This window comes from Rhodococcus sp. IEGM 1406, from assembly GCF_030056745.1.
Taxonomy (GTDB): domain Bacteria; phylum Actinomycetota; class Actinomycetes; order Mycobacteriales; family Mycobacteriaceae; genus Rhodococcus_F; species Rhodococcus_F erythropolis.
Genome location: NZ_JASHKO010000001.1, coordinates 172,266 through 228,275, shown reverse-complemented (window position 1 = coordinate 228,275; position 56,010 = coordinate 172,266). Strand labels below are relative to the sequence as shown.

At 62.1% G+C, this 56,010-nt stretch carries 60 protein-coding genes (2 of these 60 running past the window's edge); 25 read left to right on the top strand and 35 right to left on the bottom strand.

What is annotated here, in order from left to right; translation table 11 throughout:
• Together QM596_RS01095 and QM596_RS01090 are read right to left on the bottom strand one after the other, a co-directional pair.
• Positions 1-1,101, bottom strand: partial view of a zinc-binding metallopeptidase family protein gene (locus QM596_RS01095; protein ID WP_283307849.1) — the 5' portion only. 582 nt of this gene lie to the left of the window's left edge; the window shows 1,101 of its 1,683 coding nt (coding positions 1-1,101); its start codon is at positions 1,099-1,101; its stop codon lies off the left edge, out of view.
• Positions 1,102-1,224: 123 nt separating this feature from the next.
• A complete protein-coding gene (locus QM596_RS01090; protein ID WP_133727338.1) occupies positions 1,225-1,884 on the bottom strand; it encodes a TetR/AcrR family transcriptional regulator in 660 nt (219 codons plus the stop codon).
• A gap of 162 nt (positions 1,885-2,046) precedes the next feature.
• On the opposite strand from QM596_RS01090, the gene QM596_RS01085 reads away from it, so the two are divergent.
• Together QM596_RS01085 and QM596_RS01080 are read left to right on the top strand one after the other, a co-directional pair.
• The gene (locus QM596_RS01085; protein ID WP_172933148.1) at positions 2,047-3,522 is read left to right on the top strand and encodes an aldehyde dehydrogenase family protein; all 1,476 of its coding nucleotides are present in this window, start codon (positions 2,047-2,049) and stop codon (positions 3,520-3,522) included.
• Positions 3,519-4,256: an SDR family oxidoreductase gene (locus QM596_RS01080; protein ID WP_020971261.1), complete on the top strand. Its 738-nt coding sequence runs from the start codon at positions 3,519-3,521 to the stop codon at positions 4,254-4,256. Before QM596_RS01085 ends, QM596_RS01080 begins: the two co-directional genes overlap by 4 nt.
• Before the next feature lie 81 nt (positions 4,257-4,337).
• Here QM596_RS01080 and QM596_RS01075 read toward each other — a convergent pair whose 3' ends face one another.
• Positions 4,338-4,979, bottom strand: a complete 642-nt coding sequence (locus QM596_RS01075) for a TetR/AcrR family transcriptional regulator (protein WP_211918423.1) — start codon at positions 4,977-4,979, stop codon at positions 4,338-4,340.
• A 293-nt stretch (positions 4,980-5,272) separates the two neighbouring features.
• Between QM596_RS01075 and QM596_RS01070 the strand changes: the two genes are divergently transcribed.
• Positions 5,273-6,622, top strand: a complete 1,350-nt coding sequence (locus QM596_RS01070) for a lipase family protein (protein WP_283307846.1) — start codon at positions 5,273-5,275, stop codon at positions 6,620-6,622.
• A 17-nt stretch (positions 6,623-6,639) separates the two neighbouring features.
• Here the strand turns inward: QM596_RS01070 and QM596_RS01065 are convergent, their stop codons facing one another.
• From QM596_RS01065 to fepB, 5 genes are all read right to left on the bottom strand, one after another.
• Positions 6,640-7,482, bottom strand: a complete 843-nt coding sequence (locus tag QM596_RS01065; protein ID WP_283307845.1) for a siderophore-interacting protein — start codon at positions 7,480-7,482, stop codon at positions 6,640-6,642.
• A gap of 21 nt (positions 7,483-7,503) precedes the next feature.
• Positions 7,504-8,328: an ABC transporter ATP-binding protein gene (locus QM596_RS01060; RefSeq protein WP_020971265.1), complete on the bottom strand. Its 825-nt coding sequence runs from the start codon at positions 8,326-8,328 to the stop codon at positions 7,504-7,506.
• A gap of 23 nt (positions 8,329-8,351) precedes the next feature.
• A complete protein-coding gene (locus tag QM596_RS01055; RefSeq protein ID WP_283307842.1) occupies positions 8,352-9,317 on the bottom strand; it encodes a FecCD family ABC transporter permease in 966 nt (321 codons plus the stop codon).
• Between the two features lie 86 nt (positions 9,318-9,403).
• Positions 9,404-10,450, bottom strand: a complete 1,047-nt coding sequence (locus tag QM596_RS01050; RefSeq protein WP_283307841.1) for a FecCD family ABC transporter permease — start codon at positions 10,448-10,450, stop codon at positions 9,404-9,406.
• Between the two features lie 4 nt (positions 10,451-10,454).
• Positions 10,455-11,468 (bottom strand): Fe2+-enterobactin ABC transporter substrate-binding protein, encoded by a 1,014-nt coding sequence (gene fepB, locus QM596_RS01045; RefSeq protein ID WP_021333294.1) that lies wholly within the window; start codon positions 11,466-11,468, stop codon positions 10,455-10,457.
• Positions 11,469-11,571: 103 nt separating this feature from the next.
• Between fepB and QM596_RS01040 the strand changes: the two genes are divergently transcribed.
• Entirely contained in the window at positions 11,572-13,185 is a 1,614-nt protein-coding gene (locus QM596_RS01040; RefSeq protein WP_283307840.1) for a helix-turn-helix domain-containing protein, read from the top strand.
• Here the strand turns inward: QM596_RS01040 and QM596_RS01035 are convergent.
• The gene (locus tag QM596_RS01035) at positions 13,173-13,550 is read right to left on the bottom strand and encodes a VOC family protein (protein WP_283307839.1); all 378 of its coding nucleotides are present in this window, start codon (positions 13,548-13,550) and stop codon (positions 13,173-13,175) included. The genes QM596_RS01040 and QM596_RS01035 overlap by 13 nt on opposite strands.
• Before the next feature lie 97 nt (positions 13,551-13,647).
• Between QM596_RS01035 and QM596_RS01030 the strand changes: the two genes are divergently transcribed.
• Together QM596_RS01030 and QM596_RS01025 are read left to right on the top strand one after the other, a co-directional pair.
• Complete coding sequence (locus tag QM596_RS01030) at positions 13,648-14,373, top strand: TetR/AcrR family transcriptional regulator (protein WP_141488161.1); 726 nt, start codon at positions 13,648-13,650, stop codon at positions 14,371-14,373.
• A gap of 334 nt (positions 14,374-14,707) precedes the next feature.
• The gene (locus QM596_RS01025; RefSeq protein WP_134999369.1) at positions 14,708-14,944 is read left to right on the top strand and encodes a hypothetical protein; all 237 of its coding nucleotides are present in this window, start codon (positions 14,708-14,710) and stop codon (positions 14,942-14,944) included.
• Positions 14,945-14,951: 7 nt separating this feature from the next.
• Here the strand turns inward: QM596_RS01025 and QM596_RS01020 are convergent, their stop codons facing one another.
• The 3 genes from QM596_RS01020 to QM596_RS01010 are packed head-to-tail and all read right to left on the bottom strand — an operon-like array spanning position 14,952 to position 18,453.
• Positions 14,952-16,607 (bottom strand): AMP-binding protein, encoded by a 1,656-nt coding sequence (locus tag QM596_RS01020; RefSeq protein WP_283307838.1) that lies wholly within the window; start codon positions 16,605-16,607, stop codon positions 14,952-14,954.
• Positions 16,604-17,068, bottom strand: a complete 465-nt coding sequence (locus tag QM596_RS01015) for a MaoC family dehydratase (protein ID WP_020909637.1) — start codon at positions 17,066-17,068, stop codon at positions 16,604-16,606. The genes QM596_RS01020 and QM596_RS01015 overlap by 4 nt, the downstream gene beginning before the upstream one ends.
• 14 nt (positions 17,069-17,082) lie before the next feature.
• Positions 17,083-18,453: an MFS transporter gene (locus tag QM596_RS01010; protein ID WP_019745950.1), complete on the bottom strand. Its 1,371-nt coding sequence runs from the start codon at positions 18,451-18,453 to the stop codon at positions 17,083-17,085.
• 219 nt (positions 18,454-18,672) lie between these two features.
• Here QM596_RS01010 and QM596_RS01005 point away from each other — a divergent pair, with 219 nt between their 5' ends.
• Together QM596_RS01005 and QM596_RS01000 are read left to right on the top strand one after the other, a co-directional pair.
• The gene (locus QM596_RS01005) at positions 18,673-19,371 is read left to right on the top strand and encodes a TetR/AcrR family transcriptional regulator (RefSeq protein WP_223258012.1); all 699 of its coding nucleotides are present in this window, start codon (positions 18,673-18,675) and stop codon (positions 19,369-19,371) included.
• A 72-nt stretch (positions 19,372-19,443) separates the two neighbouring features.
• Positions 19,444-19,656: a hypothetical protein gene (locus tag QM596_RS01000; RefSeq protein ID WP_021346022.1), complete on the top strand. Its 213-nt coding sequence runs from the start codon at positions 19,444-19,446 to the stop codon at positions 19,654-19,656.
• An 8-nt stretch (positions 19,657-19,664) separates the two neighbouring features.
• Here the strand turns inward: QM596_RS01000 and QM596_RS00995 are convergent, their stop codons facing one another.
• Both QM596_RS00995 and QM596_RS00990 read right to left on the bottom strand, forming a co-directional pair.
• Positions 19,665-20,192, bottom strand: a complete 528-nt coding sequence (locus tag QM596_RS00995; RefSeq protein ID WP_046379577.1) for a CinA family protein — start codon at positions 20,190-20,192, stop codon at positions 19,665-19,667.
• Positions 20,193-20,269: 77 nt separating this feature from the next.
• Positions 20,270-21,418 carry a glutamate--cysteine ligase 2 gene (locus tag QM596_RS00990; RefSeq protein WP_283307837.1) on the bottom strand — a complete coding sequence of 383 codons (1,149 nt, stop codon included), beginning with the start codon at positions 21,416-21,418 and terminating at the stop codon, positions 20,270-20,272.
• A gap of 181 nt (positions 21,419-21,599) precedes the next feature.
• On the opposite strand from QM596_RS00990, the gene QM596_RS00985 reads away from it, so the two are divergent.
• Positions 21,600-21,884, top strand: coding sequence for a hypothetical protein (locus QM596_RS00985; RefSeq protein WP_037120632.1), 285 nt, complete (start codon positions 21,600-21,602; stop codon positions 21,882-21,884).
• A 57-nt stretch (positions 21,885-21,941) separates the two neighbouring features.
• Here the strand turns inward: QM596_RS00985 and QM596_RS00980 are convergent, their stop codons facing one another.
• From QM596_RS00980 to QM596_RS00965, 4 genes are all read right to left on the bottom strand, one after another.
• The gene (locus QM596_RS00980; RefSeq protein WP_020909642.1) at positions 21,942-22,211 is read right to left on the bottom strand and encodes a DUF7218 family protein; all 270 of its coding nucleotides are present in this window, start codon (positions 22,209-22,211) and stop codon (positions 21,942-21,944) included.
• A 104-nt stretch (positions 22,212-22,315) separates the two neighbouring features.
• Positions 22,316-24,484, bottom strand: a complete 2,169-nt coding sequence (locus tag QM596_RS00975) for a catalase (protein ID WP_283307835.1) — start codon at positions 24,482-24,484, stop codon at positions 22,316-22,318.
• A 143-nt stretch (positions 24,485-24,627) separates the two neighbouring features.
• Positions 24,628-24,864 (bottom strand): microaggregate-binding protein 1, encoded by a 237-nt coding sequence (mbp1, locus tag QM596_RS00970; RefSeq protein WP_003943084.1) that lies wholly within the window; start codon positions 24,862-24,864, stop codon positions 24,628-24,630.
• A 177-nt stretch (positions 24,865-25,041) separates the two neighbouring features.
• A complete protein-coding gene (locus QM596_RS00965) occupies positions 25,042-25,506 on the bottom strand; it encodes a hypothetical protein (protein WP_283307834.1) in 465 nt (154 codons plus the stop codon).
• A gap of 271 nt (positions 25,507-25,777) precedes the next feature.
• Between QM596_RS00965 and helR the strand changes: the two genes are divergently transcribed.
• Entirely contained in the window at positions 25,778-28,000 is a 2,223-nt protein-coding gene (gene helR, locus QM596_RS00960; RefSeq protein ID WP_283307833.1) for an RNA polymerase recycling motor ATPase HelR, read from the top strand.
• Here helR and QM596_RS00955 read toward each other — a convergent pair.
• A complete protein-coding gene (locus QM596_RS00955) occupies positions 27,962-28,723 on the bottom strand; it encodes an IclR family transcriptional regulator (RefSeq protein ID WP_020909647.1) in 762 nt (253 codons plus the stop codon). The two genes, helR and QM596_RS00955, sit on opposite strands and share 39 nt — an antisense overlap.
• Positions 28,724-28,792: 69 nt before the next feature.
• Between QM596_RS00955 and QM596_RS00950 the strand changes: the two genes are divergently transcribed.
• The 4 genes from QM596_RS00950 (at position 28,793) to QM596_RS00935 (ending at position 32,278) form a co-directional block, all read left to right on the top strand.
• Positions 28,793-29,620 carry a 2-keto-4-pentenoate hydratase gene (locus QM596_RS00950; RefSeq protein ID WP_283307832.1) on the top strand — a complete coding sequence of 276 codons (828 nt, stop codon included), beginning with the start codon at positions 28,793-28,795 and terminating at the stop codon, positions 29,618-29,620.
• Positions 29,617-30,561 carry an acetaldehyde dehydrogenase (acetylating) gene (locus QM596_RS00945; RefSeq protein ID WP_020909649.1) on the top strand — a complete coding sequence of 315 codons (945 nt, stop codon included), beginning with the start codon at positions 29,617-29,619 and terminating at the stop codon, positions 30,559-30,561. Before QM596_RS00950 ends, QM596_RS00945 begins: the two co-directional genes overlap by 4 nt.
• The gene (dmpG, locus tag QM596_RS00940; protein WP_020909650.1) at positions 30,558-31,586 is read left to right on the top strand and encodes a 4-hydroxy-2-oxovalerate aldolase; all 1,029 of its coding nucleotides are present in this window, start codon (positions 30,558-30,560) and stop codon (positions 31,584-31,586) included. Before QM596_RS00945 ends, dmpG begins: the two co-directional genes overlap by 4 nt.
• 230 nt (positions 31,587-31,816) lie before the next feature.
• On the top strand, positions 31,817-32,278 hold the full coding sequence (locus tag QM596_RS00935; RefSeq protein ID WP_283307830.1) for a DUF6389 family protein: 462 nt from the start codon (positions 31,817-31,819) through the stop codon (positions 32,276-32,278).
• 33 nt (positions 32,279-32,311) lie between these two features.
• Here QM596_RS00935 and QM596_RS00930 read toward each other — a convergent pair whose 3' ends face one another.
• Together QM596_RS00930 and QM596_RS00925 are read right to left on the bottom strand one after the other, a co-directional pair.
• Positions 32,312-32,806, bottom strand: coding sequence for a DinB family protein (locus tag QM596_RS00930; RefSeq protein WP_283307828.1), 495 nt, complete (start codon positions 32,804-32,806; stop codon positions 32,312-32,314).
• Positions 32,807-32,938: 132 nt separating this feature from the next.
• Positions 32,939-33,433: a hypothetical protein gene (locus tag QM596_RS00925; RefSeq protein WP_283307826.1), complete on the bottom strand. Its 495-nt coding sequence runs from the start codon at positions 33,431-33,433 to the stop codon at positions 32,939-32,941.
• 356 nt (positions 33,434-33,789) lie between these two features.
• Here QM596_RS00925 and QM596_RS00920 point away from each other — a divergent pair, with 356 nt between their 5' ends.
• Positions 33,790-34,161, top strand: a complete 372-nt coding sequence (locus QM596_RS00920) for an SdpI family protein (protein WP_021333274.1) — start codon at positions 33,790-33,792, stop codon at positions 34,159-34,161.
• A 44-nt stretch (positions 34,162-34,205) separates the two neighbouring features.
• Here QM596_RS00920 and QM596_RS00915 read toward each other — a convergent pair whose 3' ends face one another.
• The 4 genes from QM596_RS00915 to QM596_RS00900 all read right to left on the bottom strand — a co-directional run bounded on the left by QM596_RS00915 (position 34,206) and on the right by QM596_RS00900 (position 37,181).
• Positions 34,206-35,240 (bottom strand): MerR family transcriptional regulator, encoded by a 1,035-nt coding sequence (locus QM596_RS00915; protein WP_283307824.1) that lies wholly within the window; start codon positions 35,238-35,240, stop codon positions 34,206-34,208.
• 13 nt (positions 35,241-35,253) lie between these two features.
• Positions 35,254-35,919, bottom strand: coding sequence for a HEAT repeat domain-containing protein (locus QM596_RS00910; protein ID WP_195791048.1), 666 nt, complete (start codon positions 35,917-35,919; stop codon positions 35,254-35,256).
• Between the two features lie 82 nt (positions 35,920-36,001).
• The gene (locus tag QM596_RS00905; protein WP_195790985.1) at positions 36,002-36,472 is read right to left on the bottom strand and encodes a DUF2269 family protein; all 471 of its coding nucleotides are present in this window, start codon (positions 36,470-36,472) and stop codon (positions 36,002-36,004) included.
• Between the two features lie 34 nt (positions 36,473-36,506).
• The gene (locus QM596_RS00900; protein ID WP_283307823.1) at positions 36,507-37,181 is read right to left on the bottom strand and encodes a DJ-1/PfpI family protein; all 675 of its coding nucleotides are present in this window, start codon (positions 37,179-37,181) and stop codon (positions 36,507-36,509) included.
• 205 nt (positions 37,182-37,386) lie between these two features.
• Between QM596_RS00900 and QM596_RS00895 the strand changes: the two genes are divergently transcribed.
• The gene (locus QM596_RS00895; protein WP_019745972.1) at positions 37,387-38,331 is read left to right on the top strand and encodes a GlxA family transcriptional regulator; all 945 of its coding nucleotides are present in this window, start codon (positions 37,387-37,389) and stop codon (positions 38,329-38,331) included.
• A 5-nt stretch (positions 38,332-38,336) separates the two neighbouring features.
• Here QM596_RS00895 and QM596_RS00890 read toward each other — a convergent pair whose 3' ends face one another.
• Positions 38,337-39,008: a DNA alkylation repair protein gene (locus tag QM596_RS00890; protein ID WP_151530722.1), complete on the bottom strand. Its 672-nt coding sequence runs from the start codon at positions 39,006-39,008 to the stop codon at positions 38,337-38,339.
• Positions 39,009-39,163: 155 nt separating this feature from the next.
• On the opposite strand from QM596_RS00890, the gene QM596_RS00885 reads away from it, so the two are divergent.
• Together QM596_RS00885 and QM596_RS00880 are read left to right on the top strand one after the other, a co-directional pair.
• The gene (locus QM596_RS00885) at positions 39,164-40,534 is read left to right on the top strand and encodes an APC family permease (RefSeq protein ID WP_371326911.1); all 1,371 of its coding nucleotides are present in this window, start codon (positions 39,164-39,166) and stop codon (positions 40,532-40,534) included.
• A gap of 25 nt (positions 40,535-40,559) precedes the next feature.
• Positions 40,560-40,937: a hypothetical protein gene (locus tag QM596_RS00880; protein ID WP_084324721.1), complete on the top strand. Its 378-nt coding sequence runs from the start codon at positions 40,560-40,562 to the stop codon at positions 40,935-40,937.
• A gap of 49 nt (positions 40,938-40,986) precedes the next feature.
• Here the strand turns inward: QM596_RS00880 and QM596_RS00875 are convergent, their stop codons facing one another.
• The 3 genes from QM596_RS00875 to QM596_RS00865 form a co-directional block, all read right to left on the bottom strand.
• Complete coding sequence (locus tag QM596_RS00875) at positions 40,987-41,691, bottom strand: SDR family NAD(P)-dependent oxidoreductase (protein WP_019745976.1); 705 nt, start codon at positions 41,689-41,691, stop codon at positions 40,987-40,989.
• 52 nt (positions 41,692-41,743) lie between these two features.
• A complete protein-coding gene (locus QM596_RS00870; protein WP_283307821.1) occupies positions 41,744-42,625 on the bottom strand; it encodes an MBL fold metallo-hydrolase in 882 nt (293 codons plus the stop codon).
• Between the two features lie 128 nt (positions 42,626-42,753).
• Positions 42,754-43,335, bottom strand: a complete 582-nt coding sequence (locus tag QM596_RS00865) for a TetR/AcrR family transcriptional regulator (protein ID WP_020971305.1) — start codon at positions 43,333-43,335, stop codon at positions 42,754-42,756.
• Positions 43,336-43,412: 77 nt separating this feature from the next.
• Here QM596_RS00865 and QM596_RS00860 point away from each other — a divergent pair, with 77 nt between their 5' ends.
• The gene (locus QM596_RS00860; protein WP_283307820.1) at positions 43,413-44,096 is read left to right on the top strand and encodes an SDR family oxidoreductase; all 684 of its coding nucleotides are present in this window, start codon (positions 43,413-43,415) and stop codon (positions 44,094-44,096) included.
• A 25-nt stretch (positions 44,097-44,121) separates the two neighbouring features.
• On the opposite strand, the gene QM596_RS00855 is transcribed toward QM596_RS00860, so the two are convergent.
• Complete coding sequence (locus QM596_RS00855; RefSeq protein WP_019745980.1) at positions 44,122-44,526, bottom strand: DUF4259 domain-containing protein; 405 nt, start codon at positions 44,524-44,526, stop codon at positions 44,122-44,124.
• A gap of 109 nt (positions 44,527-44,635) precedes the next feature.
• The gene (locus QM596_RS00850) at positions 44,636-45,721 is read right to left on the bottom strand and encodes a PQQ-dependent sugar dehydrogenase (protein WP_020909664.1); all 1,086 of its coding nucleotides are present in this window, start codon (positions 45,719-45,721) and stop codon (positions 44,636-44,638) included.
• A gap of 178 nt (positions 45,722-45,899) precedes the next feature.
• Between QM596_RS00850 and QM596_RS00845 the strand changes: the two genes are divergently transcribed.
• Entirely contained in the window at positions 45,900-47,108 is a 1,209-nt protein-coding gene (locus QM596_RS00845; protein WP_283307818.1) for an MFS transporter, read from the top strand.
• A 27-nt stretch (positions 47,109-47,135) separates the two neighbouring features.
• Here the strand turns inward: QM596_RS00845 and QM596_RS00840 are convergent, their stop codons facing one another.
• The gene (locus QM596_RS00840; protein WP_283307817.1) at positions 47,136-48,032 is read right to left on the bottom strand and encodes a helix-turn-helix transcriptional regulator; all 897 of its coding nucleotides are present in this window, start codon (positions 48,030-48,032) and stop codon (positions 47,136-47,138) included.
• A gap of 134 nt (positions 48,033-48,166) precedes the next feature.
• Between QM596_RS00840 and QM596_RS00835 the strand changes: the two genes are divergently transcribed.
• From QM596_RS00835 to QM596_RS00825, 3 genes are all read left to right on the top strand, one after another.
• Positions 48,167-49,189, top strand: coding sequence for a zinc-dependent alcohol dehydrogenase family protein (locus tag QM596_RS00835; RefSeq protein ID WP_070795440.1), 1,023 nt, complete (start codon positions 48,167-48,169; stop codon positions 49,187-49,189).
• A 397-nt stretch (positions 49,190-49,586) separates the two neighbouring features.
• Positions 49,587-51,422, top strand: a complete 1,836-nt coding sequence (locus QM596_RS00830; RefSeq protein ID WP_021333262.1) for an acyl-CoA dehydrogenase — start codon at positions 49,587-49,589, stop codon at positions 51,420-51,422.
• 20 nt (positions 51,423-51,442) lie between these two features.
• Entirely contained in the window at positions 51,443-51,928 is a 486-nt protein-coding gene (locus tag QM596_RS00825) for a hypothetical protein (RefSeq protein WP_283307816.1), read from the top strand.
• An 18-nt stretch (positions 51,929-51,946) separates the two neighbouring features.
• On the opposite strand, the gene QM596_RS00820 is transcribed toward QM596_RS00825, so the two are convergent.
• Genes QM596_RS00820 through QM596_RS00810 form a run of 3 tightly spaced genes read right to left on the bottom strand, consistent with a single transcriptional unit; the run spans position 51,947 to position 54,924 of the window.
• The gene (locus tag QM596_RS00820) at positions 51,947-52,651 is read right to left on the bottom strand and encodes a hypothetical protein (protein WP_283307815.1); all 705 of its coding nucleotides are present in this window, start codon (positions 52,649-52,651) and stop codon (positions 51,947-51,949) included.
• Positions 52,648-53,676 carry an NAD(P)H-dependent flavin oxidoreductase gene (locus QM596_RS00815; protein ID WP_283307814.1) on the bottom strand — a complete coding sequence of 343 codons (1,029 nt, stop codon included), beginning with the start codon at positions 53,674-53,676 and terminating at the stop codon, positions 52,648-52,650. The genes QM596_RS00820 and QM596_RS00815 overlap by 4 nt, the downstream gene beginning before the upstream one ends.
• Before the next feature lie 45 nt (positions 53,677-53,721).
• Positions 53,722-54,924, bottom strand: coding sequence for a YbfB/YjiJ family MFS transporter (locus tag QM596_RS00810; protein WP_283307812.1), 1,203 nt, complete (start codon positions 54,922-54,924; stop codon positions 53,722-53,724).
• A gap of 95 nt (positions 54,925-55,019) precedes the next feature.
• Between QM596_RS00810 and QM596_RS00805 the strand changes: the two genes are divergently transcribed.
• Together QM596_RS00805 and QM596_RS00800 are read left to right on the top strand one after the other, a co-directional pair.
• The gene (locus QM596_RS00805) at positions 55,020-55,940 is read left to right on the top strand and encodes a LysR family transcriptional regulator (protein WP_075834863.1); all 921 of its coding nucleotides are present in this window, start codon (positions 55,020-55,022) and stop codon (positions 55,938-55,940) included.
• Positions 55,937-56,010, top strand: the 5' portion of a protein-coding gene (locus QM596_RS00800; RefSeq protein WP_283307811.1) for a hypothetical protein. Its footprint extends 616 nt past the window's final position; only the first 74 of its 690 coding nucleotides appear in the window; its start codon is at positions 55,937-55,939; its stop codon lies beyond the right edge, outside the window. Before QM596_RS00805 ends, QM596_RS00800 begins: the two co-directional genes overlap by 4 nt.

The following is a 56,010-nucleotide window of genomic DNA, read 5'->3' as shown; positions in this document are numbered from 1 at the left end:
CTCTCGAGACATATGCAGATGTGCACTGGCAAAGACGAACTCGTAGGTACGTGGACGGCATTCGAGTGGCAGACGCGAAAGATACTGTGCGAGTGCCAGAACCGCAGCACTGCCGTTCTCCTGCACCCAGGTTGCGCCGTCGGTGTGGGTGTTGATCACAATTCTTTCCTGGCTCTGCCCGGGAATCGTGGCGATCAGATTTCGAGTGGGAGCCGTGTCGACGTCCGCGAGAACAGAGATCTTCGCCTCGGTTCCGGATTCCGCCAACTGCTTGAGTCGGACAGCTTCGTCGACGCCTGCCCATACCGCGGGCACGGTGAAGTGTGTGCCGGTGTGAGGATCGAAGTAGCCTTGAATCTGTTCTGCAGGAACGTTCCACGCGAGAATGAGCCCGGCCGCACCCGCGAGTCCTGCTGCCAATGGATCCGTTTCGAGCGCCGCAGTGAACGGCCGTTCGTAGTTACCCGCCAGCGGGAAGTCGGGAGTCATGTAATGCGAGAAAGCAGCAAAAGTCGCATACGGCACTGCTGGGCTCTGGACATCGCGAATCACGATGCGACCCTTCGAGTTCTCCGGCGTGATCGCGGTTCCAGGTGGAAGATAGACCAGTGGAGCCGTCCGGCCTTCCTCGCCCGTGGGCAGTGAGTACGGGACCGCGCCTGCTGTCCGTAGTACTTCCGGTGCAGCATCCGGCTGCAATACAGCCAGCTTGCCGGCAGCCACCAGGTCGCGGCCAGGACCATCTGACGCCAGCGGTGACGGCTGCCAGCGCTTGATCTGATAATCGTCCGAATCAATCGCGACGCCAGGTAGTGCACGCACGCTGTCTTCGACCCAGTCGATCATGCTCTCGTGCTCAGCGCTTGCCGTCGATCGGAGGCCGAAGCCGGCAATCTTTGCATTGAGGTCACGCAGATCGTCAGCCGTGGCGAATGATGCCGGATCGATCGACTCGGGACATCCCGCAACAGGACCCGTCGAGCCGAGAGAGCCCACGGAACCGGTTGAACCAGTGAATGGTTCCGCGTTCGCTTGAGCGAGGCTCGAGATTGCGAGCAGTGCGGAAGCCGCGATTGCGGGTATCACGCGACGAAGGATCATGAAGGAATCTCTCTGTTCGAACTATAAAAGTTACAGACGTTTCTTTTATACAGGTTCGTATGACGCAAGTCACGCAGAACTTGTTCGGGACGTGCCCTTCAGGCACTTCTCGGCCAGCCAGGCTCAGTTCGACACGGCGGAAAGCATGGCCTCGATCCACACGCCAGCCTCGGCCGACAGGGCTACGATCGACCCCTTCTCCGGCTCGTCGAGCGCATCGGATGCAAGCTGCCGAATGGCATACACCGCTCCGACATAAGCGCTCAGCGGGACTCGCGGATTGCCCGGGGCTCGCTCACGCTCCGCTTTCAGCACTTCGGACATCCCGACCAGTGCAGCTCTTCGTTGCACGCGCGCGCGTCGCCCGAGAGCATCCATCTCTACTTGAAATGCCCGAGCCACAACGGGATCTGCGTTCAGCGCAGTCAGATAACCCTCGACGATATCAGCGATGGCGTGGCGGTCCCAAGCAAAGGAACCGACCGGAAAGATCCCGCGAATACGAGTGAGCAGAACTTCGATGAACCTGCCGTACGCAGCAAAGACGCACGCATCCTTGTCAGGAAAACACTCATAGAACGCGGCCGGCGAAATTCTTGCCCGCTTGGCGATCTGACGCACCCCGACGCCCTGATAACCCGAGTCCGCCATCAGTTCCGTCGTGGCGATCATCAGCCGCTCGCGCTGCGCAGTCAGTACGTCATCCCTGCTCAGTTCATGCCGACCTCGCGGCAGATCCGGCGGCGTAGTGAAGAACACGCCCTCGGTGATCCTCGCCGTCACCACCCCCACCTCTCACCGCCGCATTCTCGAGTTGACCAAAGCGAGAGTAGCCAACGGAAACCAGCGGCGAACGAGAGGCCGGTCCGAGAACCGACCATCGACAAGTGTACGAAACGTACAGTACACTTTATCAGTCAGTGATTGACCGATCTAGGAGGTTCCATGGAGGGTCAAGCAGTTCGTGAATACGGTGCGTTCATCAACGGAGCGTTCCGAGCCATGGGCACATCCACATTCGAGGCCCGTAACGCCGCTTCCGGCGCTCTACTCGCCACACTGTCTCGGTGCGGGCCCACAGAGATCGACGACGCGGTCGAAGCCGCCAGGCGGGCATTTCCTGCATGGGCGAACCTGACCGCTGAAGAACGATCCGCCAAAATCTTGCAGTTTGCCGCGCTCGTGGAGGATCGGGCCGAAGAGCTTGCCCAGCTCGAATGTATGGATACCGGGCGCCATATCAGGGAGATGCGCGAGGACTATCGAGCCGCCGTCTCACACCTGCGATACTTTGCGTCAATCTCGCTGGCCCACCATGGCTTCGGCCGCGAGTTGGCATCGGGATACCTGGTCGCGAAGCGAGTGCCATTGGGCGTATGTGGACAGATCATTCCCTGGAACGATCCCGTGGTAATGACGGCGTTCAAGATTGCACCTGCTCTCGCTGCGGGAAACACAGTGGTCCTCAAACCTGATGAAAATGCTTGCGTTTCCGTCATGGAGCTGGCCAGGATCGCCGCCGACGTGTTTCCCGCAGGCGTTTTCAATGTTGTCCCTGGTCTTGGCGAGGAAGCCGGCGCAGCCCTGATAGACCATCCGAAGGTCAGCAAACTCGCTTTCACCGGAAGCACCGAAGTCGGCCGACTCGTGGCACACGCCGCAGCCTCACGGCTGATCTCGACCACACTCGAACTCGGCGGCAAGAGTCCCAGCATCGTGTTTCCTGATATCGAGGACATCGATGCAGTGGTCGCCGATGCCACCGCAGGTGTCCTCATGTGCAACGGCCAATCCTGCTTGGCCGGAACACGTCTCTTCATCCACGAGGACATCTATGACACCTTCGTGGAAAAACTCGTCGCAGGATTCCGATCATTGCGAGTCGGGCCGCCGCTGAACGAGGACACCGAACTGAGCGGATTGATCCACCAGGAACACGCCGAACGTGTGATCTCCATGATCAAATCCGGGATCGACGAAGGCGCACAACTACTTACAGGCGGGGATCTGGTAGAAGTGCCGGGTTTCGAAGCCGGAAACTTCGTCGCGCCGACGATTCTCGAGGTCACCAACTCGATGCGAATCGCACAGGACGAAATATTCGGACCTGTCCTGTGCGTCCTCAGATGGAACAACTACGAGCACGTGATCGCAGAAGCCAATGACACTCCGTACGGTCTCGCTGCTGGGATCTATACCTCCAACCTGAAGAACGCGATGGAAACCGCGGATCGTCTTGATGCGGGCTGCGTCTGGATCAATCAGTACTTCAATCTGGGAGGCGGCATCCCCTTCGGGGGATTCAAGGAAAGCGGTCTGGGGCGAGAGTTCTGCCTCGAGACGCTCAACGAATACACCCAACTCAAATCCATCACTGTCGCCACGTCGACGCCCACGACAAACCAAGGAAGCACAAATTGAAAATCTCGGGAAATACCATCTTCATTGCCGGCGGAACCTCCGGTATCGGCCTCGCACTTGCAGTGGGATTGCAGAACGAGGGGAACAAGGTAATCGTCGGAGGGCGTCGATCCGCTCTGCTGCAAGAGATCTCGGACAAGTACCCGGGCATCAGCACGGTCGTCATCGACGTGGACGACCCGAGATCCATTCGAACCGCACATGAATCCGTCACGGAGGACTTTCCCGATCTGAACGTCCTCGTGACGATGTCGGGAATCATGTACCCGGAAGACTTGAAGAACCCGGACTTCCTCGACATCGCCGAGAGAACCGTCACGACAAACCTTCTCGGAACAATTCGCTTGGCCGGCCAGTTCATCCCGCATCTGATGACTAAGCCCAATGCCACCATCGTCACCGTCTCATCCGCCGTCGGCTTCGTCCCACTGCCCGTCACGCCCACGTACAACGCGACAAAGGCGGCGGTTCATCTCTTCACCGAGAGCATGCGCGTACAACTCGCCGATACCTCGATCCAGTGCATCGAACTCATTCCGCCCGGAGTCCGCACCACGCTGATGGGCCAGGAGAACTCGGAATCAGCTCTGCCTCTTGATGATTACATTGCCGAGACCATCGGCCTACTGAAGGCGCACGACGACGCCACGGAAATCGTGGTCGACGCCGCCAAGCCGCTTCGCAACGCCGAGATCAACGGTGAGTACCAGCTAGTACTGAAGATGCTCAGCTGACACCCGAGTGTTGAGGCACATCGCAGTGTGGGGAGGGCAATTCGCCCTCCCTGCGCTGCGGATTCTCAACGGAGAACCCGTCTATGCACCACTGCGGAGTCCACGAACTGCGTGATCGATGATCGAGCGCACAGTGTTGTCGTCGATACCCGCGTGCCCGACCAACATCCGATAGATCAACGGCCCGAAGAACAGATCGATCGCTTCCTCGGTGTCGATGTCTTCGCGAAAGTAGCCGGAATCCACACACCGCCGAATCAGTGCGGCGAAACCTCGACGACGTTCGTCGAGGAAGAAAGTGCGGAAGTATGCCGCCGTCGTCGGATCGTTGGCACACGCGCCGACAAGTTCGGCAAAGATCGACCCGAGTGGACCTCGGTAGAACTTTCCGATGTCACCTAGATAGTCGTTCAAATCGGCTTGCGCACTATCGGTCTCGGGAAATGTCAGATGACGAGCCATGAGCACACCGAATGCTTCAGCAGCGATAGCTTGCCGCGATGGCCAGTGCCGATACAGAGTCACCTTGCTGACACCGGATTGTTCGGAGATCGCATCGATGGTCGCGGCCTTCATTCCACCGGATTTCAGAAGAGCTTCTGCTGATCTGAGGGCCTTCTCGTGGGCCGCCTCACTACGTGCACCCCTCGGAGGAGTCAGCAATCCCGTCTCGGCATCCCCCGAGTCCCGAAACACGCCGTCGTCGGGAGCGCGCTTACCCATGTCCACTCCTTAGTCCTTCAAGACCTTGCAGCACAGAGCATTTCCCGGCATCGGAGGACCCGGCACAGCCCAAGGCAGCAACTTGTCGCGATAGCTACTAGTCGTATCGTACACATGGCGCCCTGGACCGAATCAGCATGGCCACAACAATAAGCCCAATCTGATTGCGTCCGCGCATGATTCAAACAACCAGCGCAAGCCTCTCGTTTATTACTCAAAAGTAAGATAGCGTGTGGTCGTCATCACACCAGCCCGTCAAGTACCGAGAGACATACGAAACCGAAGGGTCGATCGTGGCATCGAGGATTCTCTTTCAGGGAGCGGTGGCGCTGACAGCCATTGCACTCACAGGCATCACAGCACCTACTGTCGCCGCGCAACCGTCGGCGGATTCCTTCTATCAGTACGACGGTTCGGCACCGCTGTCGTCGTATCAGCCTGGGGCCGTTCTCAAAACGAGGACCTTGCCCTATCACGTCGTCAACATTCCGACCCCGTTGCAAGCCGTGCAGGTGTTGTACCGGTCGACCGACGCTCTCGGCCGGCCGTCTGCGAATGTCACATCGATTCTTCGACCACCCAATGCCCAGCCGGACAAAGTTGTCTCGTTCCAGTCGGCCTACGATTCGCTGAACCCGGAAGACGGTCCGTCACGAGCTGTCGCGGGGGACACCCCGATCGGCAGCCTGACCGCCAGCGGACGGAACGTCGCCTTCGGCGGGACTCTCGCTTCCGGCGAAGCTGCCATGTTCGGTCCCCTACTGGCACTGGGCTACACCGTCGTCATTCCCGATACCGAAGGGCCGAACGCAGACTTCGCGGCGGGACCCGAATACGGAATGATGACTCTCGACTCTCTTCGCGCCGCCCGTAACACTCCCGAGGCAGGTATTGCCGACTCAGCCGAGATCGGCCTGATGGGATACTCGGGCGGAGCAATCGCCACCAACTGGGCGTCCATCCTCGCTCCGGACTACGCCCCGGACATCAACGAGGACCTGATCGGCGCCGCCCAGGGTGGACTGTTGGTCAACCCGGCGAACAACCTCCGGTACGCAAACGGAAGCATCGGCTGGGCAGGCGTTGTCGGGATGGCAGTCGTCGGACTTGCCCGTGCCTACGACATAGATTTCGATCCGTATCTCGGCGATCGCGGACGCGAACTCCTACCTCGCATCGAGGATGCCTCGATCGGGAACGTCATCCTGCAGTACCCGGGGGTGACCTGGCAGGACCTTGCCAAACCAGAGTATGCGAACCCCAACTCGGTGCCCGAGTACGTCGACGTCGCCAACAAAATCAACATGGGCAACGCGCCGATACCCACCATCCCTATGTTCATCGCTCAAGCCGCAAACGGAGCCCTCGAGGGCACCCAGCCAGGTGGACCCGGCGTCGGCCCTGGCGACGGAGTCATGGTTGCCGGGGACGTCCGCACACTCGCCACTCGTTATTGCGACGCAGGTTTGTCGATCCAGTACGACCAGTACGACACCATCAGTCACGTTCCCGGTGGCGCGCTTTGGCTCCCCGGCGCCATCACCTGGCTCAACGACCGTTTCAACGGGAATCCGGCGCCGAACAACTGCTCGAACATCGCACCGGGCAATTCACTGGCGCCGGAAGAACACGCGGCGAGTTGAAGTATCCAACCGCCGGGTCAGATCCCGATGGCGAGATCGTCGATATCCGCGAGTGTGCCGCCGTTTTCGAGGATGCTCGTGTAGTTCCGAAGTCTGTTCTGATCTATTTCGGTAGTGCTGACCCCGCGCTTCCAGTACCCGAAGACAACTACATCGTCCTTCGCCAGGCCGACTGTCTTACGGAAATGCGCTCGGATGGAGCGCATTTCGTCTCGCTCGCCGGCTCCCCACACCGCATAGTCTCCTGGGTTCTCGAGCTCGAGGGCATATTCGGCGAGGCGATCCTCGACATGATGCAATTCGAGGCCGGGGATCACGGGCAGTTCCGCGAAAGCCTCGGCGTCACCGGTGGCGACCCAACCGACACCGGTCACCCCCTCGGGCCATTGAAGCAGAATCGAATAGAGTGCAGGGATCGCGGTGTCGTCGGCAAACAGTGCGACGCGGCGACCAGCGATCTCGGGAACGAGGAAGTGCGGGCGAGGGCCGGTGAGCGAGAACGTGTCACCCACACGACGGTCGTCGGCCCACCGCATCATCGGGCTGGTGTGACCGTGCAGCACGACGTCGAAGGTCATCGAACCGCTCGACGCATCGAATGTGCGCACCGTGTAGACACGCGAGACGTCGTCGTACTGCGGACCTAGCTGGATGCGGAATGCGACGTTGGGACGCAGCCAATTCGGGTCGTCCGCCGACGAAGTCAGCTGGACGGTGATGCGCAAGATGCTCTCGGTCGGACGTTCGACGCTTTCGACGACGGCAACCACGTCGTTGAGACCGCGGTCGTGATCTTCGCCGCGTGGCGCCTTTGCCGACGCAGAGGTTTCAGTTTCTTCAGGTCGAGATGCGGGAGTCATTGATATCTCCTGATCGATGGTTCAGTTGTGGACGGGTAGCTGACTGGCAGGTCTTCGATCACGCGGAACAACAAGTGGCCGTCCGGTTTCGGGGTCTTCGAGGACCAGAGCCTCGAGGTCGAACACTTCACGCAGCAACTCAGGGGTGAAGACGTCCGAGGCACTGCCCTGCATGACGATTTTTCCGGACCGCATGGCAACTACGTGCGTGGCATATCGAGCCGCGAGGTTCAGGTCGTGCAGGACCGCGACCAACGTTCGACCGGACTGGTGCAGTTGGGAACACAAGTCGAGAACCTCGATCTGGTGGGCGATGTCGAGAAAGGTGGTCGGTTCGTCGAGCAACAACACCGGGGTGCGCTGCGCGAGTGTCATGGCGATCCATACCCGCTGCCGTTGTCCACCGCTCAGTTCGTCCACCAATTGATCTGCTGCATCGCGCATTCCGACCTCAGTGAGCGCTTCGGCGACAACACGCTCGTCTTCGGGTGACCATTGGCGCAGCATGCTCTGGTACGGGTATCGGCCGCGAGCCACGAGGTCTGCCACGGTGATCGCTCCGGGTGAGAGCGGAGACTGCGGCAGCAGAGCGATGCGCCGAGCCACTACCTTGGTGCGATAGGACCGAATGTCGTTACCGTCGAGCAGAACCCGACCCGATCGCGGCGCGAGCATTCTGCCGAGCGCACGCAACAACGTCGACTTGCCGCACCCGTTCGGTCCGACGACCACGGTGAAACCGCCGTCGGGGATCTCGAGACTCAACTCGTCCACGATGGTTCGATCGGCGTACCGGAGCTCGATCTTCTCGGCGTGTAGCCGCGATAACGGAGTAGCTGTAGTCATGAATCTCTTTCGTAGCAAGGTTTTCAGGCCTGACGGGCCAGCAGCCAGATCAGATAGGCACCGCCGAGCAGACTGGTGACAAGACCGACCGGCGTTCGGAGGCCGACCTCGACCGCTTGGGCAATCAAGTCGGCGCCCGCCAACAGAACCGCGCCGAGCAGGAAGGAGGTCGCGACAAGAACACCGCTGCGCCGAGCCAACCGTCGTGCGATCTGGGGAGCTGCGAGCGCCACAAAGGCGATGGGACCGGTAGCTGCAGTCGCTGCTCCGGTGAGCGCGACCGCAAGCAGGATGCCGGCGAATCGGTATCGCTCCACGGAGATTCCGAGCGAAGACGCTGCGTCATCGCCCATTTCCATCATGGTGACGCGCCTGGACACCACGACGAGAGCAGGAACGAGAACACCGACGGCGATCGCAACGCTGATCGCGTGTGGCCAACCGCGCCCGGTCAGCGAACCGGCCGTCCACTGCTGCACCACGGTGGCGTCGTCGATATCCGCGCGTACCACCAGGAACGACATCACGGCGCTCAGCATCGCCCCAACTCCGATGCCGACCAGGACGAGTCGAAGACCGCCGCTGACTCCGTCTTTGCGTGCCAGCGCGTACACGAGCAATGCGGTCAGCATGCCGCCGAGAACAGCAGCGCCCGCGGTCTGGAGTACCCCGCCGCCGAAGAACACGATCTGGACCACCGCCGCCGTCGCAGCACCGGTGGTGAAACCGATGATGTCCGGCGAGCCGAGAACATTGCGCGAAAGCGTCTGGAAAACCGCGCCGGCCACACCGAGGCTTCCGCCCACCCCGATCGCGGTGATCAGCCGCGGAAGACGGCGATTCTGGACGGACCGAACCGCCGCTGGGGTGCCTTCGCTGTTCAGAGCGCGCCACACCTCACCCAAGGACAGGTCCAAGGTTCCGTACATCAGCGTGGCAAACGAGAGCGCCGCCAACGCCGCGCTGATTGAGATGGCTACGAACAGCACTCGCGGGACTATGCGCCACGACCACGACCCGATTCGAACCACCCAACCGCCAAACAGCGGTGGGACCGGCTGCGCTGCAATCATGTTCACAGTGACGCCACCCGCCGTGAGCGAACGAGCGCGACAAACAACGGTCCGCCGAGCACAGCCACCGCGATCCCCGTCTGCAGATCTCCCGGCGAGGTGACAACGCGACCGAGAACGTCGGCCAAGAGCAGAAATGCCGGCGCGACGACGAGCACGCACGGCAGAAGAAGACGCAGATCCGGTCCGACGACGCTGCGCACGATGTGCGGCGCAGCCAGCCCCACGAATCCGAGTGGGCCTGCCGCCGCGGTGGCCGCCCCCGCGAGCAGGATGACTGCTACAGCGGATCCGGCCCGGGCGGGACCAGTGCGGGCGCCGAGCCCTTTGGCGACGTCCTCGCCGAGAGCAATCGCATTGAGTGGACGAATCAGCAACAACGACAACACGATACCGATCGCGATGAAGGGAAGAACGGTGACGATCACGTCTCCGCCGCGCCCCTGCAACGAACCCACTGCCCAAAATCGGAACTGATTGAAGGCAGCCTCATTGCTGATGAGAACCATGCTGGTGAGCGCCGTGATCGCCGTTGCCACAGCGGCACCGGCGAGCGCCATGCGCGCTGGGGTCGCGGCGCTGCGATGCGCAGACCCCAACATGTACACACCCACCGAGGCAACGGCCGCGCCGGCGAGCGCGAACCACAGATAACCGCCGACCGAAGTCACCCCCAGATAGGCAATCGCAATCACGACTGCCGCTGATGCTCCGGCGTTCACACCCAGTAGCCCCGGATCGGCCAGTGGGTTGCGGGTGATCGACTGCATCAGCGCGCCGGCCAGTCCGAGTGCAGCCCCGACCACCAGCCCGAGAATTGTTCGGGGCAGGCGTGATCCGATCACAACGAGGTGTTCGTTGTTGACGGCGTCGTAGGAAAAGATCGCGTCGAGCACGGTGGCGACGGGGATGTTGCGAGAGCCGAGTACCAGCCCACCGACGGACGCCAGCACGATCACGCCCACGGAGGCCACGACCAACAACCCCGCACGCGCGGCTGTCCCGGACCGCAGCGGTGCTTCGGTGCGGGACTGTGAAGAAGCGCTCACTCCGTCATCCACCGAACGTGGACACCAGCGACTCGACTGTCTGCTTGGCACTGAAGTAGTCGAGGCGGAAAGCCGCCGTTCCCATTGCGTAGACCCGATCACCCTTGACAGCAGGTTGATTCGCGAGAAGCGGATCGGCGGCAAGTTGCTTCTCCACATCCTTGGGTCCCATCGAGACGGCAAACAGCGTCTGCGAGCCGTCAAGGGCGGCAGACATGTTCTCGGAGCTGACGATCGCGACGCCGGAGGCGCCCCGCTTGTCCGGGGCGACAAACTGCTCAGCGGGCTCGGCATAGGTGAAGCCGAGCGAGGTCAACAGATTGCCCTGTGGGCTGTCGGCCCGGAACGTCCAGACACCGTCGGCACCCATGTAGACCAGCGCCGTCACCGGCTGCTCGGGAAGTTTGATCTTCCCTGCCTGCGTCGTCACCCAGCTGTCGTACTCGTCGACGGTCTTGCCTGCCTCGCTCTCGAGTCCGGTGACAGTCCCGAGCTGATCAGCGAGTTCCTCCCAGGAGCTGGCGCCGTAGTCGAGAAGAACGGTGGGTGCGATGTCGCTCAGCTGCGCGTAGGCGTCGAGCGTCGAGTCACCTCCGTTGGCGGACCCGATGATCAGATCGGGTTCGAACGTCTCGATCGCGTCGAGGTTCAGCTCGAGATTTCGGTAGAGAACCTCTACTCCACGATCAGCTGCCACATCCGACCACTGGGAGAAGAACCCCTGTTCATCGGTCATTCCCGACGGCGTTGTTGCCGCGCTGGCGACGACCGGCGCACCGATTGCAAGCAGCGTGCCGGTCAACGACGGCGAGGTGGACACGATTCGGGTCGGCTTCGAGGTGATCTCGGTACTGCGGTCGCCGTGATCGACGGTGCGCGGCCATCCCTCGGCAGAACCTGAGGTTTTCTGGGTGTCCTCGGTTCCGGTATCGCTATCTGACGAGCTGGAGCAGCCGGCAAGAGCGAGGGCGACGACCGCGGCGAGTATTGCCGCCGTCGGGCGAAGTGATCTGCGCATGAGTATGGCTTTCTGAAGGTACGAGAGTGCGCCGCTGCGAACGCAGACAGCAGAGGTAAAGTTAGCCATACTTAAGTAGCAAGGGTTGTCCAGGAGCGCCAACGTGTTACCACTATCAGAGCCGGACGCGATCGGGTTAGGGCCGGTCCGCGCGAGCGCCACCGAGCCCAGTACCGCCCGCTCACCGCTGTTGTTCTGGGTTCTTGCAGGCAGCGGACGCGTCCGAGTCGGATCGACGGTCCACGAGATACCAGCTGGCGAATCGCTGTGGATCCCGGCGGGTGCGCGATACGCAATGGAGACGGACTCGGATTCCGTCGCGTTTCCCATCCTGCTTCCGCCTTCGAACGGCGTCAGCGCCGGGCCGGCTACCGTGACGCGCCTGCGCGTTCCGCCCGGATGGGAAGACAGACTGATCCACGAGTTCGTTCACAACCTGGGCTATCTGCGCGGCGACGCTGCACACCCGTCGTCCTTGTTCGAGATGATCGCCCGGGCTGACGACGGGGCCACCTCGCTGCCGCGATTGCCGCAGTCACGGGAAGCGTTCGAGATCGCGCACAGCCTTTTGCGAACACCTGGCACCGACGACACCGAGGGACAATTCGCGAAGCGTGCCGGGATCAGCATTCGAACGCTCCAGCGGTACTTCGTGGAAGAAACCGGCCTCACCTTCACGCGCTGGCGGCTTCGAGCTCGGATCGCCGCCTCGTTGGAGTACCTGAAGCAGGACCGCGAGATCGGTTGGATTGCAAACGAAGTCGGATTCGAGACAGGAAGCGGATTCACCCGCGCGTTCCGGGCCCAGATGGGAGAGAGCCCGAGCGACTACCGTCGACGGGCCCTCTCCGGTCCAACCGATCGCAGCGTGGACACCGACAACGATCAAGCATTGGTCCGCATGCTCGCAGAGCCCAGGCAGCCCGGGGAAACTGCGCCGCCGATACCGGCCAACGCGACGTGGCCGCGCGTCAACGGCGCCCACGTCGCAGTGTGGGTTTACCGAGGCCAAGCCCGGGTGGACGTCGCGGACCGCAGCTGGGAACTGCGCACCGGCGAGGCCATGATTCTGCCTGCAGGCGTCCTCAATACCGTCACGGTTCCGACGGGTTCACTGCTGCTACCGCTCGGCTTCCGCTCCTCGAACGGGTCGACCGTATCTGCCGACGCCCTCGAGACCGTGCAGTTCTCCCCCGATGACGAATTGGCATTGCTGCACACTTTCGTCGCCGCCTACACACCCTTGCGCCCGCGTGGCCACGACAGCGCCGCAGCATTCGACATCATCGCCACCGGCCCTCTCGCACAATCGGTTTCGAACGGGTCTGCCGCCGATTCGATTGCCACACGACTGGCAGCGACAATCGCCGCCCGGCCGGCCGACCCTCGCACTCTGGACGAGTGGGCGCAAGAGTTCGGTACCGACGCGGCCAGGCTGCGCCGGGAGTTCCGTATCGAGACCGGCACTACGTATCCGCAATGGCGATCGCTTTCACGGATGACCCAGGCACGCACCCAACTCCAACTCGGGGTTGCACCCGGAACGGTGTCGAGGAACCTGGGTTACGCGCACCTGCCCGCATTCAGCCGAGCGTTTCGCACTGCGCACGGGATCTCACCGCAGCGCTTCCAAGCTCAGTCCGTCGAACGCGCCCTCTGGTTACGTTCTGTGCCGCGCGCCGCCGAGCCGAGCGCTCGGGTTCTTCACACCCACTGAACGAGCTGCCACACAATGCCGTTGGGATCGACGAACTGGCAGTAGCGCTCGCCCCACGGTTCGGTCTCCGGCGCTGTGACGACGGAGGCACCTTCGGCAGCGATGCGGGCGAACTCGGCGTCGACGTCATCGACCACGAATGCGATGAGCATGCCTTGCCCGGCCGAACCTGCGACGAAGTCCGGCTTGAACGTACCGAGACCGGTGCGCAGGAAGACCACGTTGACCCCGGCATCCGGATGATTCAGAGAAACGAATCCATCGTCGGACATGGCCTCGGTGAAGCCGAAATGGGTTTTCGCAAAGTGGGCCGACGCGTCCGTGTCGGCAACGTTCAAGGACAGAGCAGTGCTGGTGATTTTCATCGTGGCCTCCATGATCATAAACCTTGTGCAGTGCATACAGTATGCACCGTATAAGGTATACCACTGTTGAGGTATTCCCGATTTCTGGAGACGGCTGATGGCACGCGAACTGATCGACCTACTGTGGCGCGATCACCCCCTCGCACCGAAGGGTGGCGCCCGCGGCCCGCGCGCGAAGGTCACCACTTCACAGGCGGTCGACGTCGCTCTCGCCCTCGCGGACATGGAAGGGCTGGACGCGGTGACGGTGCGCCGATTGGCCGCCGAGCTCGGAATCTCGGGCATGGCGGTGTACACCCACGTCGGGTCCCGTGACGATCTCCTGGTGCTCATGGTCGACACCGTGCGCAGCAACAGTCCGCGCCTGTCGTACGGGAACATGACGTGGCGCAAGCGCGTGCGCCGGGTAGCCGAGGAGGAACTTGCCCTCTACTCGGAGCACTGGTGGCTCCTGGACATCACCGATCAGCGCTCCGCGTTGGGTCCGGGAACTATCGCGAAGTACGACCACGAACTACACGCGTTCGACGGCACCGGGCTGAGCGACATCGAGCGGGATTCCGCGCTGACGTTTGTCGCCGACTTCGCCCGGTCCTCGGCGCAAGCACGGCGCCCCGACCCCCGAGCGGCCGACATGGCCGAGGTGTGGTCGTCCTGGAACCAGCGTCTGGCTGCCTATCTCGGCGACAACTTCCCGCTGGCGCAGCGAGTCGGAGGAGCGGCCGGCGAAGCCAAGAACACCCCGTACAGCCCCGAGGCAGCGTGGAAATTCGGGCTGGACCGGGTCCTCGACGCCCTGGAAGGTCTTGTTCACATCGAATGACATTCCTGCAATTCGAAACCGCGAGAGCTGTTGCACGCCTATGAGAATCAATCGACCCGAGAGGTACGGGGTTCCAGTGAGCTTCTGATCGAGATTCCGCTGCGCGACGCAACCAGCTAGCCCCGACTTCAACGGCATATATCCGCGGAGAAGGGGTAGACGAGTAGATACCGGCGGCACATCGACTCAACTCCAGGCGTGGTGGACAATGTTTCTCAGCGACCAGTCAATTCGTCATCACACCCGCCGTTTCGGTGCAGCTCTGTCGCCTTCTCACAAATGGCCTCCCCCGACCGAAACACAGCGCGTCGCACGCTGGAGTGAGAGGTCGGAGATGCTCGGCGCGCTGTCAGTACTCCTGTTCTGGGCTTTCGGCTTCGGCATCCTTCTGGGTGCGGGCGCGATTACAACAGGAATCTTTGCGCTCCGACGTCACCCGAAGAAGTCTGGCGGGCATCTGTTCTCGAATGCCCGCCAGCTGCCGTGGGATGCAATAGTCGGCCTCTTCACCGGCGTCATCGGTCTTGCCCTGAGCGGTTGGTTCTTCGTCGTGGTCCTACCCAACATGTAGGCGTCTGCTAGCCAAGGCCGTTCGCGTCAGTGGCCAATGTTCGGAGTTCCCGTCGTAGGATCTTGCCCGTGGTGGTGAGCGGCAAGCTGTCGATGAAGGTGATCTGCCTGGGGTACTGGTAGAAAGCAAGGCGGCTTTTCACGTGGGTCTGCAACTCCTGGCGAAGCTCTTCCGAAGAGTTCGTTCCTTCGGACAGAACGACAAAAGCGTGAACGGCTTCCCCGCGCAACGGATCCGGAACACCGATGACGCCGGCCATAGCTACCTCGTCGTGCGAGAGCAGGCACTCTTCGATCTCGCCGGGGCCGATCCGGTACCCCGCGGACGAAATGACGTCATCGGCACGCCCCTGGTACCAGAAGTTCCCCGCTTCATCGGTCCGACCCAGATCACCGGTATGAATCCACCCGTCGTAGACCTTTTCATCAGTCTTCGACGGTTGGTTCCAATAGCCGAGGAACTGTCCGGGGTTGCCTGCCTTCACACAGATCTCGCCTACCTGCCCCACCGCTACCGGCTCGCCGAGCGGATCGAGGAGGGTGACGTCGAAGCCCGGAAAAGCGCGACCCATCGAGCCGCTCACGGGCGTCCACTTCGAACGCGAAGTGCCGATGGTCAGATTCATTTCCGTCTGCCCGTAGAACTCGTTGACAGCTACGCCGAGTGTGTTTGCAACCCACGCCTGCAATGCGTCACCGAGGGCTTCACCACCAGTTCCCAATGCTCGCAGCCGAATACCACGCGCAGCGGTGCCGTCGACGCCGATACTCCGCATCTGCTTGAGCGCAGTCGGAGGAATGAAGGCACCCGTTACTTTGTGACGGCTCAGAATCTCGACCGCACGCGACGGCGTGAATTTGTCGGGCGTCGCAACCACGGGGCACCCCAACGCAAGGGCTGGAAACAGAACGTCGAACAGACCGCCGATCCAGGCCCAGTCTGCCGGCGTCCAGAAGACGTCTCCCCGCTGCGGCGCATTGTCGAATGCCGTCCGCATACCGGGCATGTGCGCCAAGAGAATTCGGTGCCCGTGGAGGGCGCCTTTCGGATTCCCCGTCGTTCCCGAGGTATAGATGATGATGGCGTGTGAATCGGGGCCCGTCGCTGCCAATTCCGCGCTTTCTGCGGCACTGTCGACGAGGCTGTGGAAATCGAGAAGTCGAACGGGGGTCGAATCGGAGGGCTGATCCGTATTTCCGACAACGATGACGGCTTCGATGCCGGGTATCTCACCTATTCCGTCGGCAACTCGTTCGTAACAGTCCTTTTCGACCACAAGCACTTTCGCTCCCGAGTCACGCATTCGATGAACGACCGCATCCGACCCGAACTTGACCGAAAGCGGAACGGTGACCATTCCGGATCGGAAGGCGCCCAGATGTGTCGCGAGAACCTCGATCCCCTGTGGGACCATCACACCGACGCGATCCCCTGAGACAAGGCCGAGATCCGCAAGCACGGTTGCGAACTTTCGGCTTGTCGTGGCGACTTCACCGAAGGTGTACCGACTCCAGTGTCCACCGGTGTCTACGACGAGGGCTAGATCATCGGGATTCTGCACATCGACACAGGCGTGCGCGATGTTGAATTGCTCTGGCACAGTCCATTCGAAGTCTTCTGCTTCGAGATCCTGCCACCATGACATATGCGGCCGAGAACTCACCGAGCACCCACTTCGAGGTCGAGGGAATGGGTCTCGCCTACCAGGAAAGAGAATTCGCCGGAGAAAACAAGGTCTCCGTCTTGGTTGACGAGTGAGCCTTTCGACGTCACGATCGCGGTCTCACCGTCCGAGCGAGGACGCACCGACAGCACTTCCGACACCGCATGCACCGAGTCGCCGAGGTAGGTCGGCCGGTGGAACCTGACGTGGTCAAGTCCGTAGAAGCACTGGAGGTAACGGGGATCCAACTCCACCAGGCCGAGCAAGGTGGACAGCATGAGTGCGCCGTGGGCGATCTGGCGACCGAAGCGCGTCTGCTGCGCGTAGTCGGGGTCGAGGTGCAGAGGATGGCGATCCCAGGTGAGGTCGGCGAAACTTCGCACATAGTCTTCGGTGACGACCCGCGGGTCCGTTACCGCAATGTCTCCGACAGAGATCTCTTCGAAACTCTTTGTGATCATTGAAGTTTCCTCTACTAGTTGACAACCGTTGAGCGTTGATCGACCGGCGGTAGATAGGCCCCGTTGTCATCGATGTACATGTCGCGGCTTCCTTCGTCGAGGTCGGTGTCACGGACGAAGTAGACGCTGATCAGCGAAATCACCGACAGGGCAGCGATATACACAGCCACCGCGAACGATCCACCTGTCGCGCGGACCAACATGGCCGCGACCATCGGCGCGATTGCTCCACCCAAGAGCACACCGATCTGGAAAGCGATCGAGGCCGCGCTGTAGCGCACCCGGGCGTCGAACAATTCGGCGATGAACGTCGCCTGCGGCCCGTACGAGATGCTGAGCATGAAGGCGCCGACCGCCAATGCGCCGGTGGTGATCCAGAAGTTGCCGGTATCTATCGCGGCGAATGCAACGAAGACCCACAGACCCATGCCGGTGATCCCGACCATCAGGATCCGGCGTCGGCCGAACTTTTCGGACAGTTGACCAAAGATCGGAATGAAGATGACGGCAACGAGCGCGGACACCATGACCGCGCCGAGCATGAGGTTTCCGGACAGCAGATCGAATTGATCGGCGTACGTCAGGCTGTAGGTGTTGAGGATGTAGAAGTAGGCGCCGGTGCTGATCATCGAACCTGCGGCAAGAATGATCTGGCGAGGATAGTTCTTGAACGCGTCGACCATCGGGATCTTGACCGCGGTGTTCTGCTGCTTCACGCGAGCGAATGCCGGAGTCTCTTCCAACGCCGTGCGAATGTACAGCCCCACTGCAACCAAAGCGATACTCAGCAGGAACGGAATTCGCCATCCCCACACCAGGAATTGGTCTCCGGTGAGCGCCTTGGTGCCGAACATGACGGCCGTCGCCAGCAGAAGGCCGGCGGGCACACCCACCTGCGGCATGCTGCCGTAGAAGCCGCGGCGATTCTTGGGTGCGTACTCCACAGCAGTCAAAACTGCACCGCCCCACTCGCCGCCGACGCCGAATCCTTGAATCAGCCTCAACACAACGAGAAGAATCGGGGCCCACACACCGATCTGGGAAGACGTCGGAAGGACGCCGACCAGGAATGTTGCAGCTCCCATCAAGAGAAGTGCAAGCACCAAAACCTTCTTGCGTCCGATGCGGTCACCGAAGTGGCCCATCACAACACCGCCGAGTGGCCGCGCCAGAAAGCCGACCGCAAAGGTAGCGAAGGAGAGAATCGTCGCCAGCGCGGGATCTGCGCCCGAAAAGAACAGCGGCGCAAAGACCAAAGCTGCGGAGGCGCCGTAGATCTGAAAGTCGTACCACTCGATCGTGGTGCCGACCAGAACTGATCCGGCTACACGCCGCAGGGCAGGCCTGTCGACAGTTGCGGGAGATGGGGGATTCGCGTCGTTCATGTCATTGCTCCTTGTATGGAGTGCCCTGTTAGCTCGCGCACCGAGGGGGAGGCTCGACAAGAACACTATGCAGTGACCCAACGCACAGTCAAGCATTTTTCAATCGATCGATTGATGAATAGATATGTAATTTGCCAGTACACAGGCAGCTATCAATCAATTGATTGACGGTCAGTCGATTTCGGCGGCGATGCTAGCATGATTGGGCAACCAACCGAAATGAGGATCATGGACCTGGGGCGCGTTCAACGGGCGGCAGTCACGCTGTTCGCGACGAAAGGGTTCGCCGCTACCGGCATTCGTGAACTCGGAGCAGAAGCCGGCATCAACTCGGCAACGCTCTATCACTACGTCGGCAGCAAAGAGTCACTGTTGGCCTCGATCATTCGGTCGTGCCTCGACGAGCTGACACAGTCGGGAGAGCGGGCGATGCGCCGCAGCGCCGATCCCGTGGTCCAGCTGGCCGGCCTGGTGTCGTCGCACGTCGGCATTACCGCTGTCAACCAACTGACTGCCCGCGTCGCCGAGTACGAGATGCGCGGATTGACCGGAGACAACCGCATCGAGTTGCAGACGCTGCGCGACGAGTACGAGCTTCTATTCGGACAGATCCTCGAACGCGGACAACGCGTGGGCGCCTTCGACATCGAAGATCTGGCATTGAGCCGACTCGCGATACTGGAGATGTGCACCGGGGTTGCGCACTGGTACCGGCCCGGTGGGCGTCTCGAGTTGGAAGATGTCCAGCGATTTTTCGTCAGCACCACATGCAAGCTTCTGTCGGTTCCGTCCGACGAACTGAACGGAGTGGAATTCATTCACGAAGTTCGAAAGCTGGACAGCGAACCCGAGACTCAGTCCTCCGAAATTTGGGGCACCCACGCACAGAGCGACTTCGTACGCCAGTCCGAACTGTAATCAGGCCAGGAATCCCTAGCCCTTTGTGTGAGGACGGTTGCCGGAGGCGGATCTACCCGCAATAGTCGATGTATGGATCGGTACAAGATCACGATGCCCGACGGCTCCTCGACCGAGGAACCTTTCGACTCCGACAAGCAAGCAATCGCGTGCGCCGTGGATGCCAATCGAGGCGTCAGCAAGCACCTTGTAGTCGAGAAATACACGGCCGACGGCCGTCTGATTCCTACTGCTCAGGCTCCTGCGAAACACAAGGGACATCACAAGAATCGTTCGAACAGTTGAATTCTCGACTACACCACGCCTGTCGAACTTGGCGTGCGACGACCGGACGCGTGACGCAGAAGTAGACCGATCGCATGCTCGACGGTCGCCCCCAGGACAGCTTCGGGGTCACCTGAGAAAACCTGCTTCTCTGTTTCAGCGGTCCCATGATCGACGACTCCGAACCACACAGTTCCCGGTGGGACGTTCTCCTGGGTATCCGGACCGGCTTCGCCGGTGACCGCCAGTGCCAACGTCGCGCCGAACAGTGTGGCAGTGCTGTGTGCCATGACCCGAGCAGCGTCCTCGCAGACGACTGGGCCGTCAGGAACATGAAGAACGGAATGCTTGACCGCTCGGGTATATGCGACGATCCCGCCACAAAACCAGGAACCGGCGTTCGGCGCCTTTCCTAGATGTGCGGCGATGTTCCCGGCGGTCAACGATTCCGCCGTCGCCACCGACAGACCGTGTTCCTCTACTACTGCGGCCAACTGCCTGCACATATCGTCGAGATCCTTGTCCGACGCAAGCTCGGGTCGTGGATCGCCATTCATATGTTGCTCCTCCTGCTGTCCGATCGGTGACCTCGATAAGAAATTGGAAGTCTTGGAATGCCAATTCCAACCGTGCCCTACAGCTCACTGCCACCTTGTGAACTGCACCCTTCGAAAGTGCGTCGGGCGCACTCGTCGATCACATCGGCCACCCGTGACCGGCGTGCGAGTTGCCGGCGCTGCACGATCGCCCCGTTTCCGTTGCTGAAGACCTTGTCCAAGGAAGCCGTGACCTGCTCGAACTCTCCGAATGCGGTCAGAGCAGGTTCGACATGATCCACCAATCGCCGAACCGCCTGGTGTGCAGTCAGCAAGCGCACGGATTCCACGTCCAGCGACCTGCCGTCGAGTCCGTCGCGTGCTGCACGCCAGCAAGCCGCGCGGAGTAGCTCCTGATCGACGGCAGGCGCAACCTCACGTTTGGTGATCGCAGCGGATGCGGTGCCGACGAGTGCCTGCACCAGTGTGGCCAGAGTCATCGTCTCCTCCACGGTGGCGGGCACGTCGCTGATCCGAATCTCCACGGTGGGAAGGTGATCCGACATGCGCACGTCCCAATAGACCATGTGCGGATCGAGAATGACCCCCGTCTCCAGCATCGCTGCAACGGCATCTTCGTAGTGCCCCACGGACTCGAAGAAGGGTGGCGGACCCGAACTGGGCCATCTGCCGAACAGAACGTAACGCCAACTCGCATAACCGGTATCGCGTCCCTCGCTGATCGGGGAGTTCGCCGTCAATGCCAACAAAGTTGGTAACCATGGACGCAGATGATTGATGATCTGGACCGATCGTTCTCGATCTTCGACACCCACGTGAATGTGGCAACCGCACATCACACCTTCGGTGATTGCACCGAATTGACCGGCCATCCGTTGGTACCGCGACTTCTGCGTGATCTCGTCGACCGGTGGATCGTAGAAAGGCGTTCCGACAGCGATGAGTTGACATCCCACGCGGGCAGCGGCATCGGCGGTGAGGGCACGAGACTCACAGAGTTGGTCACGAAGGTCACGAATGTGGCTGCCGATCGAAGTGGAAGTCTCCACCTGACAACGTGTGAGTTCGAGTTGCAACGAGATACCGAGTTCTCGCCCGGCAGCAGCAACCTCGGAGTTGCGCAGACTGGGACGCCCAGTCTGCGGATCGCAGAGCAAAAACTCCTCCTCGACACCGAGAGTCGGTGTACCTACCGAGAATAGGTCAGGAGTCGGCTTCCCATTCATAGGCCTTCCTCGCACCGGTTTTCCTCCACACCCGATACTTCGAGCGTACGGCTTTCTCCGCACTTCGGCACTACTCCATCTGTTTCATTCACCCATCGATCGGGTAGTTGCCCTGTGAACCGACGACGAGCGAAGAATCGCAAGTCTTCATGAGCGAAGGACGGAGTGCGCCGTGACCAACATGAGCGGGAGTTCACCGGTAGATGACGAACACACCAATCGATCGCACGTCGGGGAGGCAATCAGCGACGGGCGCAACTATCCCGGATACCTGCTGATCGGGCTGGGTCTGGCAACACTCGGATTGACCTTGGTGGCAGCAGGTTACGGATTTCGCGGATGGGCAGTCATCGCCGGCGCGGTGTGCGTCGTGTCCTTCGTCGTCGGAACACTGGCCATCTTGATGGAACACCGTCGGGTCAAGCGACTGGAAGGTCAGGAACTCTTCGATCAAGAAGGGCACTGAACCGAACGCTCGAGTTGTATTCTGCACAAGCAGAATACAACTCGAGCAGAATCCGGCTCAGTGATCGCGGAGTTTCTCGATCAGCTCACCCTTGTTCAGTTTCGAGTACCCGTGCAGATCGAGTTCCTTGGCGCGTTTCTTCAGATCGTCGACCGTCCACTCCTCGTACGGCGAAGATTGTCCGCCGGACTTGGCGACAGTCGACCGCCCTCGATTGGCGGCCGCATTGGAGATTCGAGCCGCCTTCTCCTTGGAATCGCCCTTCTCACGTAGCTCTTCGTAGAGTTCTTGATCCTTGAGTTGAGGTTGTGAGTCCTTGCGAGCCACTGTTTCGTCCCTTCACTCGTCTTCACTCCGACGGTGTGGCCGAACTTGCGGTGTGGCCGAGTTGGCAGTTCGGCCACACCGCAAGTTCGAACGTACGCCGGCACTCAGGATGTGGGCGGCACCTCGAAACGCCCCCACACGCGGTGCGTCTTCAGAAGCTGAGCGAGTGAGGCGAGGGCTCCTTCCGCGTCAGCATCGACGACGACTCCCAATGCAGACTCGTCGATACCGGCGGCAGCCAGCGCACTCATGCTCTCACCCCAACCACCAATTGCCTTGCTGTGACGATACATTTCGTTCAGCAGAGTCTCCACCCGTGGATCCAACTTGCCCTCGCCGATCCGAGAAACGTCGCCGCTCAGCAGGATTGCATCGAATTCGATCGAACGAGCTGTGAGGTACGTTCGCTGCACCGTCACCGCGTCGTCACCGTCCCCGATGGTTCCGCCGTGCGGGCCGAGGATCAGCGGCACCATGCCGGCGTCGAAGATCTTGTCTCGAATGGCGACCACGGTGTCGAGATCGGAGTTCTCGTCGACCAGTAGCGCGATGATCCTTCCGTCTACCGGCCATTCCGCGCCAACCTGAGACAGTGCAGGGCTGAGCTCCGGATCGCTCAACGGCTCCGTCGGTTCGGGAACCGGAAGGCCAAGCCCTCCTGCGACAATCGACACGAGGCCCGCGTCGATGTTCGCCAAGATGCCCAGATTCCGGGTCTTGATGTTCTCCTCGTAGCACTTGCCCAATTCGAAGGTATACGCCTGCGCAACGTGCTCCTGTTCGACAGGGGAGAGACTGCGGTAGAAGAGTCGAGCTTGCGAGAAGTGATCGTCGAACGATGCCGGCGCCTGCCTCACCTTGCGCCCTGAAACTTCCTGGGGCACCTCGATATAGGCCGCGCTGTCCGCCGAGGCCATGAACGGGCACCCACCGTCCAACGAATTGGGATGGTACGGCGCGACTCCGGCATGCACACCGTCCTGATGGAAGCCGTCGCGAAGCATGTCGTTGACAGGCGCGTGAGGACGGTTGATCGGAATCTGGTCGAAGTTGGGGCCACCCAGGCGCGTGATCTGGGTGTCGAGGTACGAGAACAAACGCGCCTGCAGGAGACGATCGTTGGTGATGTCGACGCCCGGAACCAAGTGGCCCGGATGGAATGCAACCTGCTCGGTCTCGGCGAAAAAGTTCGTCGGATTGGCGTCGAGTGTCATCGTTCCGATGACCTGAACCGGCGCTAGTTCTTCGGGCACGATCTTGGTGGGATCCAATAGATCTATGCCTTCGAACATTTCGTCTTCGGTATCAGGGAACACCTGCACGCCCAAATCCCAGGACGGATATGCGCCGGCCTCGATGGCGTCGGCAAGATCGCGTCGATGGAAATCCGGATCCACACCGCCGGCGATCTGCGCTTCCTCCCACACGAGTGAATGCACTCCGGCGGCCGGCTTCCAGTGGAATTTCACCAGATTCGTCTCGCCGTCGGCATTCACGAGCCTGAACGTGTGAATGCCGAAGCCCTCCATCATGCGATAGGAGCGCGGGATGCCTCGATCGGACATGTTCCACAATGTGTGCGCCGTGGCCTCGGTGTGCAGCGACACGAAATCCCAGAACGTGTCGTGCGCGCTCTGCGCCTGCGGAATCTCCCGGTCCGGATGGGGTTTCGCGGCATGAATGATGTCCGGGAACTTGATTCCGTCCTGAATGAAGAACACCGGGATGTTGTTGCCCACCAGATCGAAGACACCTTCGTCGGTGTAGAACTTGGTGGCGAAGCCGCGTGTGTCTCGGACGGTATCCGCCGAACCGCGTGAACCCAGAACTGTCGAGAAGCGTACGAATACCGGGGTTCTGGCACCTGAAGCGAACAACGAGGCTTTACAGATGTTTTCGGCTGCGCCATTCGCCAGGAACGTGCCGTGCGCGGCCGCCCCGCGGGCGTGGACGACACGCTCCGGAATTCGCTCGTGATCGAAGTGTGTGATCTTCTCACGCAGATGGTGATCCTGCAGAAGAGTCGGGCCCCGCTCGCCTGCGGTCAGTGAGTGGTCGGTCTCGTAAAGCCGTGTACCGGTGGCGGTGGTGAGGTACTCCCCCCGCTGGCCACGTCCATTTCCCTTCACCTTCTCTTCGGCACCCGCGACGGTACGCACCTCCGGCTGCCGCTGGTCGTCCTTGGGCGGCAACGGCTGTCGAGGCTTGACCGGTTCTTTCAGGTCCGGCGCTTTCGGGGCCGGTGCACCTGGGACGGACTGAGATGAAGGCATCGAACAGCTCCTCTTGATCGTCATGCTGGGCGCACGAATCTTGTTACGCCATAAGTAAGTAGAGATTTCAAACTGAACGCGGAGCCACGACTCACCCTCGGGCTGGGATCAATCCCAGGCCGAGGGTGACGAGTGCGTCAGGGCTATTGCTCGGACTTCTGTCGCGCTTCGTCTGCGGCCGCTTCGGCGCGAGCCTTCTCGGCTTCCGCCTCTTTCTTCGCGACTTCTCGCTGGCTTTCGGCCTTGTCCTGCTGGGCGCGGCCCTCTCGGGTCAAACTGTCGTTTCCGGAAACCGCACCAACGGCTTCCTTGGCCTTACCCTTGACGTCCTCTACTACGCCTTTGATTCCCTCGCTGGGACCGCTCTTGTCATCTGGCACGTTGACCCTCCAATACGTTTCGGATTCTCGCTCAGGGTTCCCACACAGACAGGACTCCCACACAGAAGGCCCTACCCCGTCGAAAATCGCATAAACATCCGTGCACCGACCAGGCGCAGACCATGACTCGTCGTAGCCGAACGACGAGGTCGTTCCTCGAGTAACGATCAACCGTTCTCAGAAACTGTTTACCGGGCACAGGAATTGGCGGGACTCGTTCCAGAAGGGGAAGAGATCGGTGGTGGTTGCCGCAGGATGGTCGATCTCGGCGAGAGTGTAGAAATCGAGAATCGTCCGACCAACTGCGGCGCTGACCTCGCATGCTTGCAGGCTCAGCTTTGCCTCCGCCACGAAACCGATGCTGCGGGCGAAGGGACCGAGAGTTCCCGCATTGACGAAACTGTCGAGGTCTTGTCCCCACTGGTTGTAGTCCGACTGCAAAGCGAAGCTGCACGTTTCGCCGAACAACTCGCTGCAGGTGGTCGGCTTTCCGCCGATCGTGTGCACCGTATCGGCAAGCTCGTGTGAGGTGCTTTCGCGCGGAGATCCGGAAAGGAAAAGCAAGATGGCAACGGCCAAGGCAACCACCAGAAGGATGCTTGCGGCCGTTGCCAGTATCGCCTTCACAATCCCTCGATCCACGTAAGTTCATGAGGGCAACCGATTTTGGAACACCGGCCACTAGATTTGTACCCGTGGCGTTCAGGGTCCAAACATCGACCAGGCTGGGAGCCGTACGTCAGTCTGAGGGATCTGTTACAGGAACTGTGAGGGAGGCTCAACACTCCCTTCCACTATCAATATATATCCCACTGGGGGCCTTGCGGCAAGGCCCGGGTAGTGCCGCAGAATGGCTCTTCCGATCCCGCACGACCGACTACGGGATCGGAACAGCCAGCGGAAGTGAGGGCACGTGCCAACCCAGGGATACGAAGAAGAACTGCGTTCCGAGCGGAACTATGTGGAGGGGCTCTACGCACGCCTCGATGCGGAGCGCGCCCGAGTCAAAGGCAGGTACAACACCGCTCTGCGCGGAAATGGCGAAGCACTCATGGAACGCGACGCCGAGGTGCGCGCACTTGCCAAAGAGGTGAAAAGGCTGGACGTAGCCGACAACGGACTGTGCTTCGGCCGGTTGGACTCGCTTTCGGGCGAGACCTCCTACATCGGCCGGATCGGCCTTCTCGATGCGGACAACGACTACGAACCGGCGCTTCTCGATTGGCGGGCGCCGGCGTCTCGCGCGTTCTACGTTGCCACCGCTGCCAACCCGGAGAACATGCGTCGACGCCGTCAGTTCCGCACCCGGAGTCGACGCGTGGTCGATTTCACCGACGAGGTACTCGGGCGCCCCGACGGCGTAGAACACGACACGCACAGCGATTCCGCCCTGCTCGCGGCAGTCAACGCACCCCGCGGTGAGGGAATGCGGGACATCGTGGCAACCATCCAGGCCGAACAGGACGACATCGTCCGACTCGAACACCCCGGGGTGCTGGTGATCGAAGGTGGCCCAGGTACCGGGAAAACCGTCGTCGCCTTGCACCGCGTCGCCTACCTGCTCTACACCCAGCGAGAGCGGATGGAACGTCACGGCGTTCTCGTGGTCGGGCCGAACCCGGCGTTCCTGAACCACATCGGCCGCGTACTGCCCTCGCTGGGAGAGTCCGACGTGGTGTTCATGACCACCGGTGATCTCGTTCCCGGTCTACGCGTCACCTCCGAGGACACTCCGGAGGCCGCTGGGCTCAAAGGTTCGCTGAAGATCCTGGATGTTCTCGGCGCAGCGATTGCCGATCACCAGCAATTGCCCGAGAACCCACTGTTGATCGAATTGGCGGACGTCACGGTGCGGATCGACGCCGAAACCGCGGAGTGGGCCCGAGAAGAAGCCCGTTCGAGCGGACTCCCCCACAACGACGCACGCACTGTGTTCACCGAAATCCTCACCTGGGCGCTGACCGAACGGGCGATAGCGCGGATCGGCAAGGGGTGGTTGACACGCAGTGACCGTGAAGCCTGGGAGCAAGTGCGGACGGACCTGACCGCAGAGCTGGTGGAAAACAGCGCATTTACCGCGGCGCTCGACACGCTCTGGCCGATCCTGACTCCGAAAGAGCTACTGACACAGCTGTTTACTTCTCCCGCGCGACTACGCGCGGCAGGCGCGGACGAGAAGCTGCTTCGCCAGGACGGTGACGCCTGGACTGTCTCGGACGTTCCGTTACTCGACGAGTTGGTGGACATGCTCGGCCGGGACAAGCCCGTCGACCAGAGTGCCGAACGTGAACGCCGCGACGAGGCCGCGTATGCAGCGGGCGTGCTGGACATGATGATCAGCCGCGAGGATCTGATGGACGACGAGGATCACCTTCTCGCCCAGGACATGCTGTACGCCGAGGACCTGGCGGATCGTTTCGTCGAACGCGATACCCGGGAACTCGCCGAACGCGCTGCTGCTGACCGAGACTGGACGTACCGGCATATCGTGGTCGACGAGGCCCAAGAGCTGTCCGAGATGGACTGGCGAGTCCTGATGCGCCGCTGCCCAGACCGATCTTTCACGGTGGTAGGTGATCTCGCGCAACGCCGTTCACCCGCAGGTGCCCGCTCGTGGGCGACGATGATGGAGCCGTACGTTCCCGGCCGCTGGATCTACCGATCCCTGTCGGTGAACTACCGCACCCCCGCCGAGATCATGAGCGTCGCCGCCGCCCTGCTCGCCGAGTTCGCGCCGGACGTGCAGCCACCCGAGTCCGTCCGCGCCTGCGGGATCGCGCCGTGGTCCAGACAAATATCCGCCGACGAACTAGCCTCCGCCATCGACGAATTCAATCAGGACGAGGCCGGGCGCGAAGGTACGAGCATCGTCATCGGACCTGCGGATGTGCCGGGCGCTGTGCCTGTTTCGGAAACGAAGGGTCTGGAGTTCGATGCCGTGCTCGTCGTGGAACCGGAGCGAATCATCGCCGACGGCCCACGCGGCGCGTCGGAACTCTATGTCGCCCTCACCCGCGCAACCCAACGTCTCGGCGTCTTACACGACGGGCCGTTGCCTCAGGCCTTGACCGGGCTCGTCCATGCCGGGACGGCCAGATCACCGCAAGCGTTCGCGGCGAGCGATGGTGCTGTGTAGGCCTTCGGCAGCGGCGCGAACGTAAGGCACTTGGCTCTCGGGAACGAAGCGACTGGTGGGACCGGTGACGCTGATGGCGGCGACGGGTTTGTCGTTGGTCCCGAATACCGGCGCCGCAACGCACGCGAGACCCGGCGCTGATTCCTCGCGCTCGAACGCAATACCGGTCTCGACCACTCGGTTCAGTTGGGTATTGAGAATGCCGGGCGCAACAATTGTGTGCGGGGTTCGGCGCGTCATCGGTTCCGACAGCACCTCGCGACGAAACTCGTTGTCGGAGAATGCCAGGAGTGCCTTGCCGATTGCGGTGCAATACAGCGGTATCCGGCCACCGGTCCGGGACGGCGAGTTGGCTTGCCGGTGTCCGCCGATCTTCGCGACGTATACGACGTCGTGGCCGTCGCGGACCCCCAGGTGAACTGTCTCGTGGGTCCGCTCGTACAAGTCTTGGAGGAACGGCATCGCCATCTCCAGGAGGCTGCGTTCGAGGGAGGCGAGCATGCCGAGTTCGAAGAGGCCGCCGCTGAGCCGGTAGCCACCGTCGATTCGGTCGAGTAGCCGGTTCGCGACCAGTTCGTTGGCCAGGCGGTGCACCGTTGCCTTGTGCAGTCCGGTCCGTTGGACCAGGGTGGCGAGAGGCAACACGTGGTCGTCAGCCCGGAAGGCACGCAGGATCGTCACCGCCTTGCCGAGCACGGTGTCGAGGTTTGCGCCGCCAGTCACCTGCCCAGCGTATCGCTGAGTGAGACAGTTCCCTGGCGCAATCTCGGCGCCACGGCGAAAGTAATGGCCATGAGCCAGCCCACGAATACCAGTACAGCGAGCGAGACGGACATCTCAGCTGCTGCTGACCGCCTCGCAGCCGCCATCGCGAGCGGTACTCCCTGCGCACCGGTGCGCGATCTGATCGGCGCCGACGACCTCGTCGCTGCCTACGCTGTCCAGCGCCGCGTCGATGAAATCCGTCGGCAGGCGGGTGCCGTCGTCGTAGGCCGCAAGATCGGCCTGACCTCGGTGGCAGTCCAGCAACAGCTGGGCGTCGACCAGCCCGACCTCGGCGTTCTGTACGCCGACATGGAGTTCCCCGCCGGAGGCACCATCCCCATGAGTCGTTTGATCCAGCCCAAGGTCGAAGCGGAAGTTGCCTTCGTGCTCGGTGCCGACCTCGTGGACGGACCGCTGGACAGTGCGCAGGTGCGCGGCGCGATCGACTACGCCGTCGCAGCGATCGAGATCTGCGACAGCCGCATCGAGTCGTGGGACATCAAATTCGGTGACACCGTCGCCGACAATGCGTCCTCGGGCGTGTACGTCCTGGGAACCGAACGCCGCACCCTCGACGAGGTGGAACCCGCCGGCGTCGTCATGTCGATGTCCGTCGACGGCACCGAGGTGTCCACCGGCGTCGGAACCGCTTGCCTGGGCGATCCGATCGAAGCAGTCGTCTGGCTCGCCCACACGGCGCGCGAGTTGGGGCAGCCGCTGACTGCAGGCCAGGTGATCCTGTCCGGCGCACTCGGCCCCATGGCACCGGTCACCGCAGGCAACGAAGTCACCGTGACCGTCTCCGGGTTCGGTTCCGTCACCACCAGTTTTTCCAGCGAAGAGGACAACGCATGAGCAAGGTCAAGGTCGCGATCATCGGATCGGGCAACATCGGCACGGATCTGATGATCAAGGTGCTGCGCAACTCCGACTACCTGGAGATGGGCGCGATGGTCGGCATCGACCCGGCGTCGGACGGCCTCGCCCGCGCAGCGCGTCTGAACGTGCCGATCACGGCTGAAGGTGTCGAGGGTTTGATCGGTCTGCCGAACTTCGACGAGATCGAGATCGTCTTCGACGCCACCTCGGCAAAGGCTCACGTCGCCAACAACGCGCGGCTGGCTCCCCTCGGCAAGCGCATGATCGACCTGACGCCTGCCGCCATCGGCCCGTACGTCGTGCCGGCCGTCAACGCAGACGAGCACCTGGACGCACCCAACGTCAACATGGTGACGTGTGGTGGCCAGGCCACGATCCCGATGGTTGCGGCTGTTTCTCGGGTCGTCCCGGTGGCGTATGCGGAGATCGTGGCGTCCATCGCCTCCAAGTCCGCCGGTCCCGGAACGCGCGCCAACATCGACGAGTTCACCGAGACCACATCCGAGGCGATCGTGGCAGTCGGCGGCGCCCGCCGCGGCAAGGCCATCATCATCCTCAACCCCGCCGAGCCGCCGCTCATCATGCGCGACACGGTGTTCTGCCTCGTCGACGCCCCGGACCCGGCTGTTCACGAGGAGATCCGTCAGTCCATCGAGAAGATGGTCGGCGACGTCTCCGCCTATGTTCCGGGCTACCGCCTCAAGCAGGAAGTCCAGATCACCGAGATCCCGGCCGACCAGCCCGTCGAGACGTTGCTCGTCGACGGCAATCGCCCTACCCATCAGGTGTCGGTGTTCCTCGAGGTCGAGGGTGCTGCACACTACCTGCCTGCGTACGCCGGCAATCTCGACATCATGACGTCCGCCGGAATGCAGATCGCGGAGCGCATCGCCCAGCAGAAGGAAGCAACCAAGTGAGCAACCGCAAGATCTTCGTCCAGGACGTCACCCTTCGCGACGGCATGCACGCTGTCCGCCACCGTATTTCGCCCACCGACGTCAAGCGGATCGTCACAGCTCTCGATGCTGCCGGCGTCGACGCGATCGAAGTTGCACACGGTGACGGCCTCGCCGGCGGCTCGCTCAACTACGGCCCCGGCTCGAACACCGACTGGGAATGGATCGAAGCAGCGGCCGAGGTACTCGAGCACGCTCGTCTCACCACGCTGCTGCTTCCGGGTGTCGGCACGATCAGTGAACTCAAGCACGCTTACGACCTCGGTGTTCGCTCGGTTCGCGTTGCCACGCACTGCACCGAGGCCGACGTCTCCGCGCAGCACATCGAAACCGCCCGCGAGATCGGCATGGACGTCTCGGGCTTCCTGATGATGAGCCACATGGCGCCGGCCGAAGAACTGGCGAAGCAGGCCAAGCTGATGGAGTCGTACGGCGCGCACTGCGTCTACGTCACCGACTCGGGTGGACGTCTGGTGATGAACGACGTCGCGGATCGTGTTCGCGCATACCGCGACATCCTCGACGAGGGCACCGAAATCGGTATCCACGCGCATGAGAACCTCTCGCTCTCGGTTGCCAACTCCGTTGTCGCAGTGCAGAACGGCGTCACCCGCGTCGATGCTTCGCTCGCCGGTCACGGTGCCGGCGCCGGTAACTGCCCCCTCGAAGCCTTCATCGCCGTTGCGAACATCGAGGAGTGGGAGCACGGCTGCGACCTGTTCGCCTTGCAGGATGCCGCCGACGACATCGTCCGTCCGCTGCAGGATCGGCCGGTTCGCGTCGATCGAGAGACCCTCACGCTCGGCTATGCCGGCGTGTACTCGAGCTTCCTGCGCCACGCCGAGGCCGCTTCGGAGCGCTACGGAATCGACGTTCGCACACTGCTTCTCGAAGCCGGCCGCCGCCGTCTGGTGGGTGGCCAGGAAGACATGATCGTCGACATCGCACTCACCCTTGCAGCGCAGGCAACAAAGGAAGCTGTCTAACGCGCTGCCGAGTTCGCTGATACCCGAGTCCCGCTCCCGTCTCCGGACGGGGGCGGGACTTGCCATTTCAGCCGAGAGAGCCCACCGACACGGCACTCGAAAAGCTGGCAAAGTTCGTCGCACGACATCTCTGTCGCTCAGGGTAGAAACTTATCCGCTACAGACGAATTCAGGGAACCAGCTTCATCGATGCAAGACCTGCAGGGTGATACCTTCGATATGCTGAGCTCGTGGAACCTACCGAATACCGTGACAAATTGAGATCTGTCCTCGATACCGCGTCGGGGGTAGTGAGCGATCGACTGGCTGCGATCCACAACGGGGCAACCCCGCGCACCGAAGGGATCGTCATCGACGTCTCGCTCGACCAAGACGGCGAGGGAACATTCGGCGTCTGGGCACGATTCGAGGGTCCCGACGCATTCAGTCTGAATCAGCAGATCGGTGACGAGAGAGAGCTATTCGGCGTGATCTGGGGCGAGGAGGGCTGGGAACCGCCGGTTCCGCATCGACCGCGAAAGTGGTCACGTGGGGAACTCGAGAAAGTGGTCGTCGGTGTCGTGGCCAAATGGATCGACGGGCTCATTCCCTCGACCGCCACCGAACTACCCTGGGAAGTAACGACTCCCGACGGAACTGTCGACGCTGTACTCGTGGGCCCAGAGATCAGCCGTGGACATTCGCCTCGGTGAAAGCGCGGAAGCATCGGCGAACACGTTGCAGCGTCAGCGTCCGGTCGAACCGTCGATCAATTCGCGGAGGATGTCAGCGTGCCCGGCATGGCGTCCGGTCTCTTCGATCATGTGCACGAGCGCCCAGCGGACACTGGGAGCGGGTCGTTTCGCCCCCGGTCGCGGGATGGGCGCGGCAAGATCTGTGCATCCGTCGAGAACTGCGTTGGCGCGCTCGACCGTCTCGCGATAGCGACTGACGACACCCTCCACGCTGTCTTCCGATGACGGTTGAAACGTCGCTTTCCAATCCGTCACGTTTTCTGCAAGGAACATCGATCGTTCGACAAAGGTCAGATGATTGGCCAGCCCGAGCAAGGTTGTTCCCGACGGAACAATTGTGGTGCGCACCTGAGGTTCCGGAGCACCCTCGACCTTGGCGGCAATCGAATCACGGAGGTAGTCGAGAAACGCTCGCAGTGTGGCTGCCTCGCTATTCCCTGTCCGGGGTGGTGGGGCATCTCGGCGGCTGCGACGCGACGTTGCCATGGTGGTTCTCCTTCCTCGGCGAAGAACGATGAAGAGGCTTCATTCCTGGATGGGCAGAACCGATCCTTCCGAACTCACTCCGATCCCGCATCAAATTTTGCCGCTACAGCAAAGACAACTTGGTTGCCGGTGTCAGCGTGCCGAGCTCAGGTCGCGCACAAGTTGGGGTCTCCGCCACTTGCCGACCTCGAAAGGCCACCGCCGCAGCGGATAGGCGAGACGAGCCACGAAGTAATTGACGTACTCGACGACGCCGAAAGCCCACACCGCCACGACGCCCACCGCCGCGCCGGAGTGATCTGGTAACCAGATGACAACGCCGAGAAGAGCTATCGCCAACAAGAGAACATCGAGAACCCGAAACACGCGGTAAAGCGCTGCGAGGCGGGCCGGCATCGACTCCAACTCGACCCGGCCCCGCGCAAGCAGCCAATAGACACCTGCTTGCACGAGGATCACAAGCAGTGGGGCCAGCGCCGCCCACAACGCCGCGGAGTCTTGCGAACCTTCGAGCCGGGGCATCACGACACCGACCGCCACAGCGGCAAATACGGCCGCGGCAGCCAGTTCGCCGAGGCCGAGGCTCAGGTACCTGCGTCTCAAACTCTGTCGCCGTTGATCCACCACGTAAGAACCCTATCCGTTGATCACCATAGCTTGCCACGTGGTGGTCGGACCGATTCTGCAGCGCGAGTGAGGAATACACTTCATCTCGACTTCGATCTCAAGCACCATAAGGCAGGTGGATCATCCTGGGACGTTCTCGCGGATCCGGTGGGAAACCTTTTCTGCGTGGGTGATCCGCACTAGGCCGGTCTGAAAGTCAGTCCGAGATCGAGTCTCACAGTCCATCCGACAAAGCGTGAAAATGCGTCACCCGAATAGCTGCACATGCATTCGTTGGCTTACAGTCGGGGTGTCCCGGCGGCACCCCAGACTGGAATGTCCGCTGCGTCAACATCTGCCGATTGGGGGCTGGACGGATGGAATCGGCTGACTTACTGGGTCTGACGGTCTCACTGACGTCGTCGACGCTTATCCTCGCGTTCGTTGCTGGGCTCATGCCGCGACTCGTCGGTGATGAACCGAATCCCGTTGTCGGCATACGGACGAAGGCGACGATCGCGAGTCGAGAGGCGTGGCAGTTGGCACATCAGAGTGCGCAGCCGCTTCTGCGCCGGACGATGTGGACTGCCGTAGCGGGACTGTGCATGCAGGTCGCCATCGGCGTCGTGACAGGTTTCGGATCTGTGGTGTCGGCTGTCACCTCAACAGTCGTGTTTCTTGCGGTGCTCCTTCTCCTGCTCTTTGCAGGAGTGAAGGGCAACGCCGCGGCGAAGTCGTTGCAGCGTTGACCGCCTGACCCCGCCGCTGTCAGACGCGCCTTGGATCTCGGCTTTCAGTCCCCGATGCGCGGTCGTTCGCGCCGACGTGGTCCTCGATCGCGCATCTCGAGAATCGCTGCTGCAGTGGACGCGACCGTCTTGTCGTCGTCGTGGGTGATCCTGGCGAGCGCTTCGCGTGCTGCCGCGCCGGGAATCTCGGCGAGCGCCTGCGTAATTCGCAACCTCGTCGGGGCGTCGTCAGTGCCGTCGAGCCTTGCCTGCACGGCATCGACGACCTCACCGCTTGTCGGTGAGTGCTCCGCGAGAAGACCGAGCACCTCGCCTGCCTCGACGTCGCGGCGCCCGTCGGCGACCATCTCGAGGAGAGCGGACATCGAGACAGCCTCTCCGCGGGATCCGAGGGCGAGAGCGGCGTCGGCGCGGACTATCGCGTCCGAATCATCGAGAGCTCGCTTCAGAGACCGAGTTGCTTCCTCGGTGTTGATCCCGGATATGGCCGACGTCGCGCGGCGTCGAACCTCGACGTCCTCCGATTCGAGCCCCTTCGTCAGACCTGCAAGGCCCGCACCTTCGGTCCTCGCCAACGCCCACTGCAACGCTCCCGCCACGTTGGCATCCCTCTCCGACAGGATGGCCTCGACGAGTGCGTCGACCGGCAATGCCGCATTCGCGTCCTGCGAGAGGATCGCTTGCTGACGGTGGGCGGCGAACTCGGATTCGAGTGCACGCAACAGCGAGACCATGCGCAGGACGTCGTCCCACTCCGAAGGGGCGGTGGCGTCGACCCTTTCGAGTTTGGTCAGCAATTCCTCCTCCGCCGCGATCCGTTGCCGAGTGTGTTGCATGAGTTCACCCACCAAATCGGCCGGTGCGAAGTCTGGTTCGTCGAGGGCACGCTTGGCCTCGTTCAACGAGAGCCCCAATGTCCTCAAGCTCTCGACGTGGAAGAGGCGACGGATGTCGTCAGCGGAGTACTCGCGGTAGCCACCGGACGTGCGGCCCGTCGGCTTCACCAGCCCCAAAGTGTCGTAGTGACGCAGCATCCGTGTGCTGACACCACAACGCCGCGACACCTCGCCGATCAACATCCGTCTCCCCTTCCTACGCGTCCGGGCCGATTGCCGCGACGCGCTTCGCCAACTCGTGTGAGAGAGCGAATCCACCGTCGGGGTCGTGCCAGAGTTGCTTTGTAGCATCAGCATGCGCTCGGACACGCGGAATCGGGCTCGTACCGGCCGCGTCGAGCACCGGGAGGACGGCCTCGCCGAGCCCGGTCAGGGCGCGGCTCAGACTGAGCTGCATCTGCAGTTCACCCCGCCCGAGCTCTGTGGCCAGATCGGCCGCGAGTGCGCCCTCGTCTCCCGCCGGCACGAGAGCCACAGCCGCGCGCCACGCACTGCGCGCAACCTCGTCGTCCTGGTCGTGGACCAGCGCAGAGACCTCGGGCCACGCGATCGGATCGCCGATCTTGGACAAAGTGTGGAGCGCCTGACTGCGGGCTTGCGAGCCATCGGACCCGAGCTCACGGATCAGCCTCGGCACCGTGATTTCGGCCGGCAAGCGGCACAACGCCCAGGTCAGCATGTCGCGGACGAAGAAGTCCGGCTCGACGGCGCACCGATCGATCAGGGCATCCGTCAACTGAGGATCCGGGCGTGTGCCGACCGCAAGCGCGGCGCGCAGTCGAACCGAGGGATCTGCTGCGGCCACGGCGTCGACGAGGTGAGCATGCTGCCCACCGTGGTTGGTTGTGTTCACGACAACCACCTCCTTCACCGACCAGTGGAACCCTTGTCACTGTGTCAAGGTCAAGCGTCACTGCCTCCGACACGTGAAATGTCGCCTCGGATCACACGCCGGTTGTCGATCCTGGCCGAAAGATCATCAGCACGACGACAACGACCCAGAGCAGATTGAAGATTCCCGTCGCAGTGCCCAGCCGACGGGTGAGCCGCGTTGCGACGTCCACAACGGACCCGGTTCCTTCGATCGCCGCCATTGTCAGCCGTTGGGCGGGAAGCACGACCGCGGTGAGTATCACGGCGGCAACGACGGTGAGTGCGATCGAGGTGAGGATCCACACGTCACCGAGCACTCCGAGATTGACGGCGGTGGCGATACCGAGCATCGGAACGACAATGCCGATCGTGGCATACACCCGAACGATGCGATGCAGCATGCCCGTCGTCGCAACACTGGCGCTGTCCGGATCGGCGAGCGCGGCGCGGCTCGCCACCGGGAACATACTCGCCGCCACAGCGACGGGGCCGATGGCAAGAATGGCCGCAATCACATGGAGGGACAGCAGGATTCCGGTCATGGGATTTCTCGCGTTTCGGTACGCACAAGCGTATTCACGCGGCGTCCGGCGCGAAGGTGATTACAGGCTCGGCGCCCTTCGCCGACCACACCGTTCCTCGACGCTCGTAGTCGAAGAGCGCTTCGACCTCGAGACTTATCCGAGGCCCGAGGCATCGTTCCAACAGGTACAGGCCCAGGTCGAGACCGGATGTCACACCGCCGGCGGTGATCAGGTCACCGTCGTCGACGATTCGCGCCTGGATCGGAATTACACCGCCGGCCGCCAGTGCGTCCACGGCAAGATGGTGCGTCACGGCGCGGCGCCCTTCGAGAAGCCCCGCCATCGCCAGCGCCAATGATCCTCCACAGACGGTCGCAACGAGCACACCAGGATCGTCGAGTGCACGGCGCATCATGACAGGCAGTTCGGTTTCCGTTGTGGCCGCGAGTCTTTCCGGCAAGCTGGAACCCGGCTGGTCCGCATTGGGTTCGAAGAGACCCGATGCTCCGGGAACGATGATCAGATCCGCGTGTTCGACATCGAGGGTTGCAGTGGCGGTCATCGCGAGTTCACCACTTCCGCTCACGACGGTCCGAGGCCCCTCCGCGCTGACGAGTTCGACGCTCAACGCCCCACCGCTGGCGAGACCCCCGGCGTAAAGCACCTCGTACGGACCCACGACATCCATGGGATCGGATCCGTCGAACAACACGATCTGCGCGTGCACTGCAACCTCCGATTTTGTGCGACGCGCTCCTGTGCACGTCGCTGTTCCCACGACAGTAGGAGGAAGTTGACCTCTATGGCGACGGCTGAAAGCCAACCTTCGACGGCTTTCAGCCAACCTCACACATTCTGTGAAATACCAGTTGAGAGGATATTTCAAGACACGAGATCACCGAATCTCGCGCCACATACGCTACGTTTCAGACATGCATGACGTTGCAGTTCTCGCGTTGCCCGGGGTGGTGCCGATGGACCTGGCGGCACCCCTCGAAGTCTTCGGACGATGCAGGCTCCCCTCAGGTGCACCGGCGTACCGGACCTCCGTGTGCGCGCTCACCGAGGAGGTGGAGACCGGAACGTTCACGATGCGAGTACCGCACGGACTGTCACGTCTCGCCCAGGCAAGCACGATCATCATCCCGGGCACCGCCGATCTCGACGTGCCGATCGACCCCGAGATCATCGACGCCCTCAGAACTGCCGCGGATCGCGGCACGCGCATCGCCTCACTGTGCGTCGGTGCATTCACACTCGCCGACACAGGCTTGCTCGACGGACTTCGCGCGACGACGCACTGGGCGGCTGCGTCGGAGTTGGCCCGCCGGCACCCGGCCATCGACGTCGATGCCGCTGTTCTCTACGTAGACAACGGGCACGTCCTGACTTCCGCCGGCGCCGCGGCCGCACTCGACCTGTGTCTGTACATGGTCCGTCAGGACTACGGGTCCGCGGTCGCCGCCGACACGGCGCGGCTGAGCGTGATGCCGCTCGAACGTGCCGGAGGGCAAGCACAATTCATCGTCCACGAACCTCCCGTGCCCAGCGGGACAACCCTTCGGCCGCTACTGAACTGGATGGAAGAGAACCTCGGGGAGCAACTCGACATCACGACAATCGCAGCCAAGGCAACGATGAGCACTCGCACGCTCAACCGCCGCTTCCAGGAACAAATCGGTACGACGCCGTTGCAGTGGCTCCATCACGCGCGGCTCCGTCAAGCGCAATTTCTGCTCGAGACCACCGACCACTCCATCGAACGTGTTGCGGGACAAGTCGGATTCAATGCCGTCACCACGTTCCGCGAACGCTTCCGAGACTTGGTCGGCACCAGTCCACAGCGATACCGGACGCAGTTTCGAACGTCGCGCTAGCTGACCTACTTCTCGCTCTGTCGACGCACCATCTCCGAGATCCAGATCGGCGCAAACGGCGAGGTGCAGTTCGGGGGAGTCGGGTAGTCCTCGAGCACCCGCAGACGTTCACCGATGTCGATTGCACGGGCCCGGTACTCGGCATGTTCGATCCCGATCTGGGCCAGGCAGTGGTTCATCGCCCATTGCAGGCGATCAGGGGCATCCTTCATCTCCGCCTCGATGACGTCGAGCAATCCTGAAAGATCAAGGCCCTCGGGCTTCTTCGCTACTCGCTCGGTAGTCAGGGCCCAACCGGCGCTCGCAACCACGGGATCGGAGTCGGCGGTCCAGGCCACCCGCAAATCCTCCGCGTGCGGGTTCTTCTTCACCACGTAGTTGACGAGCCAGTCATGCACCTTGGGAGTACGAGCCTCACGCAACATGACGTCCAACTCGTCACGCTCGAACGCCTTCGGACGACAGATCAAGAGGGCAAGCAGCCTCGCTGCGGTATCGCCCGTCGCCCAAAGTTGTTGTGCAAGTTCTTGCTGAGTCTTCAGTCGCTTCGCGACTGCCCGCAGTTTTGTCAGGTTCACACCGTGATCGTCACCGTGCTTCTCGTTCACTGCGCGCACCTTCGGATCCTCGAGCGCAGCCAACTCGTCCATCACCTCGGCAACCGTCGATTCAGCCACGTCATCCTCCAGTCACTACTTCTGCGATTCACCTACTGGCAAGTCACCTACAAGGAAAGCACGGGACGGCACGCGCCGACGCATCCACGTCCGACCCGTGTTTGAAACTTCGACCAATGGGTACATGTCTGCTCCTGAGGTGGCGGCACGTCACCATGAAGACAGGACGAACCTTGCATATGCGACGCGCCGCGGGTGCCGAGAACGTGGACGAAACCGCAGGCGGAGATGAAGGCGGGAGTAAGAACGTTCTCACTCGGGCGATAACCGGCCCACTCCTTTTCGTGTTCATCCTCGGAGACGTCCTGGGCGCCGGTATCTACGCATTGGTGGGCGTCATCGCCGGTGAAGTTGGTGGAGCCGTCTGGGTACCACTGCTCGTAGCGCTCGTCATGGCATTGCTGACAGCAACGTCGTATGCCGAACTGGTCACCAAATATCCGCGGGCGGGCGGTGCAGCAGTATTCGCCCAACGGGCGTATCGGAAACCGCTGATCTCATTCCTCGTCGGCTTCTCGATGCTGGCGGCCGGTGTCACGAGTGCAGCAGGACTCGCCCTCGCATTCTCGGGTGACTATCTCAAAGCCTTCATCGACGTCCCGACCGTTCCAGCCGCGCTCGTCTTCCTCCTCCTGGTGGGGCTTCTCAATGCCAGAGGCATCAAGGAGTCGATGCGCGCAAATGTCGTCATGACAGTCGTGGAGGTCACCGGCCTCGTCATGGTTGTCGTCCTCGCCTGCGTAGTTCTCGGGCACGGCGACGGAACCTTGAGCCGTGTCGTGGAGTTCGACGACAGTCGATCGCCTGCACTCGCCGTGTTGGCAGCGGCGCTCCTCGCGTACTACTCGTTCGTCGGCTTCGAAACGTCGGCGAACGTCGCCGAAGAAGTGAAGAACGTGAGCAAGGTCTACCCACGCGCACTGTTCGGAGCCCTGTTGACGGCGGGCGCCGCCTATGTCCTTGTCGGCCTGGCTGTCTCGGTGGTGCTGCCCGCCGACGAGCTCGCCGCGTCCTCCGGCCCCTTACTGGCAGTGGTGTCAGCCGCCGACGTCGGTGTTCCGCCTCGCCTGTTCAGCCTGATCGCTCTGGTAGCCGTCGCCAACGGCGCACTGCTGACAATGATCATGGCAAGCAGGCTGACGTACGGAATGGCGTCGGAAGGGTTGCTCCCCAGCGCATTCGCGCGCGTGCTGCCGCGGCGCCGGACCCCCTGGGTGGCGATCATCGCAACCACAGCCGTTGCCATGGCTCTCTGCGTCACCGGATCGTTGTCAGCCCTGGCAGAGACGGTGGTACTCCTGCTGCTTTTCGTATTCATCAGCACCAACATCGCCGTCCTGGTTCTGCGTCGTGACGCAGTGCAACACAGCCATTTCCGGACACCGATCATCTTTCCGATCCTCGCCCTCGGTACGTGCGTTGCGTTGCTCACCCAGCAGAGCGCCGCAACGTGGTTGCGCGCATCATTACTCTTGGCGGTCGGAGTAGTGCTGTACGCCCTCTCCCGCCGTCGATCCACGAAGTAAGGTGCGATGTTCGAAAGGGGGTGTGATGACCGACAGTTCTGACACACCAGATGTAATTCAGCGTCGAGAGCAAAAAATCAACAGGCGAACCCTGACGTACGGCCTGTCCGTCGTTCTGGCTACCGCGGCACTGGTTGTCGCGATCGTCTGGTTGGGCTCCCGGCGGGGCGAATGCTTCGGTACCGACACCTTGCTGTGCTCACAGAAAGATCGCCGACTGGCCGTCTTCGTCCCGAGCCTCATGCTGCTACTCGGCTCCGTAGGCGCGTTCTTGCGAGCCTCCCTGCGATTGCACCGTCTGCGGCGCCTCTACATCCGGCCGTACATGGCGTGGCTCCTGACGGGGCTCACCCTGGTGTACCTGGCGGGAGCCTTCATCTTCATCGAGGGAAATATTCTCTGAATACATCTGTTCGGCAATCGGATTCACAGACCGAAGCGGTAGCTGTCGTTCAGAATCGTGTGTCGTCGATGGCAGTAAGGACCACTTCTCGAACCGATGACGAAGACGACAGATTCGAGATGGAGCGCACGGTATCCACGACGTCGTGCACGGGAACCAGAGACCCATCTCCGCGAGCGGCAGCGATGTCTCGGGGCACATCGAGTCCATCTTCCGTGTTGAGATATCCGAGGTGAAGGACCGTCACTGCGAGTCGGTCCTTCCGGTAGCCCTCTCTCAAGGCGTCGGCAATGCCGTTGATCGCGGACTTCGATGCGCCGAACGCAACTTCCGGCCTACCGCTTCGCGGGAGCCCCGAGGTAGAACCGGTCAAGAAAATCCGAGGTCGAGGACGCCCGATCATCCGCGGGATCAGGCGCTTCGACAAAAGGATCGTGCCGGTGATGTTGGCGTTGATCATTTCCAGCATTTCGACGTCGGATTGATCTGTGAACACATAATCGGAAGTGAAGGCGTCCCCTTCCCAAATTCCGACGTTGCAAATCAGGGTGTCTACACCTCCGACAAGCTCCTGGTCGATCGAGTTCGCTGCCGCAACAGGGTCGGTCAGGTCTGCTTCGATCCACTCGGAGACGTCGAACCCGTCAGGGCGCCGACGAGAAATACCGACAACGTCGTGACCATCGCTCCTCAAGCCCTCGATCAATGCACGACCAAGTCCCCGGCTCGCGCCGACAACAACTACCCTCGCCACAATTGCACCCTTCTGCCCGCTCTGTTCACATCCAATGGATGACACGACACATTCATGCACGCCGAAATACGTTGCCCTCGAGCGTGACAACGGCACCTGCCGCAACGAGCCGCTGAAGGTGCAGCTGCGCAGTTCGTCGTTCGACTGCATCGACGTACGGCGCGGTGACGTGCGAACGGTAGACGAGGCGATGCGCGACGATGTCTTCCAACTGCCTTGGTTCACCGAGAAATTGGACGAGTCTTTCTTCGCGGCTGAGCAGTTTGTCGCGGTAGGCGGTCAGCCGGCGACGGAACTCGTCGCTGCCTTCGACGACGCCCTTTTGATGGAAGGTGCCGTACCACCGAGCGTCGATGCCCGCGGCGCGGTCGATGGAGGCGAGGAAGTCGTCGACGCTACTGCCCAGGTCGCCGTACATCGGGCCGAAGGAGGTGAGATCGATGTCGGCGACATAGAAGAAGCCGTCGGGCTCGATGAGGAGGCCACAATGTCCGGGAGTGTGACCAGGTAGGTGAATGACCGTCGCCGTGCGGTCTCCGAGGTCGAAGACGTGGCCGTCGGCGATCCCGGAAACGTCATCGTGCGTCGGGGGAATGCCGTACTGCGCTGCTATTGAATGTTCGACCTCAGCTCGCTCCTCGGGGCGGAGGCCGTAATTTGTGAGCATCGTGTCAAGGGAGGCGACCGACGGTGCGTCGAGGTTGTGCGCGTACGTCGGTGCTTGAAAATGCCGGAGACCGGCAACGTGGTCCTCGTGGCCGTGACTGATGAAGACGAGGTCTGCGCCCACGGGATCTCGGTCGAGGGAGAGGGACGGGTCGATCACCAGCGTGCGTTCGGATCCGTGCACGACCACGGTGTTTCCGAAGGGGACGGTCCCACCGTTCTCTGGTACCAGCACCGAGACTTTGCCAAATTCTGTGGGTGTGAACATCTCTCGCTTCTCCCTGCGGCCATCGGGTAGTGAAGTTGCAGATCTCGAAGCAATCGAAGGTATCGCTGACAGAGACCTCAGTCAGTATGCATGGCCGGGTCAGCGGGCCGTACGCGGATCTTCCTGGACTACCCGGTGAGCTCTTCACGAGCAGCGACAAGGACTTCCTCGGAGAGGGACGATCCCTTGGTGGCTCGCGAGAGGACCAGAGCGCCGATCATGGTCGAGAGACGCACCAGCCCGTCATGCTCCTCATCCGCGAGCGCCTTGGCAAAATCACCGACCCCCTCGACATACACCCGACGGGCCTCACTGTCTGCCGGCTCGCGTGCCATGTCGGCGGCGAGTGCAGCAGCGGGACATCCGTCTGCCGGATTGTCGCGATGCTCCACGGAGAGGTAGTTGTCGATCAGGGCTTGTCGAGCCTCGTCACGCTGGCCAGCGTGCCTTTCGAGACCTGCTGCGTGCAGCTGCGCCAGTTCAGCGAAGGCATGGGTGGTCGCTTCGTCGATGAGCGCGTCCTTGGACGCGAACTGCTTGTAGAAACCACCGTGGGTCAGCCCCGACGCCTTCATCAAGTCAGCGACGCTGAGGTGAGTGCCCTTCTCTCGGAACAGACGAGCTGCGGTTTCCACGACGCGCCGACGGTTCTCTTCCGCTTGTTGCTGCGATACGCGGCCCATCACAACGCCTTCCAGTTTGGATTTCACTTGACATCTATCCTAGCCCACACTTAGATTTGATTCATAATCTAAATGTCACCGACAGTCACAACCCTGGGAGAATCATGGACCTGAACAAGACGGTTGCGGTCGTCACCGGAGCCAATCGCGGACTCGGCCACCATCTGGCCGCAGGGCTCATCGAGCGCGGCGCGAAGGTGTACGCGGCTGCCCGCAATCCGGAAACTGTCGATCTGCCCGGCGTCATCCCCCTGAGGTTGGACGTGACGGACGCCGAATCGATCACCGCCGCAGCGCAAATCGCATCGGATGTGACCTTGGTGGTCAACAACGCCGGAATCTCTACCTCGGCACCCTTGATCGGGGGCGACATCGATGACGTTCGCCGCGAGATGGACGTCAATTTCTACGGCCCGCTTGCCGTGACCCGGGCGTTTGCTCCGGTCGTCGAAAACAACGGAGGCGGAACAGTACTCAACGTTCTTTCGGTGCTGTCCTGGTTCCATCCGGCTGCGCTCGGGTCTTACGCGTCATCGAAGGCAGCGGCGTGGGCGATGACCGACGCCGTTCGAGAAGAACTGGCGCCGCGGGGAATCGCCGTCTCGGCACTGCACGTTGCATACATGGATACCGACATGGCTGCGGGCGTACCGGCTGAACAGAAGATCGATCCGGCCGATGTCGCCGCGCAGGCCCTGGACGGCATCGAACGTGGGCTGGCAGAGATCCTCGCCGACGACACCACCCGGTATGTCAAGGGGAGTCTGTCGTCGTCGAACTCCGAGTAACCAAGGGACTGTTGACGAGTGACACTCATCCCACCGTTTTGAGACTCGCCAATCTGCCCAGGATCGGTGCCCGCCAAGCCGCGAGGTCTTCCGGACCGTTTTCTTCCCACAACTCGTACAACTCCGACGTGTCGCTGTCTGCGACGGCACGCTCGAGTGCGGTGAGGACCCATGCCTTCTGCTCCGGACTCAAGGTTCCGGCGTACCCGGCGGCATCAATCTCGGCCAGCTGCACAGGCGCCGGAGCAACCCCGTGCGCAACCGCAAGGATCTCGGCGACGGCAATAGCTGTTTGAGCATCATCGGCATCGAGGTAGCCGTCGTCGGGGTGGCGTGCGTAATCGTCGATATCGTAGTCACCCGCCTGTACCGCGCTGAGCAGGTCGCCCGCTACGTCGTTGTCGAAAGGTCCTGAACCCCAAGTCCCCATGCTGTCTCTCCGATCCGTACCCGCGTCATCTGTCGTAACGATATTAGTGAATCACCGGCTTCGGCGAGGATCCTCGGGCTGGAAGTACTGCGTTCGCCGGAAATCGACATCAGCGCAACGGCACGCGAATGATGCGGTCATCACCGGGTTTGGGGTCGCCGCGTCCGTCGGTGTTGTTCGTCAGTATCCACAGCGACCCGTCCGGTGCGACTACAACATCACGGAGGCGCCCGTATTCGTCGACGAATTGCTCGTCGGCGGTCGCGGGATCGGTCAAGGGCACCGTGCGGAGTCGCTCACCACGAAGATTGGCGATGTAGATCGTGCCGTCGTGGATGGCGATTCCGCTGGGGCTGGCATCGTCAGGTGACCATTGTTGGAGCGGGTCGATGAATCCGTCTTCACCCGCAATCCCTTCGACCTCGGGCCACCCGTAGTTTCCGCCTGCTTCGATCTTGTTGAGCTCGTCCCAGGTGTCCTGCCCGAACTCGCTGGCGTACATCGTGCCGTCCTCGGTCCAGGCAATGCCCTGGGAGTTGCGGTGGCCGTAGCTGTAGACAAACGAGTTCGGAAATGGATTATCCAGCGGTACATCGCCATCCGGAGTCATTCGAAGGATTTTCCCGGACATCGAGTCGAGGTCCTGAGCCCTGTCTCGACTACCGGCATCACCGACGGTCACGTACAGCATCCCGTCCGGGCCGAACGCGATGCGACCACCGTTGTGGTAGTTGGCCGAAGCGAGCCCGTCGAGAATCGTCTCGGCCGGCCCGAGCGCGAATTCCCCCGGAGCACCGATGATGTCGAAGCGTTCGATCCGGTTCTCCCCGTTCGCGGTGAAGTACGCGTACAGGCGGTTTTCACGTACTGCGATCCCTAGTAAACCGCCCTCACCTCTGGGGCTGACGCCGTCGACGACTCCCACCTCGCGGCTGTTTCCGCCGGCGTCGAGTTCGAGGATTCGCGCGCTGTCGCGCTCACTGACAAGTGGTGTGTCGCCGTGGAATGCGATCGACCAGGGCGCGTCCAAGCCGTCGGCGACGGTCTCGGGTTCACCGAAGGCCGCGGCGGGCGCCGATCGTGTTGTCGTGCTTGCCTGCGGACGGGGCCCTTCAGGATCCTCGCTACCGCAAGCCGTCAGGAAGGCCGAGACGAGCACGGCGGCGCCCAGTCCTCGGATCTGTCGTCGTGTCATGGGCGCGTCTCCCGGGTTCAGGCAGTCTTTGCGCCGACGGTAGCGCGCAATCGGCCACACCGGGAGTCCCTTCGAGTACCCCCAACGACCGGGACTCCCTCGCAGGCGACGGGCGTGATGCCCTGGACGGGTGCGCCACGACATGCGCGTCGTCAACAGAAAGAGAACTGACCACCTCATGATTTCCGCCCCGACCGTCGAAGAAACCGGCCGCCTGCCGCTCGTGATCTACGTGCTGGCCGTCGGAGTTTTCTTGATGGGCACAACCGAATTCGTCGTCGCCGGCATTCTTCCCGAAATCGCGGGTGACCTCGGTACGTCGATCGCGAACGTCGGCCTGATGATCACCGTCTTCGCGATCGGAATGATCGTCGGCACGCCGGCGATGGCGATCTTGACACTCAGGGTTCCCCGACGCGTGACCTTGAGCTCGGCTCTGATTGTTTTCGCGATCGGACACGTCATCGTCGCGCTCTCGTCCAACTTCGGACTCATTCTCGGCGCCCGCTTCCTCACAGCCGTGGCGACGGGCGCCTTCTGGGCAGTCGCCGCAGTGGTCGGAGCAAAAGCGGCCGGCCCGGCGTCTTCCTCGCGCGCGCTCGGCATCGTCTTGGGCGGAGGCATGCTTGCGAACGTCATCGGTGTTCCGCTCGGCGCTCTGGCCGGTCAGAGCATCGGGTGGCGTGGTCCTTTCTGGGCCCTCGCCGCCCTCGCACTCGTCGCCGCGGCCGTCGTCCACCGATTGGTACCCGCCGACACCGACTCCGGTGCGGTGCCGTCCTGGCGAGCGGAGATCGCGAGCCTACGGGACGGACGCATCTGGCTCGTTCTGTCCGGTTGCGCCGTCGTGTGCGGGTCGTCGCTGGCGGCGTACAGCTTCATCTCTCCGCTGTTGACCGAGAACACGGGACTTGCTGCGTCGGCAGTGCCACTGGTGCTTGTCGGCTACGGACTCGGTGCGTTCGTCGGCTCCAATCTCGGCGGTCGACTCGGTGCGAAGCATCAGTACGGCGTCTTGTTCGTCTCGGCAGCGATGACGTTTCTCGTACTCGGGGCGCTCTGCCTCTTCTCGCACAACGTGATCGTGACGGTGATTCTCGTAGTCATGCTGGGACTATTCGGCATGTCGACCAATCCCATCCTGATCGGGATGGCTGTGCGTTATGCCGATCAGGCGCCGACGATGGCTTCTGCTCTCAGCACCTCGTCGTTCAATCTGGGCACGGCGGTCGGCTCCTGGATCGCCGGGTTCGCGTTGGCCTCGAGTCTCGGTGCCACTGGGCCGGTGTTGGTAGGCACCGGCGTTGCCGCTCTCTACTTTCTGCCGCTGATGATCCTGTTGCGCAAGGAACGCACGAAGCGCACCGCCGCCGAAGTCGTCAACTGACGACCCGATCAACCGTCGCGCAGTTCGTCAGCCGTCCGTCAGCGACCGCTCCGACACGTGCGGCGCAGAGTCCGCATTCTCACTGGCTGCCAACGAGGCGAGTAACTGCATCCGTTCCGCGGACGGCGATCCCGGCTCTGCGGTGTAGATCGTGAGCGTCAACCCCGGCTCGGCGGCCATCTCCAAACCTTCGAAGGCAAGCGTCAGCTCGCCAACGGCGGAGTGGTGAAAAGTCTTGAATCCGGTGCCGTGATGGCGGACGTCGTGCGCGCCCCACCGACGCCGGAATTCCTCACTCCGAGTGCTGAGTTCACCGATCAGATCGTGCAATTCCTTGTTGTGAGGATCTCGCCCAGCCTCCGTTCGCAGAATCGAGACGGTCACCTCGGCAAACGCGTTCCAGTCCGGATAAAACTCGAAAGCCCTTTCGTCGAGGAACGTGAAGCGCGCGATGTTCGGGGGCTGCCCCGGCATGTCGTAGAGGTCCTTGTAAAACGCACGCGCGAGTGGGTTGACCGCAAGAAGATCCATGCGACCGTTCCGCACGAAAGCGGGTCCTGCGGTGACTGCGTCGAGCGTCCACTGCAGGCTCTGATGGGGCTTCCAGCCCTTCGCATTTCGCCGACGCGGGGGCCTGGCTACCGGGCTTGCCGCGTGCGCGAGATCAAATAGGTGGGCGCGCTCGGCGTCGTCGAGTCGTAGTGCCTTCGCGATACTGTCGAGTACTCCCGGCGATGCGCCGCTGATCGCTCCGCGCTCGAGCCTCGTGTAGTACTCGACGCTCACGCCAGCGAGGGTTGCCACTTCACTTCGACGCAGACCTTCCACGCGGCGGTTCGATCCGGCCGGCAGTCCAACTTGTTCGGGCGTGACTCGGGCGCGCCGCGAGGTCAGGAATTCGCGTACTTGCGCTCGATCGTCCATGCCATCGAGCGTAAGTCAGTGACCGGTAGCGAGGGAGTCCCTCGCAGTACCACTATCGCGCGGGACTCCCGCCCGCCGCCGAATCGTGATCAGGTTGAAGTGACACGAAGAAACCGATGGTGAGGAGCCACGTCATGCGCGCTGTCGTCATGCATGCCCCCGGCGATGTCCGGGTCGAAGAGATCGAAGCGCCGGTGATCGTCGAACCGACCGACGCGATCATTCGCGTTACAGCCACCTGCGTCTGCGGTTCCGACCTCTGGCCTTATCGCGGCATCGAAAAGCTGAATGGCCCGACGCCGATGGGACACGAATACGTAGGCGTCGTCGAACAGGTCGGCCCCGAGGTCAAAGACATCGAAGTTGGGGACTTCGTCGTGGGCTCGTTCGTCGCGTCGGACAACACCTGCGAAATCTGCGAGGCGGGCTTTCAGTCTCGCTGTATCCACCAGGTCATGATGGGCTCGGTCGGCACCCAATCCGAATACGCTCGCATCCCGCTCGCGGATGGCACCCTCGTCCCTGTCCGCGGAGAGCCGACCGAGCGGCAGGCTCGCAGCCTCCTTGCAGCCTCCGACGTACTCGGCACCGGTTGGTTCGCCGCCGTAGCTGCGGAAGCCGGACCAGGCAAAACGGTCGCCGTCGTCGGCGACGGTGCAGTCGGACTCCTGGCGATCCTCGCTGCCAGACAACTCGGCGCCGAGCGGATCATCGCCATGTCACGCCACGCCGACCGGCAGGCACTCGCCACGCAATTCGGCGCCACCGACATCGTCGAAGAGCGGGGCGACGCGGGCATCGCGAAGATCAAGGAACTCACCGGCGGCTACGGCGCCCACTCGACCGTCGAAGCCGTAGGCACCCAAGAATCGATGATGCAGGCTATCGGAGCTACCCGCCCCGGCGGACATGTCGGCTACGTCGGGGTATCCCACGGCGTCGAGCTCGACGGCATGAACCTGTTCTTCGCGACGGTGAGCCTGCTCGGCGGTCCCGCGCCGGTCAGGCGATTCCTACCCGAACTGATCGAGCTCATCATGACCGACCAGATCGACCCGGGCATCGTCTTCGACCTCACTCTCCCGTTGGAGGACGCCGCCGCCGGCTACCAGGCGATGGACGAGCGGCGCGCCACCAAAGTGCTACTCACCCTCTGACCGATACCAAAGGCTCACGAGACAGAACTGGGTTCTCCACGCCGATCGAGGAACGTCTCGGCTACCAACGAGAGGCGCTCTTGGTTTACCGAGCAGCATGTTCACTGATCACAGCGAATGCGTTTGATGCCGAAGGTGAGGATGGGCACTTCGATTGGTGCGCAGCTGCTTTGATTCAAAAGGATGCTACACAACTGATATGCACCCCCACCAGCGGAAACCGATTGTACGAGTGAATGTTTCAATGAGATCGACTCGGCGCTACTTTGTAGCAACGACACTCGTCTCTACCTACGGTTGCGTACTGAATTCCTTGTGGGGCAGGCTTTCTTGTGTACTGCTGACGAGCCGTATCTGCTGACGAATCGTATTGCTGACGAACCAAGGTCGGAGAACAATGGGTCACTACAAAAGCAACGTGCGTGATATCGAGTTCAATCTGTTCGAGGTGCTCGGGATCGGCGAACTGTTGGATGCCGGCGCATACGGGGACCTCGACACCGACACTGTGCGCAACATTCTTGCGGAAGTAGCGAGACTGGCAGAAGGCCCGGTCGCCGCGTCCTTCGCCGACGCGGATCGGAACCCTGTCGAATTCGACGCACCCAATCACGCAGTTGTGGTCCCGGAACCTCTACGCAAGACGGTCGAGGCGGTGAACGAGGCCGGTTGGTCGCGACTCGGCCTACCAGAAGGCATGGGTGGTGTTCCTGCTCCGGCGCCGTTGGTCTGGGCGATCGGCGAAATGTTGGTCGCGGCAAACGGATCCGCAAGCTTTTTCAACATGGGTCCACTCATGGCGAGCGTGCTCTACACCATCGGAAACGAACAGCAAAAACACTGGGCCAAAGAAGGATTCGAACGCGGATGGGCCGGAACGATGGTGCTCACCGAACCAGACGCCGGATCCGATGTAGGCGCAGGCCGAACAAAGGCAATCGCGCAGGACGACGGCACCTGGCACATCGAGGGCGTCAAGCGGTTCATCTCCGGCGGTGACGTCGGAGACACGGCCGAGAACCTCTTCCACTTGGTGCTTGCCCGGCCCGAGGGAGCCGGTCCAGGAACCAAAGGTTTGAGCCTGTTCTACGTTCCGAAGTCCCATTTCAACTCGGACACACTTGAACTGGGAGAGCGCAACGGTGTGTACGTCACCGGCGTCGAGCACAAGATGGGCCTCAAGTCTTCCCCAACTTGCGAGCTCACCTTCGGAGCGACGGACGTTCCTGCCGTCGGCTGGCTCGTGGGTGATGTCCACAACGGTATCGCCCAGATGTTCCAGGTCATCGAGAATGCTCGAATGATGGTGGGCACCAAGGCGACCGGAACACTGTCCACCGGCTATCTCAACGCCCTCGAGTACGCAAAAGAACGAATTCAAGGCGCAGACCTCACCGAGCTGACAAACAAGACCGCGCCCCGTGTGGCCATTACGCACCACCCCGACGTCCGACGCAGCCTGGCGATGCAGAAGGCCTACGCCGAAGGCCTCCGAGCGGTCTACCTCTACACCGCTGCACACCAGAATGCTGATGTCGCCGAGTTGGTTTCGGGTGCGGATGCCGAATTGGCGGCGCGGGTCAACGATCTGCTGCTGCCGATCGTCAAGGGCGTCGGCTCCGAGAAGGCCTACGAACTGCTCACCGAGAGCCTGCAGACCCTGGGCGGCTCCGGTTATCTTCAGGACTACCCCATCGAGCAGTACATCCGCGATGCCAAGATCGACACCCTGTACGAGGGCACCACGGCGATCCAGGCGCAGGACTTCTTCTTTCGAAAGATCGCACGCGACCGCGGCGTTGCACTCGCTCACGTAGCCGGTCGCATACGAGAGTTCATCGACAGTGAGGCCGGGAACGGTCGACTCAAGGCCGAGCGAGTCCTACTCGAGACCGCCTTGACCGACGTGCAGGAGATGGCCGGGACGCTCACCGGGTATCTGATGGCTTCCCAGGACCAACCCTCCGAGTTGTACAAGATAGGCCTCGGCTCGGTGCGCTTTCTGTACGCGGTAGGCGACCTGCTCATCGGATGGCGCCTGTTGGTGCAAGCGGAAGTCGCGTTGGCGGCCTTGGACCGTGACGCGTCGGCAAAGGACCGGTCGTTCTATCGGGGCAAGGTGGTCATCGCGTCGTACTTCGCCAAGAACATCCTGCCTATCCTGGCGTCGACGAAAGAAATCCTGGGTTCCCTCGACAACGAGATCATGGAACTCGAGGAAGACGCATTCTGACAACGTGCCATAGTGAAAGCATGTATCTGCCCGACTTCGACTACGTGGGAGTCTGGAGCTTTCCGATCATGGGGCCGGATGCACCAGACGACGCTCCCGCCAACGTCGTCGAGGCGTGCCAGGCTGTCGGCAGGGATCTGCAATGCCGCTGGCACGGCCCTGATACGTACATGCAGAACTGCGTGTGGACGGTGTCGATGCTCGATGACGGTCAGTGCCACCTCGCGCTCGACGCTGGACCACGGCCAAAGGGCAAGAGTGCAGGAACCAGTCCCCTGATCAGCGTCAGGGTCGTCGGGCCGCACATCGAACAGCCTGTACAGGAGTTGACGGCCCTGATCGCCGGCGAAGTCCAGGACGAGCTGGCCGGCGGATTTCCCTTTGTGCACTGGCCCATCGAGAAGGACCGACTCTTGATGCCGACATTGCGTGGCGGACGCGCGGTATGGGTGGTTCGCAGCGCTGATCGCATTGTCTCCGAGATCGGCGAACTCTGCCCGAGATGAAAATGCTTGCTGCGTGATTCAAACGTGGTCGTGAACCGGCGACGGAATCTTGTTGGAACGATACGAGTCTCCGCTCCGGTTCGGCCGCCAGAGACGCCAGTGTTTCGCGGACAACCGGAACGGGAGATGGTCTTGTAGGTGACGAGCACCGGACGACAACCGTTCGTCTGCAGGCAGGTTGAGCCACAGGGACAGTGAGGATGTCGCGTTGCCGAGGGTTGCGCGTATGCCTGACTCGCCGAGAATCCGGCCGTATCCATCCACGGCAAAACGGCCGAACGCGTCGGGGGTGATGTCGGGGTACGGCGCGCGGGTGTTGGGGTCGATCAGGCGTACGGGCGCGCTGCAGGTCAGCGCCGCCACAGAACGTCCGTGGGTTGTGACCGCATCGCAACCAACGAGGGCATCGAGCGCTTCGTTGACAGAACCAGGTGGGACGTTCCATTCGGAATGGGTTTGCGCTTTGTAGCGGGGCCCACCGAAGAGCTCGGTAGCGAACGATGACAACTGCGCGGTCGGCTCGGATGGCCCACTCTGGTAGATCTCGAACGTCCACGACGGCAACGACACTGGTTCGGTGCAGGATTCCAGGAACGTCTGCAGCCGCTGAAATGCAACATCGGGACGCTTGACTCGAAGCGAGTGTGCACCACCGGCGGACCCGGGCAACCCGTCGTATGTCACTACCTCGGGCAATGCGGCTTCCGGTGTCCGCGTCGTCACAGGTTAGCCAATCGCGAAAGCACTACCCCGGCTGGTTCCTCCGTCGCGTGGCGATAGCCAGTGCCGGCCCACAGGTGCATTCGCTCGGGATCTGCCTGCGCAACAGCGGCTTTGCGCATCGGGTTGGTCAGGTGATGGATGGCCGGATACCCGATGGGCGCTTGTGCGTCGTAGCGATCGATGAACTCGTTCCGAAGTGCTCGTGCAGGACGTCCCGTGAAAGCTCTTGTGACGACCGTGTTCCCGCGGGACGTGTCGGCCAGAGCTGCCTTGTGCGGAGCCGAGGCACCACTCTCCTCGGTGCGCAGCAGTACGGTACCGACCACTGCCGCGTCCGCTCCGGCACGTAAGGCAGCAGCGACGTCGGCGGAGGTCGCCAGTCCACCGGCCGCCAACAACGGAACCGACGTCCGGTGACGGATTTGTGCGATAAGTTCGGCGATCGGTGTTTCTGCCGGAACCTGCAGGGGAGTGAGCGTTCCGGAGTGGCCGCCGGCAGCCGACGATTGCACGACAAGCAGATCGGCACCGGCGTCGACGGCAAGGAGCGCCTCTGCCTCCGAAGTCACTGTGAGGACGACAAGTGAACCGGCAGCGCGCAGCGCCTTGATGACGCCGGGTGCGGGAAAGCCGAAGGTGAAGCTGACCACCGGAACCGGGCTGGCCAGGAGCAGATCGATCTTGTCCTCGAAGTAGTCGTCGTCTTCGACAGGCTCACCGTCAGCCAGTGTGATGCCGTAGCGATCCGCCTCGACCTGGATCGCCCTGGTATAGGCACGGTAGGCATCGACGTCGACAGGCACCGGGTTGGGCGCAAAGACGTTGACACCGAACGACACTCCCTCGGCGCGCACGGTGTCGATCTGGTCGGACAGAGCCTGAGGCGTCTTGTACCCGGCGGCGAGGAATCCGAGACCGCCTGCGCGAGAGGCAGCAGCAACAAGTGCCGGTGTGGAAGCGCCGCCGGCCATGGGGGCTGCGATGACAGGGACCTTCAGGTCGAGATCGGTTGTGAGTGCGCTCATTCGAACATCTCCAGTCCTACGTCGGGTAGTGCTCCGGCGGTTTCGTCATCTGACATCAAAAACTACCTCCTCAGTCGAGGTGGCCGTCCGAGGGTCCGCATCGAGATCGGAAGGGAATCGGAACCGCAAAACCGCGGCGGCCACTGCTGCGCCCAGAACGACGGCCGCACCCAACAGCAGAGCGTCGCGATACCCGTCTCGCAGCAACGGAGTGACAACGAGTGGGCCGAGAATCTGACCGACGCTGTATCCAGCGGTCAGCAACGCCACGGCGCGTGGGAACTGCAGGTGCGCGCCGATTGCCAACACAATTGACCCGATACCAAGGAAGGTGACACCGAACAGGAAAGCTGAAATCAGTGCGGGGCCGACGCCTCCGATCACAGCAGGAAGCGCTATGCCCACCGCCTGAATCAACAGGGCAACGAGAAGCAGAGTCGGCCTCGACCAACGCAGGCTGAGCCAAGCCCACAGGGCGCACGAGGGAAATGCGGCCAGACCGACCACTATCCAAGCGCCGCTGCCCACCCATTCTGGAGCGGCGAGATCGATTGCGGCAACAAGGAACGTGCCCGCGATGATGTAGCCGATGCCTTCCAGGAAATAACTGATGAACAAGGCAGTGAACCCGTGTTGGGAACTGGGAGTTCCCGGCGCGTCCGGTGTGATGGTCGGACGCGGTTCCGGCGTCAATCCCCAGGCTGCGACCGCACACACCACTGCAAGGGCCGCAGATGCCAGCCAGGCTGTACTCCAGGTACCGATGAAGCGGACGACCAACACGAGGACCCCGGACAGGGCGATACCCAACCCAACTCCGCCGAATCCCCATCCGGCCAGAAATTGGGACTGCCCCCGAAGGTGCGCGTGCAAAGCGCTGACGGCGATCATGAAGACGAGGGCACTGGCAATGCCTGCGACGAGCCGCAGGGCGAACCAGATGGATCCGTCGTGGGTAGTGGGCATGAGCGCCAAAGTCGCGATGAGGACCACCAACGACGTACGCATCACCGCTGCCGAGCGCACCACGCCGGGAATGAGGATTCCCGCGAGCGCGCCGATCAGGTACCCGACGTAGTTGGCCGTCGCCAGGGTGGCGCCGAGCGAGGCGGACAGACCGGCCTGCGTGTGCATCAACGGCAGAATCGGTGTGTAGACGAATCGACCGATTCCCATGCTCGCCGCCAGCGCAGCGGCAGCTTGGACAGCGTGCGCTCTCGGGGAGACGCCGTTGTGGATTGTGGTCATGGTCTTATCGTGTGCCCCGGCCGCGCCGGACCGCCACGACCGCTTTGCTCCTGACTGATAGGCACAACCTCCCACCGCACGTAGCATGAAGGATCGTGGAGCTGCGTCAGCTGAGATATTTCGAGGTCGTCGCCGAGGAACTGCACTTCGGCCGAGCCGCGGCGCGGCTACTGATAGCCGGGCCGTCATTGTCGCAGCAGATCATGGCACTCGAGCGCGACCTCGGCGTCAAGCTGTTCGTCCGCGACCGCCGTTCCGTCGCTCTGACGCCAGCCGGGGCGGCCTTGCTCCCTGATGTCCGTGCGCTACTCGAGAGTGCCGAGAATCTGCGACGCCGCGCGGAGCGTCTGTCCGGAGCGGAGCCCGTCCGGATCGGCTACGTCAATTGGCTCCCCACGGATCTGATCGCTCGCACGTCGGGGGTCGCGCAACTACACGTCGACGCCTGGGTGGTGCCTTCGCACGCGCAGGCCGCGCGGGTAGCGGACGGCAGCCTCGACCTGGCGATCGCCTGGGTGCGGAAAACCGATGTCGCCCAACATGCTCTGAGCGCAAGACTGCTCGGTGCGGATCGGCTGTACGCGGTCTCCACCGGAGAGGACACCACACCGGTGCGGGCACGCGACGTCGTCGTACTCGTCGACGACGACACCACCTCCTGGTATTCGTGGAACGTCTACGCCGAAGAATTCGCTCGCGATACCGGCGCACAGATTCTGCGCATCAACGACGGTGGTATCACCGGTCCGGCATTCTTCGATCACGTCCGTGCCGTCGGCCGTCCGGTCGTCAACTCGCCCAAAGGGCAGACCATCACGCTGCCAAGCGATCTCACTGCACGTGCAGTGATCGACCCCGCGGCAATCTGGACGTGGTCTCTCCTGTGCCGCGAGAACGAAACGCGCCCTGCAGTTCTCGCGGCCGTCGACGCTCTCACCCGCGGCGTCACTGATCTCGAAATCCACGAAGACGGGATATGGCTACCCATGGACGATCCTTACCGGAGGACTCGATGACACGACGCGCTATTCGAGTTTTCTGGGGACGACGGCCGGAATCGGTGCAGGCCGTGGCCTCCCGGTGGCG

What these genes read in the sequence shown, in the direction of transcription:
- QM596_RS01015 (WP_020909637.1), bottom strand. Translation starts at nt 17,068, where the DNA reads ATGATCACAAAGAGTTTCGAAGAGATCTCTGTCGGAGACATTGCGGTA.
- QM596_RS01030 (WP_141488161.1), top strand. Translation starts at nt 13,648, where the DNA reads ATGGCACGCGAACTGATCGACCTACTGTGGCGCGATCACCCCCTCGCA.
- QM596_RS00885 (WP_371326911.1), top strand. Translation starts at nt 39,164, where the DNA reads ATGAAGACAGGACGAACCTTGCATATGCGACGCGCCGCGGGTGCCGAG.
- QM596_RS00915 (WP_283307824.1), bottom strand. Translation starts at nt 35,240, where the DNA reads ATGTTGATCGGCGAGGTGTCGCGGCGTTGTGGTGTCAGCACACGGATG.
- QM596_RS01060 (WP_020971265.1), bottom strand. Translation starts at nt 8,328, where the DNA reads ATGACTACAGCTACTCCGTTATCGCGGCTACACGCCGAGAAGATCGAG.
- QM596_RS00830 (WP_021333262.1), top strand. Translation starts at nt 49,587, where the DNA reads ATGGGTCACTACAAAAGCAACGTGCGTGATATCGAGTTCAATCTGTTC.
- QM596_RS00950 (WP_283307832.1), top strand. Translation starts at nt 28,793, where the DNA reads ATGAGCCAGCCCACGAATACCAGTACAGCGAGCGAGACGGACATCTCA.
- QM596_RS00895 (WP_019745972.1), top strand. Translation starts at nt 37,387, where the DNA reads ATGCATGACGTTGCAGTTCTCGCGTTGCCCGGGGTGGTGCCGATGGAC.
- fepB (WP_021333294.1), bottom strand. Translation starts at nt 11,468, where the DNA reads ATGCGCAGATCACTTCGCCCGACGGCGGCAATACTCGCCGCGGTCGTC.
- QM596_RS01025 (WP_134999369.1), top strand. Translation starts at nt 14,708, where the DNA reads ATGCTCGGCGCGCTGTCAGTACTCCTGTTCTGGGCTTTCGGCTTCGGC.
- QM596_RS00990 (WP_283307837.1), bottom strand. Translation starts at nt 21,418, where the DNA reads ATGAATGGGAAGCCGACTCCTGACCTATTCTCGGTAGGTACACCGACT.
- QM596_RS00920 (WP_021333274.1), top strand. Translation starts at nt 33,790, where the DNA reads ATGGAATCGGCTGACTTACTGGGTCTGACGGTCTCACTGACGTCGTCG.
- QM596_RS00870 (WP_283307821.1), bottom strand. Translation starts at nt 42,625, where the DNA reads ATGTTCACACCCACAGAATTTGGCAAAGTCTCGGTGCTGGTACCAGAG.
- QM596_RS00905 (WP_195790985.1), bottom strand. Translation starts at nt 36,472, where the DNA reads ATGACCGGAATCCTGCTGTCCCTCCATGTGATTGCGGCCATTCTTGCC.
- QM596_RS00985 (WP_037120632.1), top strand. Translation starts at nt 21,600, where the DNA reads ATGAGCGGGAGTTCACCGGTAGATGACGAACACACCAATCGATCGCAC.
- QM596_RS00945 (WP_020909649.1), top strand. Translation starts at nt 29,617, where the DNA reads ATGAGCAAGGTCAAGGTCGCGATCATCGGATCGGGCAACATCGGCACG.
- QM596_RS00975 (WP_283307835.1), bottom strand. Translation starts at nt 24,484, where the DNA reads ATGCCTTCATCTCAGTCCGTCCCAGGTGCACCGGCCCCGAAAGCGCCG.
- QM596_RS01035 (WP_283307839.1), bottom strand. Translation starts at nt 13,550, where the DNA reads ATGAAAATCACCAGCACTGCTCTGTCCTTGAACGTTGCCGACACGGAC.
- QM596_RS00855 (WP_019745980.1), bottom strand. Translation starts at nt 44,526, where the DNA reads ATGGGGACTTGGGGTTCAGGACCTTTCGACAACGACGTAGCGGGCGAC.
- QM596_RS00810 (WP_283307812.1), bottom strand. Translation starts at nt 54,924, where the DNA reads ATGACCACAATCCACAACGGCGTCTCCCCGAGAGCGCACGCTGTCCAA.
- QM596_RS00860 (WP_283307820.1), top strand. Translation starts at nt 43,413, where the DNA reads ATGGACCTGAACAAGACGGTTGCGGTCGTCACCGGAGCCAATCGCGGA.
- QM596_RS00825 (WP_283307816.1), top strand. Translation starts at nt 51,443, where the DNA reads ATGTATCTGCCCGACTTCGACTACGTGGGAGTCTGGAGCTTTCCGATC.
- QM596_RS00995 (WP_046379577.1), bottom strand. Translation starts at nt 20,192, where the DNA reads ATGAATGGCGATCCACGACCCGAGCTTGCGTCGGACAAGGATCTCGAC.
- QM596_RS00840 (WP_283307817.1), bottom strand. Translation starts at nt 48,032, where the DNA reads ATGGACGATCGAGCGCAAGTACGCGAATTCCTGACCTCGCGGCGCGCC.
- QM596_RS00850 (WP_020909664.1), bottom strand. Translation starts at nt 45,721, where the DNA reads ATGACACGACGACAGATCCGAGGACTGGGCGCCGCCGTGCTCGTCTCG.
- QM596_RS01010 (WP_019745950.1), bottom strand. Translation starts at nt 18,453, where the DNA reads ATGAACGACGCGAATCCCCCATCTCCCGCAACTGTCGACAGGCCTGCC.
- QM596_RS00845 (WP_283307818.1), top strand. Translation starts at nt 45,900, where the DNA reads ATGATTTCCGCCCCGACCGTCGAAGAAACCGGCCGCCTGCCGCTCGTG.
- QM596_RS01005 (WP_223258012.1), top strand. Translation starts at nt 18,673, where the DNA reads ATGAGGATCATGGACCTGGGGCGCGTTCAACGGGCGGCAGTCACGCTG.
- QM596_RS00930 (WP_283307828.1), bottom strand. Translation starts at nt 32,806, where the DNA reads ATGGCAACGTCGCGTCGCAGCCGCCGAGATGCCCCACCACCCCGGACA.
- QM596_RS00815 (WP_283307814.1), bottom strand. Translation starts at nt 53,676, where the DNA reads ATGAGCGCACTCACAACCGATCTCGACCTGAAGGTCCCTGTCATCGCA.
- QM596_RS01000 (WP_021346022.1), top strand. Translation starts at nt 19,444, where the DNA reads ATGGATCGGTACAAGATCACGATGCCCGACGGCTCCTCGACCGAGGAA.
- QM596_RS00835 (WP_070795440.1), top strand. Translation starts at nt 48,167, where the DNA reads ATGCGCGCTGTCGTCATGCATGCCCCCGGCGATGTCCGGGTCGAAGAG.
- QM596_RS01085 (WP_172933148.1), top strand. Translation starts at nt 2,047, where the DNA reads ATGGAGGGTCAAGCAGTTCGTGAATACGGTGCGTTCATCAACGGAGCG.
- QM596_RS01065 (WP_283307845.1), bottom strand. Translation starts at nt 7,482, where the DNA reads ATGACTCCCGCATCTCGACCTGAAGAAACTGAAACCTCTGCGTCGGCA.
- QM596_RS00880 (WP_084324721.1), top strand. Translation starts at nt 40,560, where the DNA reads ATGACCGACAGTTCTGACACACCAGATGTAATTCAGCGTCGAGAGCAA.
- QM596_RS01075 (WP_211918423.1), bottom strand. Translation starts at nt 4,979, where the DNA reads ATGGGTAAGCGCGCTCCCGACGACGGCGTGTTTCGGGACTCGGGGGAT.